The following is a 56,953-nucleotide window of genomic DNA, read 5'->3' on the forward strand; positions in this document are numbered from 1 at the left end:
TGGTGGACCCGGCTCGCACTGACCATGGGCGTGGAGCTGTGGCTGCTGTCCTGGGCCCCGGGTCAGGGCACCGAACCGCACGATCACGGTGGCGCCTCCGGATCGTTCACCGTCTCGATCGGCGAGCTCGACGAGGACTTCCGGCACGGCACCGGCCCCGTCCGCTCGACCAGCTGGCGCACCGGCGACACGGTCGCCTTCGGGCCGGAGCGCGCCCATCAGCTGCGCAATCGCAGTCCGCGGCCGGCGGCGACCGTGCACGCCTACTCCCCGCCGCTGCGACCGGTGCGGGAGTACCGCACCCTGGCCGATTTCAGCGGTGTGTGACCATGGGTGACCACGCCGGGAACACCCGATCGCACGACCGCTCAGGAGTGACAGGGATGAGTGCCGAGGATCTGCTCGCACAGGCGCGCGCCGGACTGGACCGGGTCGAGCCCGCCACCGCGGCACGCCGAGCGGCCGACGGCGCCCTGGTCGTCGATATCCGTCCACACGCCAACCGGCTCGCCGAGGGCGAAATCCCCGGTTCGGTCGTCGTCGAACGCATCGTGCTGGAGTGGCGCCTCGATCCCACCGGATCGCACCGGCTACCCGGTCTGACCGCCGACACCGAGGTGATCATCGTCTGCAACGAGGGATACGCCTCCAGCCTCGCCGCCGCCGACGTCCGGCGCCTCGGCCTGACCCGCGCGACCGACCTGGTGGGCGGGTTCCGCGCCTGGAAAGCCGCCGGCCTACCGGTGACACCCGGCGGGACGCCGGCCGTTCCCTGAGTCGGGAACCGTTGGCGCGCAAGGTAACCGGAATTGCCGCCGGCGATACCCGCGGCCACGACGCTGCGGTGTGGTGCGGCACCGCGACGGCAGCCGGCGTCGCCGCAGGAGCCGGAAGCGGCTCATGGTGCGTCCGTTCCCTGCGGCGACCGTATCCGAAACAGCGTTCGACGGGTCGTGACTCCGCCGCGCGCCACCCGATATTCGGAACACCGGAGCAGCGGGATGGGTCCCGCCGCAAGTTCCTGCCCGGCAAGGCCTTTCGGGCAGGTCGCCGTCCGGGCGCGGAGGTAGGCGGTGGCGGACCGACTCCGGCGGCCGTCGGGGGTCAGGCCTGGATGACCTCGACCCGCACCAACGCGCCCGGCGAGTCACAGCCGGCCCAGGACTGGTTCTGCCCGTACTGCGCCGGGCCGTACTTCCAGTAGGTGAACGGGATGGGCCACGCCACGCACGTCAGCTTCACCTGATGCCAGGTCGGCAGCTCGCGATTGGACATCCCGCCGGTGTTGAAGATGTTGTAGACGTGACAGTTGGCCTGCCACACCGGAACATCGGCCTGGGCCGCACCTGCGCCGGCCAGCGCGGCGGCAGCAGTGGCGGTGGCGATGACGGCCCCGGCAGCCAGTCGCTTCACAGATTTCATGTCGAACCTCCCTGAACGGTGTTGCCAGAGAGATCGCTGGACATTTGCGAGCGTTACTCGGTTCCCGAAACCTCGGTCGCAGAGCGGATCCCGGACGGGCCCACACACGCTGCGCACGATCGCGGCCACAGGCAGGTCGACGCCGGGCTGCCACCGATATGGCCATCACCTCTCACGGCGCGAGCTGTCGTCGTGCCGAGTCTCCGCCGACAGACCGGCCCCCACCTCGGCAGTTACGCTCGGCCGCCCCCTTCTGCTATCGTCTCTCCAGCATCCCTGGGTGCAGGCCGGTGTAGTTTAGTGGTAGAACATCAGCTTCCCAAGCTGAGAGTGCGGGTTCGATTCCCGTCACCGGCTCTCGAAAAAGCCCCTCTCCGAGGGGCTTTCGCCGTTTTCGGGCTGTCCGGACCCGGCCGGCAGTCGACGGGCGCGCCGACTGCCGGATCGCTGCCGGTTCCCCGAGTTCGTCGCCGGATCCGGACCTCAGGGCCGTCGCCGCACCCCGATAGCCGCACTCCGACCGTGGGGACTCGGTCGCCCGGCGCTGCGCACCGAGCATGTGAAACGAATTTCGGCCGGAAGGTTAGGCGGAGCGGTTCGTGGCTACCCCCCTCGAAGTGTCCTGGGTGCCGACGGGACCCGATCGGGTCGAAAACCCTCGGCACCAATAGTTCGCACCACCCCCCGACCGACTGTGACGACGGTGGAAGGAAACCGAACAGATGCTCATGCTCACGCCCACTGCCATCGAGGCCGTTCGCAGCATTACCTCCGCGGACGGCATGCCGAGCGATGCCGGGCTGCGGATCTCCAGCACCGACGGCGCGGAGACCCTGCAGCTGGCCGTGGCCGCAGGCCCGGCCGAACAGGATCAGGTCCTGAATCCGGAGGGCCCGCGGGTCTTCCTCGACGCGCAGGTCGTCGACTTCCTGGACGACAAGGTCCTCGACACCGGGCTCGACCCGAACGGACAGGGGACGTTCATCCTCGCCCAGCAGGAACCACAGGCCTGACTGTGCTGCGCGCCCCGGCCGGATTTCGTCAGTCCGGCCAGACCGGGCTGCGCTTGTTCAAAAAGGCATCCATCCCCTCGCGTGCGCCCGGGAGCTGGGAAGCGGCCGCCATCACCTCGACAGCGAGCGTGTAGGCGTCCGCCTCCGGCCGGTCCAGTTGGGCGTAGAGGGTGCGTTTGCCGAGGGCTTTACTGGCCCGGCTGCCACGGGTGGCCCGGGCCAGTAGCTCGTCGACGGCCGCGTCGAGGTCGGCGTCGGGAACGGCCCGATTGATCAGGCCCCATTCGACGGCGGTGCGCGCGTCGATGGGGTCACCGGTCAGCGCCAACTCCATCAACCGCTTGCGGCCGATCGCCCGAGCCACGGGGACCGCGGGGGTGTGGCAGAACCAGCCGCCTTTCCCGCCGGGCAGGGCGAAACCGGCCGATTCTGCCGCCACCGCCAGATCGCAGGAGGCGACCAATTGGCAGCCGGCGGCGGTGGCGAGCCCGTGCACCCGAGCGATCACCACCTGCGGCACGGACTCGATCGTGGTCATCACCTCGGTACACAGCTCCAGCAGCTCGCGGACACCGAGCAGATCACGGGCCGCCACATCGGCGAAATCGTGCCCGGCGGAGAAGACCGGCCCGTTGGCCGCGAGCACGATGCCAGTGGCGTCGCTCTCGCCGGCGGCGCGCAGGGCCGCCGCCAGCTCGGCGAGATGTTCGCCCGAGAGCGCGTTGCGCCGATCCGGGCGGTTCATCGTGATTCGCGCGGTCGCACCGACGCGCGTGCAGAGCAGGTGCTGATACTCCGTGGTGGTCATACCCCACGGTAGATCGGACTACTGCGGCGGTTGCGGCGCCGCCACACATTCGGTGGCGATCTTCTGGGTGGCCGAGCGCGCCTTGTCGGCGTCGTCCTTGCTCAGCCCGCCCATGGAGCCGTCGGTGGCCTGCGCATTGCCACCGGGCTTGGTCATCTTGCGCAGCCCGTCCTGGGAAATGCCTTCGTCCACATAGAGTTTCGCGGCGCAATCGGCGAGTTTCGCATCCTTGAGGCCGCTGGCCTGCAGGGACTTCGACAGGTCGGCCTGGGTGACGGGCGGCTGCGAGTCCTTGTCGGAGCTGCAGGCGCCCAGGAGCGGCAGCGCGATGCAGGCGGCGGCGATCAGCGAAATCCTCAACTGTTCCTCAATTCTCAGGCGTATCAGCTATGCCGACCCGGGCCGGGGCGCGGGCCGCCGAGGTGATCCTGCCGCATCGAACGGCTCCGCAACAGTCCGAGGCCGCGAAACCGGATGCTTCACAACCCGAATTCGAGCGAACCGGCACTCACAGATCCATCGCCGCGCGCAAGGCGGTATCGAGCCGCTCGACCGTCTCGTCGTCGACCGCGCCCAGTCGCTCCACCAGCCAGCCGCGGTAGATCCGCCCGAGATTTCCGGCATGCACCCAGCCGTGCCCGGGAATGCTCACCGCGAGAATGTCCAGCGGGTCCTCGGCGAGCAGTTCGGCCGCGATCAGCCACGGCCGCGCCGATTCGTTGATCCCGTCACTCGAGATCAGAACGATGTTGCGGCGCCGCGCCGAACCGTGTGGGGTGTAACTCCAGAGTTCACCCCTGCGCACGCATCTCCTCCTCGGCGGCCCGCAGCTCCGCTTCGTCCGCCTCGGCGAGGGCGAGCGGATCGGGCGCCGGACCACAGCCGGTGCGGACCGCTTCACGCCGCGCGGCCCGGGAAATCCACGCCGACGGGGACATGCCCGCCCGCGCCGCGGCCTGCTCGGCATACGACCAGGCCGCCTCGTCCAGCGATAAGGTCACCTTACGAGTTGCCATACCTTTCATCCTACCGCCGATCGGGTCGGCATCGGATCTGTTGGCGAGCCGCCAATGATTGCTAGGGTGTCCCCGTTCCTCGTCGGCGTCCGAGTCTCGGTGCGGGAGTTGCGAAATGATGTTGAACCACCACCGGGTCGGCACCGGTGAGCCGTTGGTCCTGATCCACGGCGTCGGTAGCCGCTGGCAGGTATGGGAACCGATCATCGATACGCTCGCCACCGGCTTCGACGTGATCGCGGTGGACCTGCCGGGCTTCGGGGGTTCCGATCCCTTACCGCGGACGACCGTCGACACGCTCACCGACGCGCTACACGCCTTCCTGGTGGAACAGGGCATCGAGCGCCCCCACCTGTCGGGCAATTCGATGGGCGGGCTGATCGCCCTGAATCTCGGTGCCCGCGGCATCGCCGCCTCCGTGAGCGCGTTCTCCCCGATCGGGTTCTGGTCGGACAGCGGACGGATCTGGTGTCAGCAGGCGCTCGGACGCGCGGCCACGATCGGCCGGGTCCTGCGGCCGCAACTACCCGCACTGCTCGGCACTCCCGCGGGCCGCACCGCGCTGCTCGGCATCGTCTTCGGGCGACCGTGGACGCTGGACGCCCGCACCGCCGTCGACACCGTCGACGGCGTACTCGGCGCGCCCGGCTTCCGCCCGGCGCTGGCGTCGTTCGATCAGGCCCGACTGCGCGACGGCGGTCGACTCTCCCGCATTCCCGTCACCATCGCCTGGGGTAACCGCGACGTCCTGCTCACCTATCGCCCCCAGAGCAGGCGCGCCCGGCAGTGGTTGCCGGCCGCCCGCCACGTCACACTGCCCGGCAGCGGCCACACCCCCTTCTACGACGACCCGGCCGGTTGCGCGAAGATAGTGCTCGAGCAGGTGCCTACCGATCGGTAACCGTGGTGGGCTCGACCCGAGCAGCACGGAGACAGCGATGAGCAACATATCCCTGACCTTCGACGGAGACCGCGCCTACGTCGAACTCGACCGACCCGACAAACACAACGGCCTCACCCTCGAGATGCTGAACGATCTGGTGCGGGTGGCGCGAGTGATCGGACGCCGCAACGAAATTCGCGCGGTGATCCTCTCCGGTAACGGCCCCAGCTTTTCCAGCGGCCTCGATATCGCGAAGGCGACCGGCGATCCGCTGAGCATTCTGCGCAATTTCGTGCCGCTACCGTGGCTGGGCACCAACACATTTCAGGAAGCCTGCTGGGCCTGGCGGCGACTACCGCAACCGGTGATCGCGGCGGTCCACGGCCATTGTTTCGGCGGCGGCCTGCAATTGGCCCTGGCCGCCGATTTCCGTTTCGCCGCACCGGATTCCGATTTCTCGGTGATGGAAGTCGCGCACGGGTTGATTCCGGATATGTCCGGCGCGGTCACCCTGTCCCGGTTGATCGGCGTCGACAAAGCATTACTGCTGACCCTGACCGCCGACCCGGTCGATGCCGCGTACGCGGCCCGCATCGGCCTGATCACCGAGGTCAGCGACGATCCCCGGGCGGACGCCGAGAAATTGGCCGACCGCATCGCGGCCCGCCCGGCGCCGGCCGTGGCGGCCGCCAAACAATTGTTCGAGCGCAGCTGGCAGGCCGGAACTCGCCGCACCCTGGGCATCGAGCGCGCGACACAGATACCACTGCTGGTACGTCAGGCGCTCGGCCGTAGGTAGATCCGACAAAGAACACACGGCCAGAGCGGTAATTCCCCGAAAACACGTCCGGGAAACCCGATATTCATCGATTCGCTGTTAGCATTTTCACACTTTGCCAGCGAAGCCGATGACGGATGCGGGCATCGGCGAGAACGGGAAGGGCCACCGATTTGTCCAAGACCGTCTCCGTCCTGCTGTCGGCGATGGCCGGCGCCTCCGCGTTGCTACTCACCGTGACCGCGCCGGCCGCTGCCAATCCCAATGCCATCAATCCCATTCCGGTCCTCAACGGCACCAACGGGTTACCGAATCTCGTGGGACGCAGCCGGGCCGTATTCCAAGTGACCGGCATGGCCAGCCCCAACGCCACCGAGAACTACAACGTGCTCGGCACCGATCTGGGCATCATGTGGGACAACGGCAACGGGGAAATGCTCACCGCATTCGGCGATACCGCCGGCGTCGGCCTGCCGAATCTGCTCGCGGGCAGCGTCTGGGCCTGGCGCAGCAATATCCTGGTCCGCAGCCACACCCAGGATCCGTCCGGCGGCATCTATTTCGACAGCGCCGTGCGCGACATATTCGGACAGGCCCGTGACCTGATCCCCAGCCCGAAAATCCCGTTCATCGAGATCAGCCGGATCCCGACCGCGGGTATCTCGGTCGACGGCGTGCAGTACATGAGCCTGATGTCGGTCAAGAGCTGGGACGACGTCGGCCAGTGGACCACGAACTTCTCGGGCCTGGCCGCCTCCGCCGACAACGGGGAAACCTGGGCCGACCTCGATTTCACCCGGCGGCCCAACGAAGGCGGCAACGCCAACTTCCAGATGAACGCGTTCGTGAAGAGCGGCGGCTGGGTGTACGAATACGGCACCCCGTCGGGCCGCAACCACAACGCCTACGTCGCGCGGGTGCGCGAGCACGACATTCAGAATCTCGCCGAATACGAATACTGGGACGGCGGCGCGTGGCGTAAGAACGACGTCAATGCCGCGCGGCCGATCACCGGCGGCGTCGGCGAGATGTCGGTGATGTGGAACGACTACCTCGGGCAGTTCATCATGTTGACCACCGATCCGTGGAATTCGGTGGTGATGCGCCGCGCCTCGTCGCCGGAGGGCCCGTGGAGCCCACCCGAGGTGCTGATCGATACGCGGGAATTGCCGACCGCGTACGCGCCGTCGATCTTCCCGTATCAAACCGGCCGGGAACTGTATTTCCTCACGACGGTGCACAGCCAGTACAACGTCATACTCATGCGGACAACCCTGTAATCGCGGTTCGCGCTGTCGGCCCCGGTGGGGCGGGCGGCGCCGAGAAGCCGACCGAAATGCGCGACGCCGAGCCCATAGACTCGGCTCATGGACGCCGCCGAATGGGACGAGCGCTACGCGCAGAGCGAATTGGTCTGGGGCGCACCGCCGAATGCGACCGTGGTGGAACATATCTTCGGTCTCGAGCGCACGATTCACCTGGTGCCCGACGCCCCCGGCGAAGCGCCGCCCGAACTGCCGCGCGCGTTGGATCTCGCGTGCGGTGAGGGGCGGCACGCACTGTGGCTGGCCACCCACGGCTGGCAGGTGCGAGCGGTCGACTTCTCCCAGGTCGGCATCGACAAAGGGCGGACGGTCGCATCGCGGCTGTCCCGGTCGGTCCGCAGCCGGATCACCTGGGAGTGTGCGGACGTCACCGATCTGCCCGGCGCCGGAATCGACGGGCCGTTCGAGTTGGTCCTCGCCGTCTACCTTCACCTGCCCGCCGGCCAGCGGCGTGCCCTGCTGCTCGCGGCGGCCGAGCGGCTCAGCCCGGGCGGCACGCTGCTGGTTCTCGGCCATGACAGCACGAATATCGCCGACGGTTTCGGCGGGCCGCAGGATCCTTCGATCCTCTTCACTCCGGACGACGTGGTAGCCGATCTCGCCGGCGCGGAGAACATTCGGATCGACACCGCCCAACGGGTACTACGCGAAACCGAGGGGCGCGATGCCATCGACGCCCTCGTCGTGGCGACCGCGACGGTGCCCGATCTGGCCGAACAGGCGACAGCCACCCCGGACGACTGAGCCGCCGGGGTGGCGACGCGTCACAGTCCGGCGCTGCCGGTGGGTAGCGGCGCCGGACTGTGAGACGGTGCGGGCGGGTTCCCGCCCGGGTGATCGAACAGATCGTGGCCGAAGCGGTCCCGTCCGAAGCGGTCGCGGCCGAACCGGTCGTATCCGAAGCGGTCGTAACCGGACCGATCCCGGCCGAAGCGGTCGTAACCGGCCCGATCCCGGCCGAACCGGTCGTAGCCGAGATGGTCGTAGCCCGCGCGATCCCGGCCGAACCGGTCGACGCCTTGGGCGTTGTAACCATCGACGCCGAACCCGTCGGCACTGCACGGCGGTGCCGCCCCGCAGGGAACACTCGCTTCCGCCGCACCCGCCGCCGCCACGGATCCGACCGCGATACCGACGGCCGCCACCGCGGCGCAGGCGAAACCGAGAACCGGGCGGCGCGCCACGCGGATACGATTCGACGCTGCGATCATGGGATCTGTCTCCTCTCGAAATCCCGACCGCCACCGACGGTATCCGCGGCACATCGACAGCGCATCGGGGTTTACCCGGAGATGTGGTCCGAGATGGGCTGGCGTCGAGCCGATTTCGAACCGGCACCCACTCGCCGCCGGCTGGTGGTTCAGTCGATCGTCGCCCACCGCCGCAGCCACGGCTCGACGGTCGCGGCGATCAGATCGAATCCGCTGCGGAAGGAATGGGGCTGGCCCGGAATCACTTTCACCTCCGCGGCGTCGGAGGGGTCGGGGATACCGAACGGGTCGCGTTCACCGTTGATCACCACCACGTCGACGTGTTCGGCTGCCGCCAGCAGTTCCGCGCGCCGCGTCTTCTCCGGCTTCCCCGGCGGATGCAACGGAAACGACAGCGCCAGAACGCCTTTCGCACCGGATTCGACCGCGGTGCGGCAGGCTACCCGCGCTCCGTTGCTGCGACCGCCCTGGATCAGCGGCACTCCGGGCGTCCGAGCGCGCAGCGCGCCGACGATATCCAGCCACGCGGCATCCTGCAGCTTCGCCGACCCGGGCGCCCGCTTCCCCGCGGCCCGATACGGCTGGACCACCCGAGCGACGACCCCGCCCAGCGCGAGGGCGCGATCGCGGACGGCGAGCAAGTCCTCAGCTTCCACTCCGCCACCGGACCCGTGCGTGAGCAGCAGCAGAAAACGATCGCCGGCGCCCCGGTCGATCTCCACCTCGGCCTCCCCCGCAGTCGTTTCGATGCGCACGTGGTCCACGGTAGTTCGCGCCCCGGATGCCCGGCGGGTACGCCATGCCGGCCCACCGGGCGCCGGCAGCAACCGTCGCGCATACTCGACTGCTCAACCTCACTCCGCCGGGGTGATCACGGTGAGCCGTCGCGCCCGTGTTCATCTCGTCACATCGCCCGGTCAGCGCTTTCCATCCCCATTACCCATCGGTAATATACGGTGTAAGTTACCCGCGAGTAGAAGGCGGATCATCCGGTCGACTACCCGGTGTGGAAACACATGGGCGGGAACGGCACATACACCGACCGCACCGACTCAACGGAGAGTGAGTAACAGAGATGGGCCATTACAAGAGCAACGTCCGCGACCTGGAGTTCAACCTCTTCGAGGTGCTGGGCATCGGTTCGGTGCTGGATTCCGGCGCCTACGGTGACCTCGACAGCGACACCGTGAAGAACATCATCGACGAGGTCCGCCGCCTCGCCGAGGGCCCGGTCGCCGAGTCCTTCGCCGACGCCGACCGCAACCCGCCGGTGTTCGACCCCAACACCCACAGCGTCTCCATTCCGGAGTCGTTCAAGAAGTCCTTCAAGGCCTACCAGGAAGCGGGCTGGAACAAGGTCGGCCTGAACGAGGAGCTCGGCGGTCTGCCCGCCCCGCGTGCGGTGGTCTGGGCGCTCAACGAGATGATCCTGGGCTCCAACCCGGCCGTCGCGATGTACGCCGCCGGCGGCCCGTTCGGCCAGATCTTCTGGAACAACGCCACCGACGAGCAGAAGAAGTGGGCCGAGATCGCCGTCGAGCGCAACTGGGGCGCCACCATGGTGCTGACCGAGCCGGACGCCGGTTCCGATGTCGGCGCCGGCCGCACCAAGGCCATCCAGCAGGAGGACGGCTCCTGGCACATCGAGGGTGTGAAGCGCTTCATCACCTCCGGTGACTCGGACGACATGTTCGAAAACATCTTCCACCTGGTGCTGGCCCGCCCCGAGGGCGCCGGCCCGGGCACCAAGGGCCTGTCGCTGTTCTTCGTGCCGAAGTTCCACTTCGACTTCGAGACCCAGACCCTCGGCGAGCGCAACGGCGTCTTCGTCACCAATGTCGAGCACAAGATGGGCCTGAAGGTCTCGGCCACCTGTGAGGTCACCTTCGGCGGCCACGGCATCCCGGCCAAGGGCTGGCTGGTCGGCGAGGTCCACAACGGCATCGCGCAGATGTTCGACGTGATCGAGAACGCCCGAATGATGGTGGGCACCAAGGCCATCGCGACCCTGTCGACCGGTTACCTGAACGCGCTGGACTACGCCAAGCAGCGGGTGCAGGGTGCGGATCTGACCCAGATGACCGACAAGACCGCCCCGCGCGTCACCATCACCCACCACCCGGACGTGCGCCGCTCGCTGATGATGCAGAAGGCCTACGCCGAGGGCCTGCGCGCGATCTACCTCTACACCGCCGCGCACCAGAACGAGGACATCGCGCAGCTGGTCTCCGGCGCCGACAAGGACCTCGCGTTCCGCGTCAACGACCTGCTGCTGCCGATCGTCAAGGGTGTCGGCTCGGAGCGGGCCTACCAGTACCTGACCGATTCGCTGCAGACCTTCGGTGGCTCCGGCTTCCTGCAGGACTACCCGATCGAGCAGTACATCCGCGACGCGAAGATCGACTCGCTGTACGAGGGCACCACCGCGATCCAGGCGCAGGACTTCTTCTTCCGCAAGATCGCCCGCGACCGCGGCGTGGCGCTGGCCCACGTGGCCGGCCAGGTGCAGAAGTTCATCGAGTCGGAGGCCGGCAACGGTCGTCTGAAGGCCGAGCGCAAGCTGCTGGCCACCGCGCTCGAGGATGTGCAGGCCATGGCCGCCACCCTGACCGGGCACCTGATGGGCGCGCAGGAGAACCCGAAGGAGCTGTACAAGGTCGGCCTGGGTTCGGTGCGCTTCCTGATGGCCGTCGGTGACCTGCTGATCGGCTGGCAGCTGCTGCGCCAGGCCGAGGTCGCCATCAAGGCGCTCGACAACGGCGCCACCGGCTCGGACGTCGCGTTCTACAACGGCAAGGTCGGTGTGGCGCAGTTCTTCGCCCGCAACGTGCTGCCCGAGCTGACCGCGACCCGCACCGTGCTGTCCAACCTGGACAACGACATCATGGAGCTCGACGAAGCGGCCTTCTGATCGGCTTCGCGACCAGCGCATGAGTCCAGTGGCCCCGCCTTCCGAATCCGGGAGGCGGGGCCACTGTCGTATCCGGCTCCCGCTGCCTTTATCCGGTTCCGCAGGCGATTCGGTGCGACGCGCACCGCACGCCCGCACCGCCGGTCCTGCACCTGGATTCGGTCCGGGTAATAATGACCGCACTGGAGTACCCCGGGGGTCTGGTGCGCCATACATAAACCGAGACAACCGAGACAGCGCCGTACGCAACCGGTCCGACGCCACTTTCGTCGGCATATCGCCCGCAGCCGACCGCGGACGGGCACAATACCGACGGCGCGACTCATGGAAGGAATTCGGAATATGAGACGACTGTCCGCACTGGCTGGAGCTTGCGCGGCGGTCGCGCTGCTGGGCCTGACCGCATCACCGGCCGGAGCCGACCCGAACAACATCAACCCCATTCCGGGCCTCAACGGCATCAACGGATTGCCCCATCTGCCGGGCCCGACGCAGGCGGTCTATCAGGCCACCGGTATGGCCTCGCCGAACCGGACCCAGAACCAGAACGTGCTGGGCACCGACCTCGGCATCATGTGGGACGACGGTCGCGGGCAGATGATCACCGCCTACGGGGACACCGCCGGGCTCGGGGTGCCGAACATCCTGGCCGGCAGCATCTGGGCGTGGCGGTCGAACGTGCTGTTCCGCAGCCCGGCCGGCGCCGACCCGGCCAATGGCCTGAACTACACCAGCTTCGTCGACAACCCGCTGCCCAGCCCGAAGATCCCGGGCATCGAGATCAGCTTCATTCCGACCGCGGGCATCTCGGTCAACGGGGTGCAGTACATGTCGATGATGTCGGTGCGGGAATGGGGTCCGGACGGCCACTGGGACACCAACTTCTCGACGCTGGCGGTCTCCGGCGACGACGGCCAGACCTGGGCCCAGCTGCCCACCACCCGGCGCGGCAACGAGGGCGGCTTCCAGAACTTCCAGCAGAACGCCTTCCTGAAGGCCGACGGTTACGTCTACAAGTACGGCACCCCGGCGGGCCGCAACAATCCGGGATTCATCTCCCGGGTCAAGGAAGCCGATATCGCCAACATCGACGCCTACGAGTACTGGGACGGCGGCGCCTGGAAGCCGAAGGACGCCAACGCCGCCAAGCCCATCGTGGGTGGCGTCGGCGAGCTCTCGGTGCAGTGGAACGCGCATCTGGGCCAGTACGTCATGCTGACCACCGATCCGTTCGACTCCGTGGTGATGCGGACCTCGCCGAGTCCGGAGGGCCCGTGGAGCGCACCGCGGGTGCTGATCGACGTGCGCGATCTGCCGACCATGTACGCGCCGATGATCTATCCGTACCAGACCGGCAGTGACCTGTACTTCCTGCTCACCATGCACAACCAGTACAACGTGGTGCTGATGCGGACGCCGCTGTAGGCGCAGCCGCCGCGGACGAGAAAGGCTCCGTGCGGTTGCCGGGTCGGGGGTCTGGCAACTGCACGGAGCCGATCTGAATATCGGGGCCGCGCCCCGGGCGTTACACGGATCCTCGGCGATACCGAAGAAATTCTCGATCGGGCACCGAGGACACCCGATTTGCCACCGAGGACAATCGGGAATGGTCGCGACGCACGTGGCGAACCGCCGAGGCTCGCCCACGACTCGAGGAGATGAGAATCGCATGCAGCTGGGAATGATCGGGCTCGGTCGGATGGGCGGCAACATCGTGCGGCGCATCGTCAAGGACGGGCATACCGCGGTCGGCTACGCCCGGCACGAGGACCAGCTCGTGGAGTTCACCGGCGAACTCGGCGAGAGTTTCCAGGGGGCGACCGACTATCCGACATTCGTCGGCCTGCTGGAGAAGCCACGGGTGGTCTGGGTGATGATTCCGGCCGGGGCGACCGGCGCGGTCATCGACGAGGTCGCCGAACTGCTGGAACCGGGCGACATCATCATCGACGGCGGCAACAGCCGCTACCACGAGGACATCGCGCGAGCGGAACGCCTGAAGCCGAAGGGCGTTCACTACCTCGATATCGGCACCTCGGGCGGCGTGTGGGGCCGCGATCGCGGCTACTGCCTGATGATCGGCGGCGAGGCCGAGCCGGTGGCTCACATCGAGCCGCTGCTGAAGTCGATCGCGCCGGGTGTCGACGCCGCCGAGCGCACCCCGGGACGCACCGGTGAGCCGTCGCCGGCGGAGCAGGGTTATCTGCACTGCGGTCCGGCGGGCGCCGGTCACTTCGTGAAGATGGTGCACAACGGCATCGAGTACGGGGCGATGGCCGCCTACGCGGAGGGCCTGAACATCCTGCACAAGGCGAATATCGGAAACCGAAGCGACGACGAGCATTCCGCGGAGGTCACTCCGCTCGAGAATCCCGAGTACTACCGCTACGACATCGACGTACCCGAGGTGACGGAGGTGTGGCGCCGCGGCTCGGTGGTCGCGTCCTGGCTCCTGGATCTGACCGCCGCGGCCCTGCACGCCGACCCCGAATTGAGCAGCTTCGGTGGGCGGGTCTCGGATTCCGGTGAGGGCCGCTGGACCATCCACGCCGCGATCGACGAGGGGGTGCCGGTGCCGGTGCTGTCCACCGCCCTGTACGAGCGGTTCTCCTCGCGCGGCGAGGCACTGTACGCGGACAAGGTGCTCTCCGCGATGCGCAAGGCGTTCGGCGGACACAACGAGCTGCCGGGGCAGTGACACGCGGAGATGAATGCCGAAGGCCCCTACCGCGTTCGCGGTAGGGGCCTTCGACTGCGGTTCAGCTCAGGCTCTGAACGGCTCGGCCGACCATGTCCAGAACGGCCAGTGGCCCGAAGGTGAGCAGATAGCCCAGGCCCCACAGGAATGCCATCGGATACTCCTTTCGTCTCGCCCGACCGTGCTGCGGCTCAGTCGAATTGGCGGTCCAGCCATTCGATCGTCTGCATGCCGAACAGGTCGGTACCCCAGCCGTAGAGATCGGTCAGCATCTTGACCATCGAGCAGTCCGTCGGCTGGTAGGTGACATCGGTTCCCTGCGCCCGGTACGTCTCGGCGAGATTGCGGGAATCGGCCGCCGGGACCAGCGACATCGGCGAATCGTCCTTCGCGCAGGAGGTGATCAACACCTTCGAGGTCGGCGCGCCGGATTCACCCAGTTCGTTGTCGTCGAACACATGCTGGAAGGCGGGCTCGTCGGCCGGACTCAGACCGGAGTTGAACATCGCCCGCAGCGGGATGAACGGCATGCTGAAGTAGGCGTCCTGGCATTGCCCGCGGAATACCTTCGCCACCGCCAGCCCGGCCGGATTCAACTTCGAATCCAGTTGCATCTCCGGATATTTCGGTTCCAGCCCGAGCAGGGTCGCGAAGGCGAAACCGGAGCCGACCGAACCGTCGGCTATCCGCATGAAGTTGCGCTGATCGACCACCATGCCTTCCAGCACAGCGGATTTCACGTTCAGCTCGGGCGCGTAGGTCGGCTGCAGTTCCGCCGAGAAGCCGGCGCCCACACCGCCGCCCGCGATGCCGAACAGCGCCACCTGAGCCTGCGGATCGAGCCCGGCCTCGCGGAAGTTCAACGCCGCCCGGGTGCCGTCGAGCTGGGTGTGCGCGGCGTACTTGCCGGCGAAGACGCCGTGTGGCGCGCGATCGGCGTCGTTGCCGACATCGGAGATCATCACCGCGTAGCCCTTGCCGAACATCAGCGCCAGCGGGCCGAGCGCCGACCAGGATGCGCCGTCGAGCGGATCGCCGCCCGTCCACTGCGTGCTGGGATGGCAACTCCAGCCGACACTGTCGTTGGCCTCCTGATAGGAGACGACGTGTTTCTCGTTGGCGGGCTTGCCGTCTCGCGGAATCATCAGAATCCCGGTGCTGATCGCCGGGGTGACACCGTCACGTTCCGTGGTGACGTACATCAGTTTCCAGGCGTCGAGGTTCGCCGGCTTCACACCGGTGAACATGACGTCGACCTTCTTCGCCTTCAGGACCGTGCCGGGCCGCTCCGAACCGGTGAGCGGCGGCTCCTGATAGAACGGATCGTCGGCGCGCAACGCCTGAAACGCCTCCTGCGGGCTCGCCGGGGTGGCGCCCTGTAGCGAGCCCACCACGAACCCGTTGAAGACCTGCCCCAGACTCGGTGTCTGCGGCGGAACCGGTTCGGCGACCGCCGTCGCGGCCGGCCCCGACCCGACTCCGGCACAGACCAGTGCGAGCGCCGCGGTCACCGCCGCCACCCTGCTCCTACGCATGTGCAGCCTCCTGATTCTCGCGGGCGATCATCGGATCGACCCGACTACTGTTCGAGCCGGACACCCGGTCGGGCCGACGAGTGAGCTTCGCAGGATCACTCATCGGCCCTCCGGTGCCTATGCGGGACACCCGCACCCGGTCGGGCCGACCAGTGAGCTTCGCAGGACGACTCATCGGCCCTCCGGTGCCGGTGCGGGCGTGATGGTCAGCTCCTGGGCCGCCGAACCGAGCAGCTGGGGGATGTTCAGCAGCGGGCGGTGCGATTCCAGTTGCACCTCGTAGGGGGTTCGGAGGGTGGCTTCCAATGCGGGCCAATTGTTTTCGACCTGCCACTTGTATTTCGGCAGCAGCTCGGTGGTGATGTAGTCCCAGCGGTCGTCCAGCACCGACCAGTTCCAACCAGGAAGCGGCAGGGTGAGGATCATGGCGCGACCGTCGGCGGCGGTGAAAGGCACCCGCACGGGCCGGAATTCGCGCGGCGGCACCACCCCGGCGACCGACGGCGATCCCGCCGCCCCGCTGAGATAGGTGATCGCCTCGCCGACCGAACCCTTGTAGTTGCGCACCTCGTCCCACTGCGCTCCGATGGCCCACTGCTGTTCGCGGCGCAGCAGCACCGCATTACCGGCGGCGATCCGATCGCGGTCACCGGAGGCAACATCACGCCAGGCGCCCATGATGTCCTCGCCGAACAATCCGGCTCGCTCGAATTCCGCCAGCGCGGGCAGGCCGCCGGTGACGTAGGCATCGTGCATCGGCATCAGGTCGGAGAAGATGTTCTTCTGCATCACGAGGATCATTCCGAGGATCCACTGCAGATCCTCCGGTGTGATGCGCGGCGCGGCATCGGCGAGGGCGCGCAATCCCTCCGGGAGCATGGCCACGGCCTGCGGACCGGCCGCCTGCTGTACCGCGCCGAGGACGGCGTGGGCGGCATCGGCGATGCCGGGCAGGTCGTAGATGCCGCCCATCAGTTCGGCATCGAGCAGACCACCGCCGAAGTCGGCGCCGACCTGACCACCCATTCCGGCCCACTGCAATTCGCGGTGGTCGAGCTGCAGGTTCTCGTAGTAGCGGTAGGACTTGATCAGGTTCTCGCGGTTGGCCTGGACCCCGGTCCGCGGGTCCCAACCACGCAGATCGATGCCGGCCTTCTCGGTCGCGTCGACCAGCCAGTACTGGTACAGCAGCGCGGCATAGCGGTTCGGTGCGACACCCGCTGTCCGCGCCTCGTCCAGCAGCCGGCCCAGTTCGGCGTGATCGTAGGGCAGTTCCGGATTCACTCCGCCGGGCGCTTGCGCGGCATTGCGGTTGACCAGCGGCAGGTCCAGATATCGGTCGAGTTCGGGGGTGGCGACAGCGGGAGCGGCGGTCAGCACGCCCACTCCGACCACCGTCGCGAGAAGCAATCCCGCGCCGCGCGCGATTGCGCTGATACGCATCGTGTTTCAGCCTTTCGCTATCGGTTCGATGATGGATCGGCGGATTTCTTCCGCGATCGGTAGCGAATCAATAGCCGTAGGCGATGACCACCGGCTCATACCGCGAGTAGTGGGCATGTTCGGCCATACTTCATTGCTGACCAACTACCGACCGTCAGGTTACCGAGACATTACCAATGCCTGTTACAGCCGATATTCGACGCCGGAGCGCGCGTTGATCGGTACGACTTTTCCGCTACCGGATGGAATTAGCTGGTAGTTGACCATTTATCCAGTGAAAGCCGGTTTCCGGTGCCGGTTTCGGGACCGGAGCTACGGATGACAGTTATCACAATTCGATAACAAGGGCATAACCGCGAATCTGCGTGAACCCCGGTGACGCCCGCGAAACCGGGGTCGGGACGCGCGCCACGCGCCGCCGTGCGGGGTGCGGGACGCGGCAACCCGGGGTGCGGATGTCGACCGCGGGTAGGTTCCGGCGCCGCGAGCGGCTACGGTCGGTCCATGCGCAACGTCGCCGGGATCGTTCTCGCAGTAGCCGCAGTCGCCCTCGCCGGGTGCTCCGGTGGGGGCAGTTCCTCCTCCACCACCACCCCCGGTGCCGGCTCCGGCACCGCCACCGGCACCCGCACCACCGCCGCGACGACCACCACGAGCAGCCAACAGGACTGCGCCGCAGGCTATCTCGCCCAGTTCACCACGCGGCAGAAGTTGGCACAGCTGCTCACCGTGGGTGTCGAGAACACCGCCGACGCCGAACAGGTCGTCCGGGGGGAACAGGTCGGCGGCATCTTCGTGGGCAGCTGGACCGATCAGTCGATGCTCTCCGACCAGGGTCTCGAGCAGGTGAAAGCCGCCGCCCGCACCCCGCTGATGGTGACCATCGACGAGGAGGGCGGCCGGGTGTCTCGGCTGAAGAACCTGATCGGGCCGGCCCCGTCGGCGCGGGTCGCCGCCCAGACCATGTCGGCCGACGAGTACTACCAGCAGAGCCTGGCCCGCGGGCAGGCGATGAAGAAGCTCGGCATCACCGTCGACTTCGCGCCCGACGTGGACGTCAGCGACGAGCCCGACGACGCCGTGATCGGCGACCGGTCGTATTCGCAGGACCCGCAGATTGTCACCGAGTACGCGGGCGCCTACATCCGCGCGATGCACGATGCCGGGATCGGCGCGGTGATGAAGCACTTCCCGGGCCACGGGCACGGATCGGGCGATTCCCACACCGGCGCGGTCCGCACACCCCCGCTGGATCAGATGCAACAGGTCGATCTGGTGCCGTTCCGGAATCTGATCGACTCCGGGGCTGCCGTGATGGTCGGCCATCTGGACGTGCCGGGACTGACGGCGCCCAATGTTCCGGCCAGCATCAGCCCACAGGCGATGGCCCTGCTGCGCCAGGGCACCGGCTACGGCGCCAAGCCCTACGACGGACCGATCTTCACCGACGATCTCAGCGGCATGGCTGCCATCACGGCCCGGATGGGCATCGAGGAGGCGGTCGCCGCGGCCCTCGAGGCCGGGGCGGACGATGCGCTGTGGATCAGCACCGATGCGGTCACCTCGGTGTTGGACCACTTGGAACAGGAAGTGCGCGACGGGAAGCTCACCATGAAGCAGATCGACGATTCCGTGCTGCGGGTGGCCAAGTTCAAGGGCATCCAGCTCCCCTGCTGACCTCGCCGAGCAGCGAATCGGGGGCAATTCGTTGCTCCCGGAAACTTACCTTGGAGTAAGATAGGGGTTTCGATATGGGCTAGGAGTGTGCATGGCAGGCGGAACGAAGCGGCTTCCCAGGGCGGTTCGTGAGCAGCAGATGCTGGACGCCGCCGTCGAAGTCTTCTCCCGAAAGGGATATCACGACACCTCGATGGACGCCATCGCGGCCGAAGCCAAGATCTCCAAGCCGATGCTGTATTTGTACTACGGCTCCAAGGACGAGCTCTTCCGAGCCTGCATTCAGCGGGAGAGCGTGCGATTCATCGAAGCCGTCGCGGTGGCCGGGAACCCGAAGCTGACCCCGCACGAACAGTTGCGGGCGGGTCTCGAGGCCTTCCTGTCCTACGTCGACACCAACCGGCTGTCGTGGTCGGTGCTGTACCGGCAGGCGCTCGGGCAGCAACCGTTCGCCTCGGAAATCGCCAACAGCCGCGAGCGGATCATCGAGCTGACCGCGAAGCTGCTGGAGTCGAGCGCCAAATACGCCGAGCCCGGAACGGATTTCGATATCGTCGCGGTCGCCGTGATCGGCGCGGGCGAGGCCATCGCCGACCGCATCGCCAGCGGTGAGGTCGATGTCGCCAGCGCGGTCGACCTACTGGACAATCTGGCCTGGCGCGGTCTGGCCGGTAAGAAGAAGGCCGAATAATCCCGAGCAACGTCCGACGGTGAGCGACCGGCTCCCGCCGGCGCGCCACGGCACAGCCGGGGGCCGATCGGCGACAGCCGCACACCTTTTCGGCTTCGCCGCATATCGAATCCCCCATGCGATCCGATATGCGGCCGCCGAAAAGATGTGCGGCTGTCGGGCCGGACGCTGCTCAGCGCAGCGTCGCGGTCAGATGAGGGTAGCCCTTCTTCGGGTGCTTCAGGGACAGTTCCCAACCCTCGGCGGTCTGGTCGGCGTAGACATTGACCGTCGACGGCAGCAGGATCGGCTTGCCGAATTTCACCGCGTAGGTCGCCTCCGCGGGCACCCGGCCCTCGATCACACCGAGGATCGCGGCGGCCGACCACATCCCGTGCGCGATCGAGCGCGGGAAGCCGAAGGCCTTCGCGCCCAACGCCGACATGTGGATCGGGTTGCGGTCACCGGAGGCGGCCGCGTAGCGATGGATCATCGCCTGGTCCACCTTCAGTGTGCGCAACGGCGGCGGGGGCACCTCGTCCGGCTTGGGAGCCGGCTTGGGACCACCCGACAGCGAGGTGCGCTGCTGGTGCAGGAAGGTGGTGACCTGCCGCCACACCAGCTCACGCCCCACGCGGATCTCGCTGATCGCGTCGACCAGCAGACCCTTCGGATGCTCCCGCAGATTCTCCACGTGCGCGTGGATGTCCAGCGGCTCGCTGACCGAGATCTCGCGGGTCCGCTCGATCAGGTTCTCCGCGTGCACGGCGCCGACGGCGACGAACGGGAAGTCCCGCGCCACCACCAGCTGCATCACCACCGGGAAGGTCAGCACGAACGGATAGGTCAGCGGCAGCGCGTCGCCGAAGCGCAGGCCGGTCGCATGGCAGTAGGCGGCCAGATGGTCGGGGTCGACCCGAACGCCCGTCAATTCGATTTCGCGGTCCGGGATTTCGGACTTGCGCGCCGAAATCAACGGCAGCGGAACGGCACCCAGCGCGGCCTTGAGGTACAGGCTGCCGGTCTTCGGGGGCGCGTCCAGCGAAATGGTCCGGTTCGCCACGTCAGGCTCCGATCATGGCCTGGCCGCAAACGCGAACGACGTTGCCGTTCACCGCGTTCGAGGCCGGGCTGGCGAAGTAGGCGATGGTCTCGGCGACGTCGACGGTCTGGCCGCCCTGCAGCAGCGAGCTGAGCAGCCGGCCGGCCTCGCGGGTGCCGACCGGGATGGCGGCGGTCATCGCGGTTTCGATGAAGCCGGGGGCGACGGCGTTGATGGTGATGCCCTTCTCGGCCAGCTTCGGCGCCTCGGCGTTCACCATGCCGATCACACCGGCCTTGGAGGCGCCGTAGTTGGTCTGGCCGCGGTTACCGGCGATACCGGCGATCGAGGACACGTCGATCACCCGGCCGCCCTCCTTCAGCGCGCCCTTGGCCACCAGGCCCTCGGTAATGCGGTGCGGCGCGGCGAGATTGACGTTGAGCACCGCGTCCCAGCGGGCGGCGTCCATGTTCGCGAGCAGCTTGTCGCGGGTGATACCGGCGTTGTGCACGATGATGTCGATACCGCCGAAGCGCTGGGTGGCGAATTCGGCGATCTTGTCCGCGGCGTCGGGTGCGGTCACGTCGACGGCGAGGGCGGTGCCACCCACCTTGTTCGCGGTCTCCGACAGCGCCTCACCGGCGGCCGGGATGTCTGCGACGATCACGGTCGCGCCGTCGCGGGCGAAGACCTCGGCGATGGTGGCGCCGATACCGCGCGCGGCACCGGTGACCACGGCGACCTTGCCGGCCAGCGGCTTGGCCCAGTCGATACCGGCGGCGGCGTTGTCGTCCTTGCCGACCCGGAAGACCTGGCCGTCGACGAACGCCGACTTGGCCGAGAGGATGAAGCGCAGGGTCGACTCCAGCCCGGTGGCGGCCGCGGCGGCCTCCGGGTGCAGGTAGACCAGGTTGGCGGTGGCGCCACGCAGCAGTTCCTTACCGACACTGCGGGAGAAGCCCTCCAGCGCGCGCTGCGCGATCTGCGCGTCGACGCTGCCCGCGAGCTCCGGGGTGGTGCCGATGACGAGGACGCGACCCGACGGCGCGATCGAGCGCATGGCCGGCTGGAAGAATTCGAACAGCTGCCGCAATTCCTCAACGGTGCCGATGCCGGTGGCGTCGAACACCAGGGCGCCGAATTTCACGCCCTGGGTGGGGGCGTCGACGAAGGTGTAGTCCGACAGCAGGGTGCGGGCGGCGTCGGCGACGCGGCCCTTACCGCCGAGCAGTACCGGGCCGGGCAGCGGCGGCTCGCCCGGGGTGTAGCGGCGCAGCTTCTCCGGCTGCGGCAGACCCAATTTTCCGGCCAGGAACGCGCCGGGTGCGGAATTGACGAAAGACCCGTAGAGGTTGGGAGCGCCCTTGCTCTTGCTGGCTGCCACTGTTCCTACCTTCTCCTCGTGTCGAATGTGGACCGCTGCCGATTGTGGATTCGGTGCACCCCGCGCGGTGTAGCCCACATCTACGGGGTACGGTGTCGACAATTAACTTACTCCAGAGTAAGTTTAATGTAAACCGACGCAACCGCCAGCAGTCCAGTCGGCCGGGGCGCCGACGCCGACAGTCCCCAGCACCCGACATTCCCGGCCGAAGACCAGATAATCCGACGAGACAGTGGAGACTCGAGTGACTACCAAAGCCCGATCGGCGAAGACCACAACATCGAGCAGCCGGGCGAAGAACGCCAAGCAGGCCCGGCCCGTCGCCGTCCTCGGCGGTAACCGCATCCCGTTCGCTCGCTCCGACGGCCGCTACGCCCACGCCTCCAACCAGGACATGTTCACCGCCGCGTTGAACGGCCTGGTGAGCCGGTTCGGGCTGCAGGGTGAGCGGCTCGGCATGGTCGTCGGCGGCGCGGTGCTCAAACGGGTCGGCGAGCACGGCATGATCCGGGAGAGCGTGCTCGGCAGCGAACTGTCGCCCTACACCCCGGCCCACGACCTGCAGCTGGCCTGCGGCACCGGCCTGCAGTCGATCGTCACCGTGGGTGACGGCATCGCGCTCGGCCGGATCGAGGCCGGTATCGGCGGCGGCACCGACACCACCTCCGACGCGCCCATCGGCGTCAGCGAATCCATGCGTGAATGGATGCTCGACGCCAACCGCGCGCGCAACAACAAGGACTACGTCAAGCTGGTCGGCCGGTTGCGCCCGAGCATGGTCGGCATCGAGATCCCGCGCAACGCCGAACCGCGCACCGGGCTGTCGATGGGTGAGCACGCGGCCATCACCGCCAAGGAATTCGGCATCGCCCGCGAGGCGCAGGACGAGCTGGCCTACCTGTCGCACAAGAACATGGCCGCCGCCTACGACCGCGGCTTCTTCGACGATCTGGTCACCCCGTTCCTCGGTCTGACCCGCGACGACAACCTGCGCCCGAACTCATCGCTGGAAAAGCTGGCCACCCTGAAGCCGGTCTTCGGCAACAAGCTCGGCGACGCCACCATGACCGCCGGCAACTCCACCCCGCTCACCGACGGCGCCTCCGCGGTGCTGCTGGGCAGCGAGGAATGGGCCGCCGAGCGCAACCTCGAGCCGCTGGCCTACCTGGTCGACAGCGAGGTCGCCGCGGTGGACTACGTGTGGGGTCCGGACGGCCTGCTGATGGCCCCGACCTACGCCGTCCCGCGCCTGCTCGCCCGCAACGGCCTGACCCTGCAGGATTTCGACTACTACGAGATCCACGAGGCATTCGCCTCCGTCGTGCTGGCCACCCTGCAGGCATGGGAGTCCGACCAGTACTGCAAGGAGCGCCTGGGCCTCGACGGCGCCCTCGGCTCGATCGACCGCAGCAAGCTCAACGTCAACGGCTCCTCGCTGGCCGCCGGCCACCCGTTCGCCGCCACCGGCGGCCGCATCATCGCCCAGACGGCAAAGCAGTTGGCGGAGAAGGGTTCCGGCCGCGCACTCATCTCCATCTGCGCCGCCGGCGGCCAGGGCGTGGTCGCCATCCTGGAGCGCTGATTCACGAAACCGCTTCGGCGGCATAGGTTTCGGTGAATATCGCGGCAGCGCCGGTTCGTTCGACAACGAGCCGGCGCTGTTCGATATCGACGCGACACGCAGCCGGTTCCGGTCAGCCCGGATGGCGATATCTCGGCCTGGACACCGCCCGGCTCGGCGAGGCTACCCAACCACTCAGGTCAGAGCCGTCACCGGACCGTCGAATGGCACAATACGTCCGGGGCACGACTGCGGTCACAACATCGACACCGAACCAGAGGGGGAGCCGAGCATGCTGCAAGCGGACATAGATGAGTTGAACAAGCTGGTGACGACACTGAAAGATGTTGCGACGCAAGTCGATGGGATCGTCGTCCGCACGACCGGCGACCAGATCACCGCTGCCTTGCCCGGCTGCACAATCGGCCCTGCTTGTGCCCAGCTCGGAGAGTTCACCGAAGGCGCATGGTTTCGCGTCGCCGAACGCGTTCGCGCACTGTCGGACCTCGTCTACAAGTCGGCGAACCTGTTCGCGGCGAACGATGAGCAGTTCAGGCTGATGCTCGACCAGATGGACTTTCACACGCGGGGTGACCGGTAATGCCGACACGCCCTGAAGTCGAGAAGTGGAACACCGGAAAGCTGTCGGAGTGGGCCACCGAAATCGATAAGGCCACGGGAACTTACGAAACCCAACTCAGCCGCATGGTCAGCCGGTTCACCGAGACCACGTGGAGCGGGGCGGCTCGCGATGCCGCTTACGACCGCTTCAGCGAGGAAAACACCGAGGGCCGCAAGCTATCTCAGGAGATCGCGGATGCCACGGAAGCTCTTCGCGCCGCGGATGGCCGCCTCGCCGACGAGCGGCGGATCCTGCTGGGCAGAGTCGCCGATGCCGAAGCTGACGCCGAGTCGCCGCTGGCACTCATGGTCGACGACCGGTGGGTGGTCCAGACAAAACAGGCTGTCCTGAGCGGCGCCCAAATCCAGGACGACCTGCGCAAAGCCAAGGAACGGATCGATCACCACCAAGGATTGATCAATACCGCGTACCACAGCCTCGCAGGTGCCATCAGCGAAGTAGCAACCGCAATCACCAGTGCGTCGGAGAAGATTCGCGCGCGTGGCAACCTGTTCGGCAGCGGCATCGACGCTCCGGTGACCGCAGCGGACACGGGGAAATTCGGTCAGGAAGACGGCAAAGCGGTGCACGATGCCGTGCGTCCGGACGGCACCATCGATAAAGCCAAGCTCGAAGAGATCTCGGGGCATCTGCCAGAGGGCATCCTTACCGAAAAGGATCTGCAGGACCTCGCCGACGGCAAAGATGTCGCGACTCTGCCCGCAGCCACGCAGGAGTACTACCGCGAGTTCTATCAAAATGCCGGCAAGGATGGGATTCTCGCGCTCAACGACTACTTGAAAGCCCAAGAGGACGGCGGCAACCCGACCGCCGCCGCCCGCCGCGACGCGCTCGCCAACGGGCTCATGGTCGTCTCGAACGAGCACATCGGCACCGGGAGGAACCCGAACGGATCGCTACAGTCGCCGGGCAGTTACAAGCAACTACCGGAAGATCTCCGGAAATTGGTGTCGACTCGGGTCGGAGGCCCCGATGCCAACGCCAAGACCTACCCCACTTGTCCCCCCGATACCGAACTCGGCGGCCAGCACAGATTCCTAGAGGACACCAAGCGATTCGGCGACCTGATCAAGCAGGCGAACCCCGGCTTCGAACCCGGCACAGAGTTTTCGCGTGAACTGACACGCCAGGCTGCTGCGCTCGGAGCACCGGGCATGACCGACGACACGGTGAACATGCCTGGCAAGCCGATCGATCGCTCGTCCATGGAAGGGCTCATGCGGGACTACCTGGAAGTCTCCAGCCGCAACCACGAGGCGATGACCCAACTCCTCACCGGACGGACCGAACCTGACTCGGTACCCCTCGAACCCGGATACGACCCGAAGAAGGTCATTCAGCCGTTACTGCATTACGACTGGAACGACTCGAACGGAGCACAACCACCGCAGCTGTTCAATTGGATCGGCGAGCAAGCCAACCCGCATCCGGCAACCGACGGACACCCGGAAGTCACGCCCGAACAGTCCAGTTTGGCCGGACGTGCGGCTTCAGGGCTGGCTGCGCTTCTGACCGCAGATGCCGACGGCAAGGATGGCAAGATCGGCCCCTTCGAGGCGCTGATGAACATGCCAGGACACGACCGGCAATCCCTCGGACAGATCAATCCGGGACTGACGCGGCAGCTGACCGGCGCGATGATTCCGTATCTCGACGACATCGCCGGTGCACCGGGGCATCCACATCCAGATTTCAACCTTCGTGATGGCAGCGTCGAGAACCGAGATCTTCAGGCAATCCGCTTGTCGGCGTTGTTCAACACCGATCAGGTCTCGTCAGGAGCCTGGAACGCCGCGATTACGCAACAAACAAATGAATATGCTGCCAAATATGCCAGCTTGTCGGGACTGTCGTCCAACGAGCGCGGTGAGTACACCGAAGCCGCGGGGCGATTGCTGGCTTATCAAGAGCAAGGATTGAGGGCGGAAGCATTCGATCGTGGTTTGAACGACAAGGAGGCGGCCGAAGAGAGCGCCGGGAGAAAGAAGCTCGGAGTCGACATCGCGGCAACAATCATCTCCGACGGAGTCGGCGAGAAAATCCCGGTCGCCGGCACAGCGATCGATGTCGCCGGCAAGTTCATTTCCGACGGCATAAAGCCGGGAGATACGAGTATCCCTCAGGAGCAAACTGAGGTTGTTCGGAATGAGCAGCGGAGTCAAATGTACTACGCTATGCTTCACGCGAAAGCCATGCAAGATCCGAACCTTTTCCAAAATATACCCAATGGCGCAGGCGCATTTCCGCCGGAATGGCTGGAGAATGGGAAGCTCAAGAGCTACGAAGACATCGTCGGAACTTCGGGAACCGAACAGCGCTTCCGCGTAGATAATCGCTTTCAATCGACGGCGGATGCGTGGCTCCAGGGCCTGCAAGTCGACACCGCAAGATTCCGGAGCGCAACTCTCGAGCAGCGTTTCGACAATTACGGTTACACAAGCTCCCCCGACGAGTACAAGAGCAAGGTTTTGAAGGGACATTGATGAATCGACCGCAGCGGTCCGTTCGGTGTCTCGGCCTCCTGGCGGTGTTGTCGACGTTCGTGACCTCGTGCGGGATACAGGGCGAGGATGAAGATTCACGCCCGGTACCGCAATGGTCGATTTCGTTCCGGTGGACCGCACCCGATGGAGTCGATCTAGATTCGCCGTCCGCGCAGATGGTGCGCGCAACCATCGAGAGCAATACGATTGCCGAATTCCTGAATCGTGACTACGGCTATCCTGGATGGCGCGCCGCCGATGACGCCTCGAACCCTGATGCTGTAATTCCGCATCAGATGCGCGAAGGCATCGGGACTGCTTACCTGCATCTCATTCCGTACAAGGAGGTGGCGCGGCCACTCTGGGTTGTCTGCAAGGATATGTCCGAGACGACCAGCGTCGTCGACGGCAAGTATCCCCTACCCGATCCGAACCACAGGAAAGAAAACCTCGAGGCCATCTCTGTGCAGATTGCCGACGCCCCGAGCGGAGTGCCGAAAAAAGATGAGCCATCGCTGATTCCTGCCGGCCCGCCCATCCTCGGTCCACCGGGACGTGCAGCCCGCCCCACTGAAGACGTGTTCTCGAACCTTGTCTTCGTGCACTATCAGGACAATTTGGACAATTATCGCGCGTTATGTCTCGCATGGGCAGAGTCGCGTTGGGGAGGGCCATCACCCAAACCGAGTCGAACCGAAAATGAACCACCGGAGATTCATCCCTTCTCCCCGGGATGGTCGAAGTAGAGGACTGCTGTGCAGGCCGACGCCCTGTGCAGCTGTGATCCCTGTGCCGAAAGTACCCCGCAGACGCGGACAACGGCCGGCGACGAGGCCCGGGGCTGTCGACGTTCGCAGGCCACACCGATATCATCGATATCAGGAGGTTGTTATGACAGATATTCTGATCCGGGACATTCCGGATTCGCAGATCGAGCAGATCGATCGCCGGGCCCGGGAGGCGGGACTGTCTCGCAGCGAGTTCCTGCGACGATGGCTCGAGAGGGACTTCCGCCCCACGACGACTGTCACGACCCGCGACCTAGAGCGGCTTGGAGCACTCGCGCAGGACTTGGACAATCCGGATGTCATGCGTCAGGCGTGGTCGTGAGCGCTCGCCCGTGGTTGATCGACAAGTCTGCCTTGGTGCGACTCGGCCGGTCTCCCGACGCCAACGAATGGGCGCAACGCATCGAGCGTGGTCTCGTTCGCATTTCCACGGTCACCGTCCTGGAGACCGGTTACTCCGCTAAAACCACACGCGACCTCGCCGATCTACTCGACCTCCCACCATTGGCACATATGCCGATCGAATACATGACACCCGCAGGCGAACGTCGAGCAGTCGAGGTGCTACGCACTCTCGCCGACCGCGGTCACCACCGCGCACCATCAATCCCCGACCTGCTGATCGCTGCAACCGCGGAAGGCGCAAGACTCACGGTTCTGCACGCGGACAAGGATTTCGACCTCATCGCCGAGATCACCGGGCAGCCCGTCGAACGGCTCCGCTTCTGACCGATGCGGCCCCGATCCAGCGCTTCTGACGCGCTTGCATCCGCCGTCCCCCCGTACCCACGGCACCCACTCGGAGACTTGAAAGCCTGTCGCGGCCCAGAAATTTCGTGACCGAGCCGGTGCCGGACTACGACGGCAATACAGTCACTGTCAGCGCGCCCAGCCGCTCGGGGTCGGCGACGACCTCGTAGGCGGTGACCTTGTCGTCGTGCACGGTTACCCGCAGTACTGCGGCGAGGTGTCCGGCCGGGGCGACGACGATTCCGACCGTGCCGTCGATCAGCGCGAGGCCCGCGGCCTGAGAACGGTTGCGTAGGAAGACCGTTTCCTCGGCCACTGCGGCGGCGCCGCGCACCACGGGTGCGATGCCGGGCGGCAGGATCGCGCGGTCCGCGGTCCGCACGACATCGGGGGCGAGGACTGCCAGCAGGGCGTCGAGGTCACCGGCCCGCGCCGCCGACAGGAATGCGTCGACCACGTCTCGGTGCCGGGCGAGTTCGGTCGTGGGTATCGCGGTGTCGCCGCGCACGCGGTGCCGGGCCCGGCTGGCCAGTTTCTTCGTCGTCGCGGCGGTGCGGCCCACGATCGGGGCGATGTTGTCGAACGGGACGGCGAACATGTCGTGCAGCACGAAGGCGACGCGCTCCTCGGGGCCGAGCGCGCGCATCACCACCAGCAGGGCGCGGCCGACCGAATCCGCCAGCACCGCTTCGGTTTCCGGCTCGGCGTAGCGCACGCCGCCGGCTGCCGGCGCCGCGCCCGGATTCGCCGGATCCACGAGTTCTTCGTTCCGCGCCGCGCGGGAACGCAACTGGTCCAGGCAGATTCGCGAAACCACCGTCGTCAGCCAAGCGGCGAGATTGCCGATTTCGCCCGCCCGGCGACCCGCTGCCGTGGCCCGATCGAGGCGTAACCAGGCTTCCTGCACCGCGTCCTCGGCCTCCCCCAGCGATCCCACGATCCGGTAGGCGATATCGCGCAGCAGGTCGCGGTGCTGTTCGAAGCGTCGCGCCAAGTCGTCCCGATCGCGCACCGGTCACCTTTCTCGGGTTTCACACGTCGAAGGGATGCGCCGACGATTCCGCCCTGTTCGTCCGCGCCGTGAGGTCGGCCCTCGACCCACGATGGCAGATCGGGGCACCGAAGGACAGGAGGGTGCCATGCACACCACATACGTGATCGTCACCGTCGTCGCCGCCGCGACGGTGTTCGGCACAACCGTCGTCGACATCGTCGCCCCGGAGTGGGTCCGCGGCAATATGCGCAGCTACGGGGTCCCGGAATGGGCGCTGCTGCCGTTGGCCGTGATCAAGGCGGTCGGCGCACTCGGCCTGCTGGTGGGGCTGGCCGTCCCGCCGATCGGTCTCGCTGCGGGCATCGGGCTGGTGCTGTACTTCCTCGGAGCCGTATTCACCGTGGTCCGTGCCCGTTGGTACACGCATATCCCGTATCCGATGCCGTGTCTGCTGCTCGCGGTGGCGACGGTGAGCCTGTTTCCGGCGGCGTGAGCGCCGGCCGGTAGTGAGTTCGTCGGAGCCCGCGAGATCCGGCACCAGCGTGAAATTCTCCTGGGGTGTTCGGCGGCAAGGACGGCGCCCGGACCCGCACCCAGCCCTCGTCGTTGAGAAGCCGTCCGGGCAAGTCGACCCCCGAGTGAACTATCGTCGTTGGGCACTCTGAACAAGGCGTTTTTGTTCGCGCGTTGCGTCCGAGGATGCCGGCCGGATCGGATAGGAATGTGATGACGACGGATCAGCCCGACCGTCAGAAGCGTTGGTTGGTCTTGACCGCGCCGGGCTGGGGGACCGATGAGGCGACACAACAGGAACTACCACCGGAAGCGATCATCGGAGGCTGGCAGATCGACGAGGACGGCCGTTCGGGGCCGTTCGAACCGAACCTCGCCTACCTGCCCGCCGACGAGTCGTGGCCTTCCGATCCGCTCGATGCGATCTTGCGTCAGGCGGCGGCCGATCCTTCGCAATCGATCGACAAGCGAAACCTGATCCGCGACTTCATCGCTACTTTGTGGAATTCGGTTGTCGATATCGGATGCGATGCCGACGGCCGCCCGCTGCTCTGCACCTCGGAGGATGTGCCATGCGTGCTGATCACCACCGCCGCAGTGCATCGGCAGGGCGTCGAAGTGGATCGATGGCGTCCACTGGTGGGCGACAGGATTGCCGACGCGGTTCCCGCCGGCGTGGAAGTCCTCATCAACCCGAACAGTCCTGCGTCGTGTCGTCTGACCGTCGCCGCGCTGCGACCACCCGCACCCCGAGTGTGAGGTGATGCCGTGTTCACCGAACGGCTGAGATCGCTACTCATCGATCCGCTGATCAAACTCACCGGCAAGGAGTCGCGCGGCTTGGCGGAGAAGTACGTCGGAACCGCGGGAAAGCTCGACACGGCCGGCAGGACAGCCACCGCAACCGACGAGTTCGGTGCGAACGGGTTTCACCGCCTCGAGGCCATTCCGGTCGAGAACTTCGTACCCGACCGGGAAGTCACGTTTCGCCCCTCCCAGGTGGTCAGTGAGACGCGGCGGGCGGAGCAAAGGTTCAAGAAACCCGCACTGGTCGTCGATTACCCCGTCGAGGACGCCGCTCACATGGAGCAGTGGTCGAAGGGGAAGTACGCATACGACGGGGAGGATCACGGGTACAACATCGTCAGACCCGACGATGTCCAATTCAAGAGAGCCACCGATGACGGTTGGAACCTGGATACCGCGCCGTGGGTTCGGCGATGGCCGCCGGAGGACAACACCTTCGTCCGCAGTCGGTCGTTGACGGAGCCTGTGAGCGGCGAGACCACCCACTCGCCGAACGGTGCCCCCGGCCGGCGCCGACTGCTGACGGTCAAAACCGGATGGCGGAAGACCGAGACCGTCGCCGTAGATGACGAAACGCTGTTGAAAATACAGGCAGCGAACAAACAGCTGGCACGAGCCGCCCAGAAGAACGCCGGCCCGGTAGTGCTGCTGCCGGACAAGAGCTTTCCCAGCTCCGCGGACGCGCACATCGAGAATCTGCGAACCAGCATCGGCAGTCCCGAGATGTACGTACCCACCGGCGATGTGTCCACCACGATCGGTGACCCGAGAACCGTGGAGGGTGCGCTGAGGGATCACGTCATCCCAGGCCGGACCGGGATCGAAGTGCACAAAACCGATGACAGTCCCGCATGGCAACGCCTGGGAGCGAAGCCGGGAACCCGCGAATCATGGGCAGAGCCCTGACGAGGTATCAGCGTGCGCAAGCCCTCGTCTTCAGTGGCGCGCTGCTCGGCCGCGGCGTCCTGGCCTGACTCCACTGCCGCCGCCGTGTGGCGTGCGGTCAGTGTCGGCCGGCTACCCGTTCGACCGCCACGAGGATCTCCGACAGCAGCGGCAGCGATTCGTCCCGCTGCGGGGCCCTGGCCCACCAGCGTCCTTCGTGGGTGTGGCGACCGAAGCCGGTCGGGAGAATGACGTTGCTGCGGTGGGAGCCGATATCGACGCCGTGACGCTGCAGCCGCCCGTTGCGGTCCGGATCGGGATATCCGTCGAATACCGCGAGAAAGGTTCGCCGCGGCGGATTTTCCCGCACCAGCACCGGGCCCGGAATCCCCCGCACGGTCAATTCCCCGAGGAGCAGCGCGCCCAGCGGTTCCGGCGTGTTCACCGCCGCGACCGGACCCACCAGCGGTAATACGACATATCCGGGGGAGGTGACGCGGACGTAGGGTAAGCCGAACAACTCGCGATACGTATCGGCCCAATCCTGCGGCGTGGCAATCTCTTTCAATCGCACGGTGCACCTCACTCCCGGTCGATGTCCCGGTCCCGTTGCCGGCCCGGGTCGTCGGTTGTTCCAGTGAATACCGAAAATGTCAGCAGTTACACGTCTTTCGGTGAATCGCGTGCGAATTGTCAGCCACGAGTGAGCTTCACCACTCGGCGAGCCGCCGCGGCGGTCCCTCGTCGATCCGCGCAACGACGGGTGGCGATCTCGGATCGAATCGGCAAAGGTCGATCGACTTCCCGTGTTCGCGCAGATGGCGCGGGTAGTCTCGGGGCATAATCGGCTTACGGCAGGCGAGTCCGGGAGGTCGTTGTGGCTTGCGACTTGATGCTCATCGCGTACGACGGATCCGAGAATGCGAAGCGGGCCGTGGAATATGCGGGGCGCTTTTTGTCCGCCCCGAGGGCGATCGTGCTCACCGCCTGGGAGCCGATGGTGCGGCAGGCGGCGCGGTTGTCCGGACTTTCCGGGGTGATGCAGCCGGAATGGCTGCCGGACGAGGAGATCGAGGATATCGCCTACGTCGATGCCAAGCAGATCAATGCCGAGGGCGTACGGCTGGCCAAATTGGCGGGGCTGAATGCCGAACCGCGCACAGCCGAATGCACCTCGACCATCTGGAATGCGATCGTCGACGTCGCGGACGAACTGAATGTCGACATCATCGTCGCGGGTACGCGGGGGGCGACCGGAATTCGCGCGCTCCTGCATTCCAGCGTCGCCGAGGCCGTGCTGAAACACTGCCACCGGCCGATTCTGCTGGTACCTCCCGGAAAAGAACCTGTTCCGGTCAGCGATCTCGCCGGATAGATTCGGGCGCTCCGGCCCCGAGCGTGCCGCTGCCCACATGAGACGTGTATCGCTACCCGGACGCCGCCGATGCGGCGCACGACTAGGGTCGGGAAACTATGGACGGATTTCTGCTCGCACAACCGGGGGGCGTGGTCCGCACGGCCGGCACCCGGCGCGCATTCGATGATGCGCGGCGGGCAGCGGCGGCCCTGCGCGACGGCGCGGTGGAGCTGATCGTCGGCGCGGTGCCGTTCGATCCGGCCGATCCGGCCGCCCTGTGCGAACCCGCGCACGCGTCGCATACCGCGGGCCCGTGGCGACCGGCCGCCCTCCCATCGTTGCCCGAAGTCCGGGTGGTAGCCGAAATCCCCAGTCCCGCCGAACATATGGCGCGAGTGACGAAACTGGTCGAGCAACTGTCCGACCCCGGGCAGCCGCTGCGCAAGGTGGTGGCGGCACGCTCGCTGGTCGCCGCCGCCGAACAACCGCTGGAACCGGACGTGGTCGCCGCGCATCTGCAGGTCCGTCATCCGCAGGCCAATATCTTCGCCGTCGACCTCACCCCCGCCGGCCGGGCCGGCGCCACCCTGGTCGGCGCCACACCGGAGATTCTGGTGACACGCCACGGCGACACCGTCACCCTGCGGCCGCTCGCGGGCACCCTGCCCCGGCACACCGACCCCGGCCGCGACGCCGACCGTTCGCGGGAGTTGTTGTCCAGCAGCAAGAATCGCGAGGAACACGCCTTCGTTATCGAATGGATCCGGCAACAGCTCACCCCCGTTTGCGCGGAACTCACCATCCCGGGAGAGCCGGAACTGGTCAGCACGGCCGAGGTGTGGCATCTCGCCACGCCCATCACCGGGCGGCTGCGCGACCCGGCCACCACGGCCCTCGATCTGGCGCTGTTGCTGCATCCGACGCCCGCGGTCTGCGGCACACCGACCGAGCTGGCGCTGCGCACCATCGGTGACATCGAGGAGCCGCGGGGCTTCTACGGCGGCGCGGTCGGCTGGTGCGACGGACGCGGTGACGGCGCCTGGGTGGTGGCGATCCGCTGCGCGGAGCTGTCCGCCGACGGCCGCACCGTGCAGGCCTACGGCGGCGGCGGGATCGTCGCGGCCTCCGATCCGCGCACCGAACTGGACGAAACCACGGCGAAACTGCGGACCCTGCTGAACGGTCTCGCCTGCGCGGTCCCGGATCAGTCGAGCTGAACCGGCGAGCGCCGAACGGCGTCTCGGGCGTGCTGCGTGTCCACCGGGGCCGGTCCATGTTGTAGGTTGGCTCGCAAGACGCCTGTGTCGATGTTGGGAGTACGCGATGAAGTTTGCCGTCCCGGGGGTTGCGAGCGCCGTCGCCGGAGCACTGCTCGGCGTGATCGCGGTGTTCATTGTCGTGACGGCGACAGCACAGAATTCGCGGCCCGAGGTGGATCGCAGTGGCGACGCCTCGTCGTCGCTGCTGAACAACGTTGAGTACGGCGCTCGCTGAGTCTGCGACCACCGCTGCCCGACCCGCCGACACCCCGTCCTCGGCCACCGCACCACTGGGCCGGCGCTGGTTCGCCGGTACCGTTCTCGTCGCCTTCCTGCTGACCTTTCTGCAGGCGCCCGGGCGTACCGTCGCCGACACCAAGTACGACCTGGCCCAGAATCCGCTCGGGTTCCTGGAACGCGCCGCTCATCTGTGGAGTAGTCAGGCTCCGATGGGGCAGGTGCAGAACCAGGCCTACGGCTATTTCTTCCCGCACGGCGCCTTCTTCTCGCTCGGCCACCTGCTGGGTATCCCGGCCTGGACGACCCAGCGGATCTGGTGGGCGCTGCTCGTCCTCGCCGGATTCTGGGGCGTCGTCCGGCTGTGCGAGGTGCTCGGCATCGGCACCCGGGGTTCTCGGGTCGTCGCGGCGATCGCCTTCGCGTTGTCGCCGCGGGTGCTGACCACGCTCGGCTCGATCTCGTCGGAAACTTTGCCGATGATGCTGGCGCCGTGGGTGCTGCTCGCGCCGGCGGCGTTGGGGGTCGTCGGCCTGCCGCGGGCGCATCCGGCCCGCTCGGGATGGCGGCGGCTGCTGCCGCCCCGGGCGACCGCCGAATCGCTATCGATGCGCGGTGCCACCTCACCGGCCGCGAGCGCCCTCGCCCTGGCGCTGATGGGTTCGGTCAATGCCGTCGCGACCGTCGCGGCCTTCCTGCCGGCCGTCCTGTGGTGGGCCTCCTACCGCCCGAATCGCACCTGGTGGCGCTTCACTCGGGTGTGGATTCCGCTGCTCGCCCTCGGCACCTTCTGGTGGGTGGTGCCGCTGCTGCTGCTCGGCAAGGTCAGTCCGCCGTTCCTGGACTACATCGAATCCTCCGGGGTCACCACCCAGTGGGCCTCACTCGGCGAGGTGCTGCGCGGCACCGACAGTTGGACCCCGTACGTCTCCCCGGAGCGGATCGCGGGCGCGGTGCTGGTCACCCAGCCCGCGGCGGTGCTCGCCACGGGCGTGCTCGCCGCGGCGGGGATGGCGGGCCTGGCGCTGCGATCGATGCCGGCAAGGGGGCGATTCACCCTCGTCCTGATCGTGGGTCTGGTCGGGATCTGCGCCGGTTACGCCGGGCAGCTCGGCGGACCCTTCGCCGAATCGGTCCGGATCTTCCTCGATTCCGGCGGCGCCCCGCTGCGCAACGTGCACAAGCTGGAGCCGCTGATCCGGATTCCGCTGGTGATCGGGCTCGCGCATCTGCTGCGGCGGGTGCCGCTGCCCGCCTCGGTGCCGATGCCGGTGTGGCGGCGGGCCTTCGCGCATCCGGAACGGAATCGGATGGTCGCGGTGGCGGCGCTGTTGCTGGCGGCGCTGGCGCTGTCCACATCGTTGGCGTGGACCAGCAAGCTGGCCCCGCGCGGCGCCTACGACAAGGTGCCGGCGTATTGGCAGCAGACCGCGCAGTGGTTGGCGCACAACGCCTCCGATGCGCGCGCCCTGGTGGTGCCGGGAGCGCCGTTCGGCAGTCAGATCTGGGGGCTGACCCGCGACGAACCGCTGCAGGCGCTCGCCACGACCCCGTGGGCGGTGCGCGATGCGGTGCCGCTCACCCCGCCCGGTGCCATCCGAGCCATGGATTCGGTGCAGCGCCTGATCGCCGACGGTCGCCCGTCGGCGGGCCTGGCGCCCACGCTGCTCGACCAGGGCATCGGAATCCTGGTGTTGCGCAACGATCTCGACCCCGACACCTCCCGCTCCACCCGGCCGATGCTCGCGCACGAGGCGATCGAGGGTTCGCCCGGCATGACGAAGGTCGCCGAGTTCGGCAATCCGATCGAGGTCGGGCACGGGGACGGCCTGGTCGCCGACGGCGATCTGCGACCCACCTATCCCGCCATCGAGATCTACCGCGTAACGGGCGACGAGCCCGGCGCACCCGCCGATATTCGTAGTGGGCCCGGTGCGCCGGCGAATTTCCCGGGTGCGCGTACGGTCCCGCTGAATTCGGTTCCGGTGGTTCAGGGCGGACCGGAAGTGCTGGAACGGATGCGCCGCATCGGAGACGCACACGGCCCCACCCTGTTGGCCGCCGACGCGGCGCGGGCGGGGCTCACCCCCACCGCGACCACGGTCACCGATACGCCGATGGATCGTGAGGCCGATTTCGGCCGGGTGGACAACCACAATTCGGCGCTGCGCGCGCCGACCGATGCCCGCCGCACCCACAATTTGGTGCCCGACTACGCGGTTCCCGGCACACCGCTGGTCGAGGGGCAGTGGTCGGGCGCCACCGTCACCGCCTCCAGTTCCGCCGCCGATGCCACCCAGCTCGGCGGGGCGGCGCCCGGTAGTTCGACAGCGGCCGCATTCGACGGTGATCCCACCACCGCATGGTTGAGCACCAGCGCCGAACACGCTGTGGGGCAATGGCTTCGGCTCGCCCTGGATCATCCGATCACGGCCGGGGCGGTGCGGGTGACCACCAGCCCCGCGGCGATCGGTGATCCGGTGAAGTGGATCGAGGTGCGCACCGCCAACGGCACGGTTGCCGCACGCATCTCCGAACCCGGTGTGCCGGTATCGGTTTCGCTGCCGCCCGGGCGCACCGACTGGCTGACCATCACCGCGACCCGCACCGAGAACGGCACCGGCGGCGGACAGTTCGGCATCAGCGAGGTCAACCTGTTCGACTATTCGAATCGGGACGCGCCGACGCCGGTGGATATTCGGCATCGCACGGTGCTGCCGCCGGTGCCGCCGGGCTCCTCGGTCCGGGGATGGGATCTCGGGCAGGAATTCCCCGGGCGCAGCGGCTGTTTCGACGCGCCCGACCGGGTCCGGTGCAGTAAGGGGCTCGCGCTGCCGGCCGAGGAACCGGGAACCTTCGAGCGAACACTCAGCGTCCCCGCTCCGACGACGGTGATCCCGCAGCTGACCGTGCGCACTCGGCAGGGACCGGCGCTGGAGGGGCTGTTGACCGATCCCGAGCGTCCGGTCGCACGCGGTAAGGCCGATGTCGGTGATCTGCGCGGGTCCGCCTTCGCCGCCACCGACGGCGACCCGCGAACCAGCTGGATCGCACCCGAGGACACCGTGCGCAACCGCGCGGGCGGCAAGCCGACGCTGACCATTCAACTGCCACGACCGGAACTGGTGACCGGGGTGGAGGTCACGCCGCCGATGGGCGCGCTCCCCGCCCGGCCGACCTCGCTCGCGGTGAACCTCGGCGACGGTCCGCAGGTCCGGGAGATCCCGCCCGCACCGAAGGGGCGCGACCCGGAGGCGACCGCCGACAACGATTCGCCCGGCCGATCGCCCACCACCACGCCCGCCCCGAACGCCCCGGCGCCGGAACCGCAGTCGACCGATACCCCGGCCCCGATGTCCGCACCACCGACCCCGGTCCGGCTCGACCTGCATCCATATGTCACCGACCACATCGAGATCAGCATCGACACCTGGAAAACGGTGTTGGATCGCACCGCCCTCGGCCTGACCCAGCAGCAGCCGCCCGGGATCGCGGAGATCTCCGTTCTCGGGCCGGACTTTCCGGCGCCCGCGCCCGGCGACCGGCTGGTCACCGTCGACTGCGATCATGGCCCGACCCTCGCCGTCGCGGGACGCGTACTGCACACCAGCGTCACCGCGACGGCCGACGAATTGCGCAGCGGTAAGCCGGTTTCCGCAACCGTCTGCCCGGCCGGCCCGGCGTCGCCGGACCTCGACAGCGGGCCCGCGGACTTCTCCTGGCCCACGGTCGATCTGCCGAGTGGACCGGTGGATGTGACGGTCGCGCCGACCGACCTGTTCTCGGTCGATGAACTGCGCTTGCCCAGCACCGCTTTCCCGGCGACGGCCGGTACCGCCGCGGCGCCGGGCGAGCGCCTGCTGACTCTGCCGTTGAGTACGAATGTGGGGTGGGCGGCGCACACCGCGGACGGCCGTGCGCTGCGGCCGGTGGTGGTGGACGGCTGGAAGCAGGGCTGGATCGTCCCGGCTGGTGCGCACGGGCCGGTCACGATCGAATTCCCGATCGACCGCTGGTATCGCCTCGCGATCTTCGGCGGTCTGCTGTTGTTGCTTCCCCTGGTGCTGCTGGCCGTACCGGTTCCGGCGCGCATGCGTAGATGGCTGGACGACAAGGCAATTCGCGTCTTCCGCCGCGCCGGGACAGCTGCCGAGGCCACCTCCGCTCGCACGGCGACGGCGGAGAGCGAGTCCGCGCGAGCCCCGCGCAGCGACGCGGCGATTTCACCGCCGGGCGCAGCGGCGGCATCGCCGGATCACGCGCCGGTCGTGGCGGTGCCGGGCCCGGAGCCGAGCGCGACGAGCTACGACCCGCCGCCGCGGACCTGGGACAGCTGGTGGCTGGGTGCCGCCGGAATGACGATCGCCGCCTTCCTCGTCTCCGGTCCGGTCGGAAGTCTCTGCGCCGCAACGGCGTTGGTCGCGATTCGGGTCCTGCCGCGGGCTCCGATCGCCCTGGCCGTCCTCGCCGCGGCGGGCACCGTGGTGGGTGAAGCCGCACTCTCGACCGGTCCGTGGCGGTCGTCCGAGGTCTATATGGGCGGCTCCCTGTGGGCACAGTTCCCCGCATTGGTCGCCGTGGTGGCGGTCGGGGTCGCGGCCCTGCCCGCGCGGAATCCGCTGCGCCGGTCGCGACCGCGGGTCAACCGAAACGGCGTTTGACCCAGTGCCGCACCGGCTCCTCCACCAGCGCGTAGCTGGCCGCCGCCAGCGGCAGCGTGAAAGCCACCGTCAATGCCAGCACGTGCAGAAAGCCCCCGTTGAACGGGATGAATCCGAAGATCGGGAACATCATCGCCAACACCACCAGGTGCCAGATGAAGATGCCGTAGGACCAGCGCCCGATCGTCAGCGCCACCCGGCTCTGTAGCAACCGGTGCGGCGCGAGGCCGACCACGAGCGGGGCGAGCAGGCCGAATCCGATCAAGGCCCCTAGACCCATTTTCATCGCGTACTGCCAGGCCGTACCGCGGGCCAGCCCGGCCGGGCCGGCCAGATCGGTGGCCGAGAGCGCGAACGCGACCGCCGCCAGCGACCACATCAGCCGACGACTTCCGATCCACCGCTGCCAGCGCGGCACCGGGGCTCCCGCCCGGGACCGGGCGGCGAGGATCTCGGCCAGCTCGGCGAGCACCATGCCGCCGGCGAACCACGGCAGATATCCGGGCAACCAGTTGTCCGCGTGAATCGCATCCGGGGTGGGCACCGGCAGAAAATTCCAACTCAGGCTGACCAACCCGAGGGCGGCCACCGCGGCGACCCGGCGCCGGGCCGCCGTGCCGCGCAACCGAACCAGCGCCCACGCCAGCAGCGGCAACACCAGATAGAAGGCCATTTCGACCGACAGGCTCCACATCTGAGTGAGCCCGTCGGTGAGCGTCAGCGGGACGAAGACCTGCAGCAGCGCCAGATTCGCGAGCCACACCCGCAAACCCGCCGAATGTGCCGCGGACGGCAGCAGTATCAGCGCCGCGCACACGACGACCCAATACGCGGGCAGGATCCGGGCGCCACGATGCAGGAGATAGCGGCCGGTCGGGGGTGCCGCGCCCAGGCCGCGGGCCGCGGCGGCATGCGGTCGCCACAGCAGGAACCCGGACAGGCCGAAGAAGACCGCGACCGCCATATCGAATCGTTCCCACACCCGGCCGATCACCGGCTCCCCGGCGGCGCCGGTCTGGAAAGCGACATGGGTCAGCACCACCCCGAGAGCGGCCAGCCCGCGCATACCTTCCAGTGCCGGAACGAATCTGCGCGTCCCGGACGCCGCCTGGGTGTGCGGCGGTGCGGCGCCGGCCGGCACGTCGGTGCTGGGTGCGGCGGTTTCGGGCGTTGCGGTCATCGCGGTCCAGTCTGCCCTGCGGGCATCGGCCGCCGCCGGACGCCCGTACTTTTTCGCGGTGTTTTCCGTACTCAGCTCGCCGGGTTAAGGTGCCGGACTGTTAGTGTCGGGGCTCACGAGTGCTTGTGTTATGACCGCACCCGGTTATGAGCGCACCCGGACGAGGCTTGTTCGACGACGAGGAGAGTTTGCATGGCACTCAGTGCCGGTACCAAGAGGACGGTGGCCTGCCTGCTCGTGGGACTCGGTGCGCTGTTGATCGTCGCAGCGATACTGATCCCGACCTATGGGGTGAGCCAGTTGGCCAAAACTCCCCTCGACCTCGAGATCACCACGATCGCGACGAACAAGCCGGACGCACCGAGTGAGGTGCTGGACGCCAAATCGCTGACCTCCGGCGACGGCCCGGTCAAGATCGACAAGAACGTCGGCCTGATCTCGCAGCGCTTCCTCACCGTCGAGGACCCCTCGGGCAAGACCAATATGACCATCCAGGCCGGTCAGACCCTGCGCAACAAGGACAAGACCGGTGACACCGGGCTGCTGACCGCGACCATCGACCGGGTCACCATCAACCGCAAGACCGGTGAGCCGATCGACGACGACCCGAACGGCTCCATCGCCGTCACTGTCGACAGCAAGGGCAACAGCGTCCCGGATCCGGTGCAGCACACCGGTCTGCAGTACCGGTTCCCGATCGGCACCGAGAAGCAGACCTACCCGTACTTCGACATCAACGCGCGCAAGTCGTTCGATATCAAGTTCGTCGAGGAGACCGAGATCAACGATCTGAAGGTCTACCACTTCCAGCAGCAGATCCCGCCGCAGAACCTGGCCAAGGTGGTCTCGACGCCGACCAACCGGCTCACCTTCCCGGCCGCCAAGTGGGGCGTGCCGGGCGACGGCGACGTCACGATGGACCGGTACTACACCAACACCCGCGACGTGTGGGTCGAGCCGCAGACCGGAACCGTGATCAAGGGTTCCGAGCAGTTGCACCTGTACTACGCGCGCACCGCCGACAAGCCGGAGGTCAACGCGATCAACACCACGCTGGTGTTCGACGACGACACCGTGCGGTCGCAGATCGACGAGGCGCGCAAGTACATGGACGAGCTGTCGCTGTACGGCCGCACGCTGCCGATCGTCTTCGGTGTGCTCGGTGCGATCTCGCTGATCGCCGGCCTGGTGCTGGGCCTGCGCGGTGGCGACGACGGCTCCTCGAAGCCGGGCCGGCTGGTGCGCAAGCCGAAGCAGCCCGAACCCGGCACGGCCGGCGGGTCCGATCGGGCCTTCTCGGAAGCGCCGACACAGCAGATCGATATCAGCAAGAACCTCTAGGGTCTCGACACGCCAGTGGCTCCCCGGTCGGAAAACCGGGGAGCCACTGGTTTTTCGGGGTTTGTCGCTTTTCGGGGCTTATCGCTGCGCCGGGCGGGTCGCCGGCTGCATCCGGAAGCTGATCGCCTCCATCAGCGGCTTGCGCTGCGTCTTCTGCACCGCCGCGATCCGCCACTCGCCGTCGCTCTCGCGAACCACGGTGTAGGTGGCCATCTTCCCCAGCTTCTTCGGCTTACCCTTGGACGATTCGCCACGGGTCAGCACCACGGCGGTATCGCTGCCGTAGCGGCGGATCTCGACGATCTCGACGGTGAGCCGGGTGCCCTTCAGGAAGCTGTCGAACAGCGCCTGGTGGGCGTTGCCGATCTCGGCGCCGCCGTGATAGACGGTGCCGACATAGGTGACGTCGGTGGCGTCGGCGGTGAAGCAGGCGCCGTAGGCGGCGCCGTCGCCGCGGTTCCAGGCTTCGCTGCTGCGTTCGATGAGAGCGCGGATGGCGGCGGTGTCGGTGGCGGTGGTCATGATCTTCTCCTCAATCGGCGAGTAGGTTCAGGGCGGTTCGGCGCGGCAGCAGCCGCAGGGCGGTGGTGAGTACACGATCGGGCCGGCTGGTGAGAACCACCGGACCCTGTTTGTCGGACAAGGCTTTTCGGGCTCGACGGACCACGTCCTCGGGCGATCGCACCAGCCAGGGCGGGACGTCCTCGGCGGTCTGAGCACGGGTGGCGGTGACGCCGGGGCACAACGCCAGCACGTGCACGCCACGCGATTTCTGTTCGTGCCAGAGGGTTTCGGAGAAAGTGGTGACGAACGCCTTGGAGGCGCTGTACACACTCATTCCGGGCTTTGGCGAAAGGGCCAGTGTGGAGGATACATTCACCAGGGCGCTGCCCGGGCGGGCGGTGGCGAGAAAGGCATGCGCCAACGCCACCGTCGCCCGGCAGTTGAGATCCATCGTCTGCAGCGCGGCGTCGAGCGGAAGTTCGGCGAAGTCGCCCGGTACGGCCGTTCCGGCGTTGTTCACCAGGAGGGAATAGCCGCCCCGGCGCAACAACTCGGAGGTCTCCGCGACTCCGGTCGCGGTGGACAGATCCGCCGCCAGATAGTCGTGTCCGGCGCCGAGGTCCGACATCAGCTCGGCCAGCGGTTCGGCGCCGCGTGCGACGGCGGTGATCGAAAACCCTTCTTCGGCAAGGGCGGTGGCGAAGGCCCGGCCGATGCCGGCACTCGCCCCGGTCACCAACGCCTTCACCGCTCCAGCTCCGGCTTGGTGGCCGGATCGAACAGGAAGGACACCCGCTCGAACACCGACTGCCGCTTGGTGTTGTGGAAGCTCGCAATCCGCCACTTCCCGTCGGCTTCCCGGACGAGGGTGTAGGTCTGGGTCTTGGACAACTCCTTCGGGCGGTCGCCGTCGTAGCGATCACCGCGGCTGGTGACGATGGCGACGTCGTCACCGTAGAACCGGACGCCGAGGAAGGAATCGGCCAGCTTGCTGCCCTTCAGGAATCCGCTGAACAGGGCGCGGTGCGCCTCGGTGAGATCGCGGCGGCCGCTGTAGTAGGTGCCCACGAAGGTCGTGTAGGTCGCGTTCTCGGTGAAGGTCGCGCCGTAGGCGTCGGCATCGTTGCGATCCCAGGCCGCGGTCATCTCGCCGATGGTGGCGCATACCGCGCGCAGATCCTCGGCGCTGCCACCGTCTGCCCGCACGCTCGTGCATTCGGCCACTCCGGTGTTGTGCACATCCGAGGTCTGATCCAGCCAGACATATCCGCCGGCGGCGGCGATGCCGAGGCCCAGCACGGTTGCGCCCACCACCTTGGCGACGGTGCGGCGACGGTTTTTCGCCGGGGCGGTGGGGGCGGCCGGCTCGGTCTTGGCGGTCATGGGAGGTCCCTTTCGTGCTACTCTCTGCGTGGAAGATTTTTCTTCCTAGAAGATTTCTCTTCGTTGAGGAAGAGATTAGGAGAAAGGTGGGACCGTGTCAACTCCCGCTCGTGAAAACGACCCCAGCCAGGTCTTTCGGCGGTATCTGAGTTCCGTTGTGCTGCATGCGCAAGCGGGCGCGAAGGCGGTCGGGCTCGGTGCCACCGACCTGTACGCGCTGAACATCCTGGAGTTGAGCGGCGCGATGACCCCGGGCGAACTCGGCGCCCGAACCGGACTGACCACCGGGCCCACCACGCGGCTCATCGACCGCCTCGAAGAGGGTGGCTACGTGCGCCGGGTGGCGGATCCGAACGACCGGCGCAAGGTGATCGTCGAGCCGGTCGACCGGCCCGCGGGCCTGGACCGCGCCCTGGCTCCGGCTCGCCGCCGAATCGGCGAGATCGTGCGAAGCTATTCCCCACAACAGCGGGAGCTGCTGTTCGACTACTTCGCCCGTGCGGCCGACGCCTACCAGCGAGCCGCCGAGGAGATCACGGAACCGGGCGGACCGGCCACCGAACGAGCCGAATAGCGCCCGGACCGAATGGAGACCGACCTTGCCGAACCCCACCCCGCGCGGCGCGGTGCGCGCCGACCTGAACATCTCGCTGGACGGTTTCGCGACCACCACCGATCAGACCCCGGACGATCCGATGGGTGCGGACTGGTCCCGTCTGGTCGGCGCTTACACGGCCACCCGCACCTTCCGTTCCCGCGTGCTCGGTGACACCAGCGGCGCAGGCACGACCGGTGTCGACGACGCTTATGCCGCAGCGTATTTCGCGGAACTCGGCGCCGAGATCATGGGTGCGGGGATGTTCGGACTGCACGCGCACCCCGACGATCCCGACTGGCGCGGCTGGTGGGGTGAGGAACCGCCGTTCCACATCCCGGTCTTCGTGTTGACGCACACCCCGCGGCCGTCGATCGAGATGGCGGGCGGGACCACTTTCCACTTCCTCGATGCCGAACCGGCCGCGGCGCTCGAACGCGCGCACGCGGTCGCCGGCGGCAAGGATGTACGGATCGGTGGCGGCGCGACGGTGGTTCGCGACTTCCTGGCGGCGGGACTGATCGATCAGTTGCACGTCGCGATCGCGCCGATCCTGCTGGGCCGGGGAATTCGCTTGTGGGACGGGCTGCGCGGGCTGGAATCGGACTACGAGGTGACCGCCGAGACAGCGGAGAGCGGCACCACCCACATCACCTTCCGGCGCGATCACACGGGTTGATCACCGGCGGCCGGACGGGCGCGAGACCCGCACCGATCACGCCGATTCGGTATCGGGCGCGGCCGATTCGTGGTGCCGGGCCACCATCGCCACGAGGATGCTCGTCGCCGCGCCCGCGGTGATCGTCGCGGCGGTGATCAGTCCGGGCAGCGTGCGCACGAGTGTGAGTGTGACGGCGAGCTCGACCGCCAGTCCGAGCCAGATCACGGCCGCCGGCGCGGTCCGGTCCACCGCGATGGCCGACAGCAGCGCACCCTGCAGCACCGCGAGCAGTGCGCCGTCGAGGGCGAACAACCACAACCAGCCCTGGATCGGCCCGTAGTCGGCCCCCGCGAACAGCGGAGCCAGCGGCGCGAAGAGGGCCGCACCCGCGACCGCGACCAGACCCACCACGGCGAGAACGCCCAGTGCGGAACGAACGGCTCGCACCGAATGTTGCGGCTGGGCCATTCGGGGATACAGCACCACCCCCACCGCCTGCGGCAGCCAGAAGGCGATCTTGGTGGCGATGGCGCCCAGCGCGTACCGACCGGCGTTCGCCTCGTCCAGGACGATCCGCGCCACGATGAGATCGGCGGACGACAGCGCCATCAATCCGGCCTGCACCTGCGCGGCGCGCAGTACGGCGGCCACCCCGGCGGTGGTCGCCACGGCTGCCCGGCGCGGGGCGGCGAGCACACCCGACTCCGATGTGCCGAGGCCGGCCGAATCGCTCGGTCCGACCGCGAAATCCGGCCCGTCGGGGGTGGGCGGAGTGGGGGTCGTCGCCTCCGGCGGAACCGACGATCCCACCGCCCCGTGCGTGACCCGACGCGCCGCCACCGCCGCGACCACCAAACCGACTACGGCCGAACCCAATGCGGCAGCCGCGCCGCCGCCCACCGCCAGAACGACGAGTGCCGGAGCCACGCGAGCGACCCCGGTACCACCGAGAATCATCGCCAGCGCGCGAAAACGCTGATACCCCTGCAGAATTCCCTGCTCGCCGGACAGCAGGACCAGAATCGGCGCGGCCGCGAGCGCACCCGCCGCCGCGGCGATATCGGCCTTCAGCACGATCGCGACGATCGGGGTCAGCACCGTCGCGGCCACCGCGACGATCACGGCGCAGCGTCGGGCCAGCCCGCGCACCGCGGCCGGAGCCGCACCGCGGACCAACTCCCGGGCCACCACGTTCTGCAATGCCAGGGCCGGCACCGCCGCGAGCAGCTGCACCGCGAGCAGACTCGCGAACTCGCCGTACCCGGCGGCGCCCAGCCAGCGCCCGGCCAGCAGTTGCAGCAGGTAGCCCGCGATATTCGCGGTCATCGCACCGGCCGTCACCAGGGTCATATCCGCGACCACGGGCAGACGACGCAGGGCAGGCATTCCGCCATGCTCCCATCTGGCCGCCGCCCGGCCCAGCCGAGGTCGGCGGGCGCGTAGCCCCGGGCGCCGGCGACGGCGTGATTCAGCGGGCGTCCGCCGATTGGCGGCGCACATCGAGCAGGTGGTGGCGGATCTCGTGCACGGTGTGGACCGCCACCCAGCGCAGGTCACGCTCGACGCGTTCGGGGTAGTTGTACTCGACTCGCCGATCCCAGTCATCGGCCGTCAGCCGGTCGAGCACGTTGGCCAGCAGCCGGGCGGCGACCGCCAACTCCTCCGCCACCCGCGCCGGCTCCTGCTCGGCGTAACCGTCGTGCGCGACGCGCTCGTCCCGGCCCATCGTCGTCAGCACCGGACGGTCGACCCGGCGTGCGAGCAGGACCCGCTCCCGCTGCACCAGCAGCACGTCCCGGACGTGGCACGCATATTCGAGCGGCGACCACTGTTGCGGGCTGCGGCGACGCGCGGGATCGACACCGGCGGTCAGCGCGGCGGCGAGGTCGGCCGCACCCCGCCGAATCGCCGCGGCAGCTTCCGGCGCCCGCTCCGGCCGGTAGTCGAATCCGCATTCCGAACACTGGTCCATTTCGGCTCCACCCGTTGACATCATCTCAGTGAGATCATATCGTTGGTATCATTGCGACGGTATCAACGAGAGGATCGAGAATGTCCGAGGAGACGAACAAGGCGGCGATCCGCCACTTCCTGCGCGTCGGCGACGCGGATACCCGAGATCTGGCGGCCATCTGGGCCGCCTTCACACCCGACTGCACCTTCCCGACCCTCGCGGCCCGCTCCGGGCGCAGCACCTTCACCGTCGACGACTACCGGGAGTTCCTGCTCGACTACTTCCGCGCCCTACCGGATGCCACCTTCACCCCGGAGGAACTGATCGCCGAGGACGAGCGAGTGTGGGCCCGGATCACCATCCGGGGAACCCATTCCGCCGACCTGCGTGGCGTACCCGCGACCCACCGGCGCGTCGAGTACACCCAGTTGGGGATGTACACCCTTCGCGACGGCAAGATCTGCGCGGCGCGCGCGGTATTCGACGACCTCACGCTGCTGCGGCAGATCGGCGGCCGGATCTGAACCGGTCGACCGGCGCGAGTACCGCGGGTTTCGGGCCGACGTAGGGTGGCTCAGCGTGACCGGGGCTGGAGAACGTAACCATGGCACCTGTGGGGCGTCGCCGTCCGCGGCAACCCGTCCACGTCGGTGGGCCGGCGTCGTTCCCGCGCTCTACAGCCTGCTCCTCGCCCTGATCGTGCTGGGACCGCTCCTCGGATCCGGATATCTGCTGCTGCGCGACGCGGTCAGCACGCCACGCTCGTATCCGACCGATGCGGCGCTGGGCTTGGGCGATGCGGCGCCGCGGGCGGTACCGCAGGACGGGCTGCTGGCCGCGCTCTCGGTCGTCGTCGACGGTGGATTCGCCGTGAAACTCATCCTGTTGGCGGCGCTCACCGCGGCGGGCTGGGGCGCGGCCCGCCTGGTCCGCAACCTGCTGCGGGTGTCACTGGCCCCGCAATTGGTGGCCGCCACAATCGCGATCTGGAATCCGTATGTGGCCGAACGGCTGCTACAGGGGCACTGGAGCTTGCTGACCGGATATGCCGCACTGCCCTGGGTGATCATCCTCGGCCAGCGAATACGTCTGGGGCACAGTCCTTCCCGAGAGCGAACACTGCGGGCCGAGGTCGACACAGACAGGCCCGACGCCACCCGCGATGTCGCCACCGACCGATCGGAGGTCTCCGTTGATCGCGCCACCGCTACCGAAACCGGCACGCACGAGTACTCCGACGCACCTGCCACCGAGGACTTTGCCGAGTCGCCGCCCATCTCAGGTACCCGCAGGACGGCGCCGGAATCGCCGCGTGCGCTTTTCGAGCCGATACGATGGCCGACGGCGGTCCGCTCCTGGCTGCTCCTCGGCGGTGTTCTCGCCGCGGCAGGACTGACTCCGACCGGGTCATTGCTGGCGGGACTGGTCACCGTGCTGGCCGTCGGCCGGCGGCACCTGGCCGGCGCGGTCCTGGTGTGGCTGTTCAGCGCCGCGCCCTGGCTGGTGGCCACGGCCCTGTCCGGTAGCGGGGCGGAGCCGTCCGATCCGGCCGGGGTCGCGGCGTTCGCCGCGCGAGCCGAGCCGGGACTCGCGACGGTGGGGAGTCTGGCCGGGCTCGGCGGAATCTGGAACGGCGCGGCGGTACCGGGCTCGCGGACCACGTTGTTCGCGCTGCTGTCGACGCTCGTCCTGGTGGTGATCGTCGGATGCGGTGTGCGCGCGGTAACGGCGGCCGGTGAACGGTCCACCCGCTATCCACGACGGATGTCGGTGGCGCTCGCCGCAGTCTGCATCGTGCTGCCGGCGCTGGCGGCGACGGGCTGGGGGCTCTCGATCGGCGAATCCCTCATCGAGAGCGTTCCCGGCGCCGGATTGCTGCGCGACACCCAGAAGTACGTCGCGCTCGCCATGCCCGCCTACGCACTGTGCGCGGCGGCCGGCTGTCGCGCTCTCGGCTCGGTGAGCATCCGGTTCGCACGCAACCGAAGGGCCGCACCGCCGGCCACCGCGGTCGGCGACGCCGAACCGATCGGCCGGGTCGCGCCGAATCCCGCGGGCGCGCAACCACTTGTGGCGACCGCCTTCATCGCGGCGCTGATCCTCACCCTCCCGGATCTCGCCTGGGGAGTCGGGGGCGCCCTGCGCCCGGTGCACTATCCATCGGGATGGCAGCAGGTGGCCGATCGCGTCGGCGGGCCCGGCGATGTCGCCGTCCTTCCCGCCGGCATGTTCCGGGTATTCCCTTACAGCGGAGCGGTTCCCGTCCTCGACCCCGCCCCGCGCATGCTCCGCGCGGACGTGCTGCAGACGGGCGTCCTGCCCGTCCGCGGCCGAATCGTCGCCGGCGAAGGCGTCCGCGCCCAACGGGTGGAGAGTTCCTTGCTTCGCGGGGCGGACCCGGCCGAACTCGCCCGGCAAGGCGTCGGGTGGCTCCTGGTCGAGCACCGCACCCCCGGCATCATGGGTAACTCGAAAGACACTGTCGCCCAACTACAACCGGTGTACTCCGACGCGAACCTCACCCTCTACCGCATCCCGGGCGCGGGCGACGTCGCGAGGGCATCGGCAACCGATCGCGGAATTTCACTCGCCGCGCACGCGCTGTGGGCGCTGATGCTCGCCGCCGGGTTCGCGGCGATCTGCTGCCGGTCGGTTCGCCCACCCACACCGGCAGGCAGGTTCCTTCGTCGCCGCGGCGTACCACCCGCCGTGGCCTAGCTGTTGCCCGGCGCATGCTCGACCGGCGCGGCGAAGGTCTCGCGGTACCGGTGGGATTGACGCCGGTGACCGAACGGAATTGCTTGCGGAAGTTGGCCGGATCGCTGAGGCCCACCGCGGCGGCGACGGCCGCGACCGGGAGATCGGTCGTCTGCAACAGCTCGGCGGCGCGCATCATCCGTTGCTCCTGTACCCAGGCCGCGGGCGTGGTCCGAGTTGCTTCTCGAATCGACGGTGCACCGTGCGCGGCGAGACCCCGAAACGTTCGGCCAGCGCCCGCAGGCTCGAATCCTCGGCGAGGTGGTCGGTGCACCGATCCAAGAGCCCACTCATCGAGCCGCCTGCGCGACGCTGACTTCAACCCGCTCGGGGCATAGCTCGCGGTAACCGCCGGCCGAGGTTGTCGCCGGCGGTGGTGGCCGTCGGCTAGTCGGGCGCTCGCCCGGTGATCAGCCCCGAGACGAATTCGCCTCGGGCGGCGGCGGCCAAGACCGCGCCCACGCCGTAACCTGTTTGCTCCCAGGAGAATTCCCGGGCACGGGCGCGGGCCTTCTCGCCCATGACGATGCGCGCCTCGTAGTCGGTGAGGAGTTCCCCGGCGGTCGCGGTCAGCTGCGCCGGATCGTCGACCAGGATTCCGGTCACGCCGTCGACGATGGAATCGGTCAGGCCCCTCGAGCTGCGGTAACCGATGGTGGGGACGCCGTGCTGAGCGGCCTCGATCACCGCCAGACCCCAGCCCTCCTTGCGGGACGGAAGTACCTGAACCCAAGCGCGGGACAGCAATTCGTGCTTTCGCGGCTCGTCCACGTAACCGTGGAAATCGACCGCGTCGGCGATACCCAGTTGGTGGGCATGGTTTTTCAGATTGTCGGCCCACCACCCGTCACCGATCACATCCAGACGCAGGCCGGGTAGTCGGTCGCGCAGACCGGCGACGACCGCCAGTGCATCCTCGATCTGTTTGTGCGGCACCAACCGCGACAAGACGACGATGCTCGGATGGGGGGTTCGCATCGGCTCCGCGCCGGTCGGTGCCTGCTCCGGGACCGGTTCGGCGCCGTTGCGCACCACGGCGATGCGGGTGGCGTCGACACCGAGCGAGGCCAGCTCCTCGGCGGACGGCAGCGAAACGGTCAGATACTGATTGCGCCGATGCATTCGCGGCGACAACCACGATTCGATCCACCAGCCGATCCGGCCGACCACGCGCCCGGCCACCGGCCACTGCTCGCGATGCCCGTGGTGGACCAGCACCACCGAGGGCGCGCCCGCGACGGTTCGAGCGAAGAACGGGATGCCGTTCTGAGTGTCGATCACCGCGTCCGGCCGCAGCCCGCGCAGCGGTCCGAGCCCCAGCCGGCCGGCGGCGATCGCGGCCAGCGCGCGTGGGTAGACCGTGAAGCGGCCGCCGGCGCGGCTGATCTCGATGCCGTCGATCCGCTCCCGTCGCGGTGCGCCGGGATAGTGTGCGGTCCGCAGCGTCACCTTGACCCCACGTGCGGCCAGCTGCGCCCCGACCCGCTCCAGATACCGCTCGCTGCCGCCGCCCTGCGGATGGCCGGTATCGCGCCAGCACAGCAGCAGCACCTCGCGAACCGGCGCGGCGTGGGAGACGGCAGCCCGCGTGACCTCGGAGGGCTCGCGGGGGCCGGTTTCGGGCACAACGTTCTCCAGATCGCTCACATCGGACGACAGTGGGCTCCACCATAGCGGCCGGGCGCGCCTCGGGGTCGCTACGGTGCTGCGTACACTGGCTCGGCCATGCTTCGATCCGACGGAACCGGACCGCGTCCCCGCTTCGCGCGCCGGGCCACCCTGCGCCGTTCCCTGCGCCTGCTCGGCAGTTTCCGCTTCGAGCAGACCGACCCCGCGCGGTTCTACGGCGGGATCGCCGCCGACACCGCCGATCTGATCGCGGATTTCTATCGCGACCTGACCGGACGCGACCTGACCGGCACGATCGTCGTCGATGTCGGGGGCGGCCCAGGGTACTTCGCCGACGAATTCGCGGCCGCGGGCGCCCGATATGTGCCGATCGAACCGGACCCCGCCGAAATGCACGCGGCCGGTCTCACCGTGGCCGGCGCGGTCCGCGGGTCCGGCATGGCCCTGCCCATCCGCGACGACGCCGTCGACATCTGCCTGTCGTCCAATGTCGCCGAACATGTGCCGGACCCATGGCTGATGGCCGACGAGATGCTCCGAATAACCAAACCGGGCGGTCTGATGGTGCTGTCCTACACGGTCTGGCTGGGCCCGTTCGGCGGTCACGAGACCGGCCCGTGGCATTACCTCGGTGGCGAGTTCGCGGCGCGGCGCTACACCCGCCGCACCGGGCGCGCCCCGAAGAACCGCTTCGGCACCTCCCTGTTCGCGGTCGGCGCCGCCGACGGCCTGCGCTGGGCCCGCGCGGCCGAGGAGCGAGCGCATATCCTGGCCACCTTCCCGCGCTACCACCCGCGATGGGCCTGGTGGTTGACGCGCGTTCCGGGCGTGCGGGAACTGCTGGTGAGCAACCTGGTCGTGGTCGCGGCAAAACGCCCGCTCACGCAAAAGCTCTGAGCTGCAAGCCTTTCCGTTTCCGCGCCGACCGGGCACCAGGGGTCCCGGATTCCGCCCGCTCCACAGGTGGACAACCGGGGCCGCGGCGCGGTCGTTCCGATCGCCAGCTACGCTGTCGTGGTCGGAGGAAACGGGGGGCACTGTGTCGAATTCGCAACTGCCGAACGGTCATTGCGCGGTCCGCGCGATCGGCGCGCGGACAGCGCGCCTGCCGATTCACAGCTGAGCTCCGCCGGGAGTCGGCCTCCCATCCGGTTCGTCCACCCTGCCGGCGAATCCATTCGTTTCACAATGTCGTTGTCGCACAGGAGTACCCGCAGCATGACCATGCCGCCACAGTTCCCACCACCCAGTAACCACCCGTCCGGGGGCTATCCCCCAGCGCCACAGGGGTATCCGACGGGCTACGCACCGGGCGGGCCCCCGCAGCCGAGCGACCGGCCCGCTCCGCCCCACGCCGATCTCGGTGCACCGGCCGCCCCGGCGAAACCACCGAAGACCACGCCCCGGCAATGGCTGAATCTCGCGGTACTGGTGGCGGTGCTCGGCGGCGTCGCCTGGGGATGCCACCACTTCACCCGATCCGATGCCGAAAAGGTCGAAGCGGGTCAGTGTGTCGCGGTCGGCGGCGGTCGCACCGACCCGAAGGTCGACATCACCGACTGCGCCGCCACGGCCGCCAACTACGTCGTCGCGGCCCGCCTCGACGACAGCGTCGCGAAATGCCCACAGGGCGATTACGCGAGCGTGTGGCAGACCGGCAGCGGTGGTTACACCCTCTGCTTGCAGCTCAACGTTCACCGTGGCGACTGCATTGCCAAGAGCTTCGACAACACCACGAAGGTTGCCTGCGGCGCACAAGCCACCCATCGCGTGACCGATATCCTCACCGGAACCACGAGCGACGCCGGTTGCGGTGACGAGGCGACGAGTTATCTGACCTATTCCAAGCCCGAGCCCCTGGTCGTCTGCTTGGTCAAGGCGGGCCGCTGAGCTGCGGTTATTCCAGCCACCCGCGCCGGCGGCTGCGGCGCGCGGGCTCGCTCCACGGCGGTTCCTGCATGGCAAGACCGACGGTTTCCAACGGAGTGAGGCCGACGCGGTCGGCGAGCGAACGCACCGCCGCCACCGCCTCGGCCGCCTGCAGCGCCGCCGTCGCCTGCTCGAGTGTCAAGGTCCGGCCGGGCAGAAAGGACACCACCCAGCCCCCGGTTCCGACGGACCTTGCCTGATGTGGGGTCTGATCACTGGTCATCAGCGATCGGCCGACCACTTGCACCGCCATGATTCGGACTCCCCTGCGATTGCATTTGTAAAATCGTCCGACAAACGTTTGCTCTAAGCATGCTCTGTGTTCAGGGGAAACGCAATAGTGCGTTTTGCGAAAACCGAACCGCGAGGTAGGATTTCGCGCCCTTTCCGGCGCATCACACAGCCCGGAATGTCCGCTGTGCCGAAACCGATTCGCAGGGGACGGAATCGGATCAGTTGCCGGACAGGTGAACCCGCAGCGCAGGCTGTGGATCACCCGGCGACCGCGGCGCTTCGATATCGACCTGCCAGCCGGGCGGCAAGACCGCTTGCAACCGCGCGGCGGCGCGTTGCAGCGGCGTGCTCTCCGACGGCACACCCGCCGATACCGGCGCGAAGGCGGCCGGATCGATCAACCCCGCATCAGCTAATCGCGAGATATCTGCAGCATCGAACTCGAGTTCGGTCATGCCCACACCCACCTCCCACATAACCCGACCAATTGGCCAGACAGACGGACTCCACGAGCACCAGCACGCATCCAGTTCAGCCGAGTGGTTAATTCCCCGCAACTGCGGGGAGTAACCGTGAGATGCAGAACACATCAAGAATAGGACAAGCGCGCCATAATTCCGGCGGAATCGACATGAGAAACCGCCCGCACCATCGGCAAAGATGGTGCGGGCGGCCGGTTTTCGTGCGGTCACACAGACCGGAGGTCCGTTACCGGGGAGATTGCTCAGCCCAGTCGCTGCTTGAGCGCCTCGAATTCGTCGCGCACGCCGGACGGCAGCTTGTCGCCGACGAACTCGAACCACTCCTCGATCAGCGGGATCTCCCGGCGCCACTCCTCGACGTCGACCTTCAGCGAGGCATCCACATCGGCGGGATCGACGTTCAGGCCGTCCAGGTCCAGATCCGCCGCCGTCGGCACATTGCCGATCGGGGTGGACTCGGCGTCGGCCTTACCCTCGATGCGGTTGACGATCCACTCCAGCACGCGCGAGTTCTCGCCGAAGCCGGGCCACAGGAAGCGGCCGTCCTCGCCGCGCCGGAACCAGTTGACGTAGAAGATCTTCGGCAGCTTGGTGGCGTCGGCGTTCTTGCCCAGGTTGATCCAGTGGTTCATGTAGTCACCGACGTGGTAGCCCATGAACGGCAGCATCGCCATCGGGTCGCGGCGGACATTGCCGACCTTGCCCTCGGCAGCGGCGGTCTGCTCGGACGACATCGTGGCACCCATGAAGACGCCGTGCTGCCAGTCGAACGACTCGGTCACCAGCGGGACCGTGGTCTTGCGGCGGCCACCGAACAGGATCGCCGAAATCGGCACGCCCTGCGGGTCGTCCCATTCGGGAGCCAGCGTGGGGCACTGCGACATCGGCGTGCAATAGCGCGAGTTCGGATGCGCGGCAAGGGTTTCGGTCTCCCGGAGGTACCAGTCGTTGCCCTTCCAGTCGATCAGGTGGTCGGGCTCGCCCTCCAGGCCCTCCCACCAGACATCGCCGTCGTCGGTCAGCGCGACGTTGGTGTAGACGGTGTTGCCCGCCTCCAGGGTGGCCATGGCGTTCGGGTTGGAGCTGCGGTTGGTGCCGGGGGCGACACCGAAGAAGCCGTACTCCGGGTTCACCGCGTAGAGGCGGCCGTCCTCGCCGAACCGCATCCAGGCGATGTCGTCACCCAGGGTTTCCGCGCGCCAGCCGGGCACGGTCGGCTGCAGCATCGCGAGGTTGGTCTTACCGCAGGCGCTCGGGAAGGCGGCGGCGATGTAGTAGTTCTTGTTCTCCGGCGAGATCAGCTTCAGGATCAGCATGTGCTCGGCCAGCCAGCCCTCGTCGTGGGCCATCGCCGAGGCGATGCGCAGCGAGTAGCACTTCTTGCCCAGCAGCGCGTTACCGCCGTAACCGGAGCCGTAGGACCAGATCTCGCGGTCCTCCGGGAAGTGGGTGATGTACTTGGTGTCGTTGCACGGCCACGGAACATCGGCCTGGCCCTCGGCCAGCGGCGCACCGACCGAATGCAGCGCCTTCACGAACGGGCGATCGGTGCCGAGCTTGTCCAGCGCGGCCTTGCCCATCCGGGTCATCACGCGCATCGAGACGACGACGTACTCGGAATCGGTGATCTCCACGCCCAGCTTCGGGTCCTCGGCGCCCAGCGGGCCCATGCAGAACGGCACCACGTACATGGTGCGGCCCTTCATGCTGCCGCGGTACAGCTCGGTCATGGTGGCCCGCATCTCGTCCGGATCGACCCAGTTGTTGGTCGGGCCGGCGTCGGCCTCACTGCGCGAACAGATGTAGGTGCGCGACTCCACGCGCGCGACGTCCGAGGGGTCCGACAGCGCCAGGAAGGAGTTCGGCTTCTTGTGCTCGTTGAGCTTGCGGAAGGTTCCGGCCTCGACCAGCTGCGTGGTCAGGCGATCCCACTCCTCGTCGGAGCCGTCCGCCCAGACGACCCGATCCGGCTGGGTGAGCTCTGCGACCTCCTGCACCCAGGCGAGCAGTCCGGCATGCTTGGTCGGCGCGGTGCCATCGGATCCGTGAAGACCAGGAATGGTCGCTGAGGTCATGAAAACTCTCCTGAGATGAGCGGCGGGGTAGGAAGCTGCCGAGACAGCTCTCAACACCAGGAAGGCCGCCGTTGGCTGTGGACATCCGCCCGCCTCGCCGAACAGCGCGCCCCGGCTGGGCGGCGTACGAGAACGAGACGGACACCCGGATTCCTTAAGTAAAGAGGTTAACGCGATGTGACGGTCGGTACGGAATGGGGTTGCTCACTCGGGACCCGGTCGAAACCTTCCCATCGCCACGGACCGCGCGGGTGTGCGCGGCGAGCAAACCCCGGCCACACCGATCAGTCGGTTGTCGCGGCGTCCAGGATCGCCAGATCGCGCTCGCAGGCGGCGAGCTGGGCGGGCTGTTCGGCGGCCATGCGGCGCAGTTGCCCGTCGAGCTCGGCGACCCGGCGCTCGGCCGCCACCATCCGGGCCGTGCTCGCGCGGACCACCTGCTCGGTCAGTTCGGACTCCGCCACCACCAGGGCCGTCGCCACCCGCTGCTCGAGCTGGGCCTTCACATTGACCAGGACATCGGTCACCCATTGCCGCAGATGCGCCCGATCGGCGAGATGACCGCGGGCCCGCACCACCCACCAAGCCACGCCCGCGCCGAGCGCCAGCGTGATCGGTACCGTCGCGATATCGAGGGCCGGCACCAGCGACAGCGGCGCAACGATCAGCCGGCCCAGGCCGAAACCGGCGGAGGCGCCGAGCGCGATCATCAACCGATCCTCCACACCGCGCGGCCGGCGCTCCGGATCCGGTCCCACCCGGGGCGCGGGATCGGTCGGCGGGCTCGGCTCCGGCCCGGCGGCCGGGCGCGACTCCGATTCGGCCGGGCCGCTCATCGCCTCGACCTGACGGGCCAGTTCGGCCAGCCGATGGCGGACCACGCCGTCGAGTTCGGCCGTGGCCTGATTCACCGTCGCCTGCAATCGGTCGGGATAGCCGCGCACCGAACGGCGATCCAGCCGGTCCAGATCGGCACGCGCGGTGGCGTTCACCGTCCGGACCCGCGCGCCCACCTCGTGGACGAGGTCGACCCGGGCCAATTGCAGCCGGTTGCGCAGTGACGCCAGCGCCTGGGCCCGGCCGCCATCGCGTCCGGCCAGTGCGGCGGTGCGTTCGGCGCGCACCCGGGCCACCGCCGTCCCCGACCGCAGCGCCTCGATCTGACCCAGTACCCGGGCACGGGTGTCGGCGAGCACCCGCGCGGTGACCCCGGCCGACCGCTCGGAACCGGCGCGCGCTCCCACGGCGATACTCAACTGCGCGTGCAGGGCGGCCAGGCCGGACCGGTCCAGGAGCGCGGCATCACCATTGCTCCGAGCGGCCACCGCGAGCCGCGCCGAAACCGGCAGGATCTCCGGTTCGGCGCCGAGCACATCGGCCAGCATCGCCGCATCGCGGCGCAGCACCGAACGCCAATCGGGATGGGCGTGAATTCCGTTCATGGCAAACAGGATTCGCGCGCGTCCGGAGTGCAG

56 protein-coding genes, 1 tRNA gene and 1 pseudogene (1 of these 58 cut by a window edge) are annotated in these 56,953 nt (G+C 67.8%); 33 read left to right on the forward strand and 25 right to left on the reverse strand.

Annotated elements, in window-relative coordinates:
- Together ON37_RS25090 and ON37_RS25095 are read left to right on the forward strand one after the other, a co-directional pair.
- Positions 1–327, forward strand: a 327-nt coding sequence (locus ON37_RS25090) for a cysteine dioxygenase (protein ID WP_040722789.1), incomplete at its 5' end; no start/stop codon positions are given.
- Between the two features lie 56 nt (positions 328–383).
- Entirely contained in the window at positions 384–776 is a 393-nt protein-coding gene (locus tag ON37_RS25095) for a rhodanese-like domain-containing protein (RefSeq protein ID WP_040722791.1), read from the forward strand.
- Between the two features lie 328 nt (positions 777–1,104).
- Here ON37_RS25095 and ON37_RS25100 read toward each other — a convergent pair whose 3' ends face one another.
- Positions 1,105–1,422, reverse strand: a complete 318-nt coding sequence (locus tag ON37_RS25100; protein ID WP_040722792.1) for a hypothetical protein — start codon at positions 1,420–1,422, stop codon at positions 1,105–1,107.
- A gap of 286 nt (positions 1,423–1,708) precedes the next feature.
- Here ON37_RS25100 and ON37_RS25105 point away from each other — a divergent pair.
- Positions 1,709–1,779: transfer RNA gene (locus tag ON37_RS25105), tRNA-Gly, on the forward strand.
- A gap of 365 nt (positions 1,780–2,144) precedes the next feature.
- Positions 2,145–2,435 (forward strand): hypothetical protein, encoded by a 291-nt coding sequence (locus ON37_RS25110; protein WP_040722794.1) that lies wholly within the window; start codon positions 2,145–2,147, stop codon positions 2,433–2,435.
- Positions 2,436–2,463: 28 nt separating this feature from the next.
- Here the strand turns inward: ON37_RS25110 and ON37_RS25115 are convergent, their stop codons facing one another.
- The 4 genes from ON37_RS25115 to ON37_RS25130 form a co-directional block, all read right to left on the reverse strand.
- Positions 2,464–3,243, reverse strand: a complete 780-nt coding sequence (locus ON37_RS25115; RefSeq protein ID WP_040722795.1) for an enoyl-CoA hydratase-related protein — start codon at positions 3,241–3,243, stop codon at positions 2,464–2,466.
- A gap of 18 nt (positions 3,244–3,261) precedes the next feature.
- Positions 3,262–3,603, reverse strand: coding sequence for a hypothetical protein (locus ON37_RS25120; RefSeq protein ID WP_040722796.1), 342 nt, complete (start codon positions 3,601–3,603; stop codon positions 3,262–3,264).
- Positions 3,604–3,751: 148 nt separating this feature from the next.
- Positions 3,752–4,048 carry a hypothetical protein gene (locus tag ON37_RS25125; protein WP_040722797.1) on the reverse strand — a complete coding sequence of 99 codons (297 nt, stop codon included), beginning with the start codon at positions 4,046–4,048 and terminating at the stop codon, positions 3,752–3,754.
- Complete coding sequence (locus tag ON37_RS25130) at positions 4,035–4,259, reverse strand: hypothetical protein (protein ID WP_040722798.1); 225 nt, start codon at positions 4,257–4,259, stop codon at positions 4,035–4,037. The genes ON37_RS25125 and ON37_RS25130 overlap by 14 nt, the downstream gene beginning before the upstream one ends.
- Before the next feature lie 115 nt (positions 4,260–4,374).
- Here ON37_RS25130 and ON37_RS25135 point away from each other — a divergent pair, with 115 nt between their 5' ends.
- From ON37_RS25135 to ON37_RS25150, 4 genes are all read left to right on the forward strand, one after another.
- Entirely contained in the window at positions 4,375–5,160 is a 786-nt protein-coding gene (locus ON37_RS25135; RefSeq protein ID WP_040722799.1) for an alpha/beta fold hydrolase, read from the forward strand.
- 37 nt (positions 5,161–5,197) lie between these two features.
- Positions 5,198–5,941, forward strand: coding sequence for a crotonase/enoyl-CoA hydratase family protein (locus tag ON37_RS25140; RefSeq protein WP_040722801.1), 744 nt, complete (start codon positions 5,198–5,200; stop codon positions 5,939–5,941).
- Positions 5,942–6,126: 185 nt separating this feature from the next.
- The gene (locus tag ON37_RS25145) at positions 6,127–7,200 is read left to right on the forward strand and encodes a glycoside hydrolase family 183 protein (protein WP_373282085.1); all 1,074 of its coding nucleotides are present in this window, start codon (positions 6,127–6,129) and stop codon (positions 7,198–7,200) included.
- An 87-nt stretch (positions 7,201–7,287) separates the two neighbouring features.
- Positions 7,288–7,989 carry a class I SAM-dependent methyltransferase gene (locus ON37_RS25150; protein WP_040722803.1) on the forward strand — a complete coding sequence of 234 codons (702 nt, stop codon included), beginning with the start codon at positions 7,288–7,290 and terminating at the stop codon, positions 7,987–7,989.
- A gap of 20 nt (positions 7,990–8,009) precedes the next feature.
- On the opposite strand, the gene ON37_RS25155 is transcribed toward ON37_RS25150, so the two are convergent.
- Positions 8,010–8,456, reverse strand: coding sequence for a hypothetical protein (locus tag ON37_RS25155; RefSeq protein ID WP_040722804.1), 447 nt, complete (start codon positions 8,454–8,456; stop codon positions 8,010–8,012).
- A gap of 149 nt (positions 8,457–8,605) precedes the next feature.
- On the reverse strand, positions 8,606–9,211 hold the full coding sequence (locus ON37_RS25160) for an alpha/beta hydrolase family protein (protein ID WP_040722840.1): 606 nt from the start codon (positions 9,209–9,211) through the stop codon (positions 8,606–8,608).
- Positions 9,212–9,531: 320 nt separating this feature from the next.
- Between ON37_RS25160 and ON37_RS25165 the strand changes: the two genes are divergently transcribed.
- The 3 genes from ON37_RS25165 to gnd all read left to right on the forward strand — a co-directional run bounded on the left by ON37_RS25165 (position 9,532) and on the right by gnd (position 14,065).
- Positions 9,532–11,367: an acyl-CoA dehydrogenase gene (locus tag ON37_RS25165; RefSeq protein ID WP_040722805.1), complete on the forward strand. Its 1,836-nt coding sequence runs from the start codon at positions 9,532–9,534 to the stop codon at positions 11,365–11,367.
- Between the two features lie 342 nt (positions 11,368–11,709).
- The gene (locus tag ON37_RS25170) at positions 11,710–12,792 is read left to right on the forward strand and encodes a glycoside hydrolase family 183 protein (protein ID WP_040722841.1); all 1,083 of its coding nucleotides are present in this window, start codon (positions 11,710–11,712) and stop codon (positions 12,790–12,792) included.
- A 244-nt stretch (positions 12,793–13,036) separates the two neighbouring features.
- Positions 13,037–14,065: a phosphogluconate dehydrogenase (NAD(+)-dependent, decarboxylating) gene (gnd, locus tag ON37_RS25175; RefSeq protein ID WP_040722807.1), complete on the forward strand. Its 1,029-nt coding sequence runs from the start codon at positions 13,037–13,039 to the stop codon at positions 14,063–14,065.
- Between the two features lie 191 nt (positions 14,066–14,256).
- Here the strand turns inward: gnd and ON37_RS25180 are convergent, their stop codons facing one another.
- Positions 14,257–15,600 carry a lipase family protein gene (locus ON37_RS25180; RefSeq protein ID WP_040722808.1) on the reverse strand — a complete coding sequence of 448 codons (1,344 nt, stop codon included), beginning with the start codon at positions 15,598–15,600 and terminating at the stop codon, positions 14,257–14,259.
- Between the two features lie 171 nt (positions 15,601–15,771).
- Positions 15,772–17,043, reverse strand: coding sequence for a hypothetical protein (locus ON37_RS25185; protein WP_040722809.1), 1,272 nt, complete (start codon positions 17,041–17,043; stop codon positions 15,772–15,774).
- Between the two features lie 504 nt (positions 17,044–17,547).
- Here ON37_RS25185 and ON37_RS25190 point away from each other — a divergent pair.
- Both ON37_RS25190 and ON37_RS25195 read left to right on the forward strand, forming a co-directional pair.
- The gene (locus ON37_RS25190) at positions 17,548–18,720 is read left to right on the forward strand and encodes a glycoside hydrolase family 3 N-terminal domain-containing protein (protein ID WP_040722810.1); all 1,173 of its coding nucleotides are present in this window, start codon (positions 17,548–17,550) and stop codon (positions 18,718–18,720) included.
- Positions 18,721–18,811: 91 nt separating this feature from the next.
- Positions 18,812–19,411 carry a TetR/AcrR family transcriptional regulator gene (locus tag ON37_RS25195; protein WP_040722811.1) on the forward strand — a complete coding sequence of 200 codons (600 nt, stop codon included), beginning with the start codon at positions 18,812–18,814 and terminating at the stop codon, positions 19,409–19,411.
- Positions 19,412–19,583: 172 nt separating this feature from the next.
- On the opposite strand, the gene ON37_RS25200 is transcribed toward ON37_RS25195, so the two are convergent.
- Entirely contained in the window at positions 19,584–20,432 is an 849-nt protein-coding gene (locus ON37_RS25200; protein WP_210741315.1) for a MaoC family dehydratase, read from the reverse strand.
- 22 nt (positions 20,433–20,454) lie between these two features.
- Positions 20,455–21,816, reverse strand: coding sequence for a 3-oxoacyl-ACP reductase (locus ON37_RS25205; protein WP_040722813.1), 1,362 nt, complete (start codon positions 21,814–21,816; stop codon positions 20,455–20,457).
- A gap of 244 nt (positions 21,817–22,060) precedes the next feature.
- Between ON37_RS25205 and ON37_RS25210 the strand changes: the two genes are divergently transcribed.
- From ON37_RS25210 to ON37_RS25230, 6 genes are all read left to right on the forward strand, one after another.
- Positions 22,061–23,398: an acetyl-CoA C-acetyltransferase gene (locus ON37_RS25210; RefSeq protein ID WP_040722815.1), complete on the forward strand. Its 1,338-nt coding sequence runs from the start codon at positions 22,061–22,063 to the stop codon at positions 23,396–23,398.
- 271 nt (positions 23,399–23,669) lie between these two features.
- Positions 23,670–23,978 carry a hypothetical protein gene (locus ON37_RS25215; protein WP_051032021.1) on the forward strand — a complete coding sequence of 103 codons (309 nt, stop codon included), beginning with the start codon at positions 23,670–23,672 and terminating at the stop codon, positions 23,976–23,978.
- Entirely contained in the window at positions 23,978–26,503 is a 2,526-nt protein-coding gene (locus ON37_RS25220; RefSeq protein WP_040722816.1) for a TPR repeat domain-containing protein, read from the forward strand. Before ON37_RS25215 ends, ON37_RS25220 begins: the two co-directional genes overlap by 1 nt.
- Before the next feature lie 176 nt (positions 26,504–26,679).
- Positions 26,680–27,249 carry a hypothetical protein gene (locus tag ON37_RS33125; protein ID WP_157171581.1) on the forward strand — a complete coding sequence of 190 codons (570 nt, stop codon included), beginning with the start codon at positions 26,680–26,682 and terminating at the stop codon, positions 27,247–27,249.
- A 145-nt stretch (positions 27,250–27,394) separates the two neighbouring features.
- Complete coding sequence (vapB, locus tag ON37_RS25225; RefSeq protein ID WP_040722817.1) at positions 27,395–27,613, forward strand: type II toxin-antitoxin system VapB family antitoxin; 219 nt, start codon at positions 27,395–27,397, stop codon at positions 27,611–27,613.
- Positions 27,610–28,020: a PIN domain nuclease gene (locus ON37_RS25230; RefSeq protein WP_040722844.1), complete on the forward strand. Its 411-nt coding sequence runs from the start codon at positions 27,610–27,612 to the stop codon at positions 28,018–28,020. Before vapB ends, ON37_RS25230 begins: the two co-directional genes overlap by 4 nt.
- Before the next feature lie 127 nt (positions 28,021–28,147).
- Here ON37_RS25230 and ON37_RS25235 read toward each other — a convergent pair whose 3' ends face one another.
- Positions 28,148–29,053 (reverse strand): sigma-70 family RNA polymerase sigma factor, encoded by a 906-nt coding sequence (locus ON37_RS25235; RefSeq protein ID WP_040722818.1) that lies wholly within the window; start codon positions 29,051–29,053, stop codon positions 28,148–28,150.
- 127 nt (positions 29,054–29,180) lie between these two features.
- Here ON37_RS25235 and ON37_RS25240 point away from each other — a divergent pair, with 127 nt between their 5' ends.
- The 3 genes from ON37_RS25240 to ON37_RS25250 all read left to right on the forward strand — a co-directional run bounded on the left by ON37_RS25240 (position 29,181) and on the right by ON37_RS25250 (position 31,261).
- Positions 29,181–29,528: a DoxX family protein gene (locus ON37_RS25240; protein ID WP_040722819.1), complete on the forward strand. Its 348-nt coding sequence runs from the start codon at positions 29,181–29,183 to the stop codon at positions 29,526–29,528.
- A 233-nt stretch (positions 29,529–29,761) separates the two neighbouring features.
- Positions 29,762–30,307, forward strand: coding sequence for a type VII secretion system-associated protein (locus ON37_RS25245; protein ID WP_040722820.1), 546 nt, complete (start codon positions 29,762–29,764; stop codon positions 30,305–30,307).
- Between the two features lie 81 nt (positions 30,308–30,388).
- Complete coding sequence (locus ON37_RS25250) at positions 30,389–31,261, forward strand: hypothetical protein (protein WP_157171583.1); 873 nt, start codon at positions 30,389–30,391, stop codon at positions 31,259–31,261.
- A 97-nt stretch (positions 31,262–31,358) separates the two neighbouring features.
- Here ON37_RS25250 and ON37_RS25255 read toward each other — a convergent pair whose 3' ends face one another.
- Positions 31,359–31,814, reverse strand: a complete 456-nt coding sequence (locus tag ON37_RS25255; protein ID WP_040722822.1) for a hypothetical protein — start codon at positions 31,812–31,814, stop codon at positions 31,359–31,361.
- A gap of 303 nt (positions 31,815–32,117) precedes the next feature.
- Here ON37_RS25255 and ON37_RS25260 point away from each other — a divergent pair, with 303 nt between their 5' ends.
- The 4 genes from ON37_RS25260 (at position 32,118) to ON37_RS25270 (ending at position 38,754) form a co-directional block, all read left to right on the forward strand.
- Positions 32,118–32,615, forward strand: a complete 498-nt coding sequence (locus ON37_RS25260; protein WP_085997386.1) for a universal stress protein — start codon at positions 32,118–32,120, stop codon at positions 32,613–32,615.
- Between the two features lie 98 nt (positions 32,616–32,713).
- The gene (locus ON37_RS25265) at positions 32,714–33,814 is read left to right on the forward strand and encodes an isochorismate synthase (protein WP_040722825.1); all 1,101 of its coding nucleotides are present in this window, start codon (positions 32,714–32,716) and stop codon (positions 33,812–33,814) included.
- A gap of 106 nt (positions 33,815–33,920) precedes the next feature.
- Positions 33,921–34,091, forward strand: coding sequence for a DUF2613 domain-containing protein (locus ON37_RS31995; RefSeq protein ID WP_083893268.1), 171 nt, complete (start codon positions 33,921–33,923; stop codon positions 34,089–34,091).
- The gene (locus ON37_RS25270; RefSeq protein WP_373282084.1) at positions 34,072–38,754 is read left to right on the forward strand and encodes an alpha-(1->3)-arabinofuranosyltransferase domain-containing protein; all 4,683 of its coding nucleotides are present in this window, start codon (positions 34,072–34,074) and stop codon (positions 38,752–38,754) included. The genes ON37_RS31995 and ON37_RS25270 overlap by 20 nt, the downstream gene beginning before the upstream one ends.
- On the opposite strand, the gene ON37_RS25275 is transcribed toward ON37_RS25270, so the two are convergent.
- Positions 38,735–39,934, reverse strand: a complete 1,200-nt coding sequence (locus ON37_RS25275; protein ID WP_051032022.1) for an acyltransferase family protein — start codon at positions 39,932–39,934, stop codon at positions 38,735–38,737. The two genes, ON37_RS25270 and ON37_RS25275, sit on opposite strands and share 20 nt — an antisense overlap.
- A gap of 192 nt (positions 39,935–40,126) precedes the next feature.
- Here ON37_RS25275 and pgfA point away from each other — a divergent pair, with 192 nt between their 5' ends.
- Positions 40,127–41,275, forward strand: coding sequence for a cell envelope lipid trafficking protein PgfA (gene pgfA, locus ON37_RS25280; RefSeq protein WP_040722826.1), 1,149 nt, complete (start codon positions 40,127–40,129; stop codon positions 41,273–41,275).
- Positions 41,276–41,353: 78 nt separating this feature from the next.
- Here pgfA and ON37_RS25285 read toward each other — a convergent pair whose 3' ends face one another.
- From ON37_RS25285 to ON37_RS32000, 3 genes are read right to left on the reverse strand one after another with little or no spacing between them, the layout of a single operon-like run.
- A complete protein-coding gene (locus ON37_RS25285; protein ID WP_040722828.1) occupies positions 41,354–41,797 on the reverse strand; it encodes an SgcJ/EcaC family oxidoreductase in 444 nt (147 codons plus the stop codon).
- A gap of 10 nt (positions 41,798–41,807) precedes the next feature.
- The gene (locus ON37_RS25290; protein ID WP_040722829.1) at positions 41,808–42,527 is read right to left on the reverse strand and encodes an SDR family NAD(P)-dependent oxidoreductase; all 720 of its coding nucleotides are present in this window, start codon (positions 42,525–42,527) and stop codon (positions 41,808–41,810) included.
- Entirely contained in the window at positions 42,524–43,162 is a 639-nt protein-coding gene (locus ON37_RS32000; protein WP_083893269.1) for an SgcJ/EcaC family oxidoreductase, read from the reverse strand. Before ON37_RS32000 ends, ON37_RS25290 begins: the two co-directional genes overlap by 4 nt.
- 94 nt (positions 43,163–43,256) lie before the next feature.
- On the opposite strand from ON37_RS32000, the gene ON37_RS25300 reads away from it, so the two are divergent.
- Both ON37_RS25300 and ON37_RS25305 read left to right on the forward strand, forming a co-directional pair.
- Entirely contained in the window at positions 43,257–43,736 is a 480-nt protein-coding gene (locus ON37_RS25300; protein WP_040722830.1) for a MarR family winged helix-turn-helix transcriptional regulator, read from the forward strand.
- Positions 43,737–43,761: 25 nt separating this feature from the next.
- Positions 43,762–44,436, forward strand: a complete 675-nt coding sequence (locus ON37_RS25305; protein WP_210741293.1) for a dihydrofolate reductase family protein — start codon at positions 43,762–43,764, stop codon at positions 44,434–44,436.
- 36 nt (positions 44,437–44,472) lie between these two features.
- On the opposite strand, the gene ON37_RS25310 is transcribed toward ON37_RS25305, so the two are convergent.
- Together ON37_RS25310 and ON37_RS25315 are read right to left on the reverse strand one after the other, a co-directional pair.
- Positions 44,473–45,804, reverse strand: a complete 1,332-nt coding sequence (locus ON37_RS25310; RefSeq protein WP_040722832.1) for a polysaccharide biosynthesis protein — start codon at positions 45,802–45,804, stop codon at positions 44,473–44,475.
- Between the two features lie 82 nt (positions 45,805–45,886).
- Positions 45,887–46,390, reverse strand: a complete 504-nt coding sequence (locus tag ON37_RS25315; protein ID WP_085997388.1) for a DinB family protein — start codon at positions 46,388–46,390, stop codon at positions 45,887–45,889.
- 80 nt (positions 46,391–46,470) lie between these two features.
- On the opposite strand from ON37_RS25315, the gene ON37_RS31180 reads away from it, so the two are divergent.
- Together ON37_RS31180 and ON37_RS34330 are read left to right on the forward strand one after the other, a co-directional pair.
- Positions 46,471–46,896 carry an ester cyclase gene (locus ON37_RS31180; protein WP_051032023.1) on the forward strand — a complete coding sequence of 142 codons (426 nt, stop codon included), beginning with the start codon at positions 46,471–46,473 and terminating at the stop codon, positions 46,894–46,896.
- Positions 46,897–47,053: 157 nt separating this feature from the next.
- The gene (locus tag ON37_RS34330) at positions 47,054–49,090 is read left to right on the forward strand and encodes an MmpA family trehalose lipid delivery protein (protein ID WP_245553454.1); all 2,037 of its coding nucleotides are present in this window, start codon (positions 47,054–47,056) and stop codon (positions 49,088–49,090) included.
- 55 nt (positions 49,091–49,145) lie between these two features.
- Here the strand turns inward: ON37_RS34330 and ON37_RS34770 are convergent.
- Both ON37_RS34770 and ON37_RS25330 read right to left on the reverse strand, forming a co-directional pair.
- Positions 49,146–49,403 (reverse strand): annotated as a pseudogene (locus ON37_RS34770) (helix-turn-helix domain-containing protein); the annotation flags it as partial.
- 113 nt (positions 49,404–49,516) lie between these two features.
- Positions 49,517–50,680: a glycosyltransferase family 4 protein gene (locus tag ON37_RS25330; protein ID WP_040722850.1), complete on the reverse strand. Its 1,164-nt coding sequence runs from the start codon at positions 50,678–50,680 to the stop codon at positions 49,517–49,519.
- Between the two features lie 174 nt (positions 50,681–50,854).
- Here ON37_RS25330 and ON37_RS25335 point away from each other — a divergent pair, with 174 nt between their 5' ends.
- A complete protein-coding gene (locus tag ON37_RS25335; RefSeq protein WP_051032024.1) occupies positions 50,855–51,655 on the forward strand; it encodes a class I SAM-dependent methyltransferase in 801 nt (266 codons plus the stop codon).
- 321 nt (positions 51,656–51,976) lie between these two features.
- On the forward strand, positions 51,977–52,648 hold the full coding sequence (locus ON37_RS31190; protein WP_083893271.1) for an LppU/SCO3897 family protein: 672 nt from the start codon (positions 51,977–51,979) through the stop codon (positions 52,646–52,648).
- 7 nt (positions 52,649–52,655) lie between these two features.
- Here ON37_RS31190 and ON37_RS25345 read toward each other — a convergent pair whose 3' ends face one another.
- The 4 genes from ON37_RS25345 to ON37_RS25360 form a co-directional block, all read right to left on the reverse strand.
- Positions 52,656–52,940, reverse strand: coding sequence for a hypothetical protein (locus tag ON37_RS25345; protein WP_040722834.1), 285 nt, complete (start codon positions 52,938–52,940; stop codon positions 52,656–52,658).
- A 199-nt stretch (positions 52,941–53,139) separates the two neighbouring features.
- The gene (locus ON37_RS25350) at positions 53,140–53,376 is read right to left on the reverse strand and encodes a hypothetical protein (RefSeq protein WP_157171585.1); all 237 of its coding nucleotides are present in this window, start codon (positions 53,374–53,376) and stop codon (positions 53,140–53,142) included.
- Positions 53,377–53,645: 269 nt separating this feature from the next.
- On the reverse strand, positions 53,646–55,478 hold the full coding sequence (locus tag ON37_RS25355; RefSeq protein WP_040722835.1) for a phosphoenolpyruvate carboxykinase (GTP): 1,833 nt from the start codon (positions 55,476–55,478) through the stop codon (positions 53,646–53,648).
- 284 nt (positions 55,479–55,762) lie between these two features.
- On the reverse strand, positions 55,763–56,953 hold the 3' portion of the coding sequence (locus ON37_RS25360) for a hypothetical protein (protein ID WP_085997396.1). 369 nt of this gene lie beyond the right edge of the window; 1,191 of the gene's 1,560 nt are visible here — the last part of the coding sequence; its start codon lies beyond the right edge, outside the window; it ends in the stop codon at positions 55,763–55,765.

Source organism: Nocardia veterana NBRC 100344, from assembly GCF_000308855.1.
GTDB lineage: Bacteria > Actinomycetota > Actinomycetes > Mycobacteriales > Mycobacteriaceae > Nocardia > Nocardia veterana.

Coding starts and splice junctions, on each gene's coding strand:
- ON37_RS25165 (WP_040722805.1), top strand. CDS start 9,532: ATGGGCCATTACAAGAGCAACGTCCGCGACCTGGAGTTCAACCTCTTC.
- ON37_RS25265 (WP_040722825.1), top strand. CDS start 32,714: ATGGACGGATTTCTGCTCGCACAACCGGGGGGCGTGGTCCGCACGGCC.
- ON37_RS25180 (WP_040722808.1), bottom strand. CDS start 15,600: ATGCGTAGGAGCAGGGTGGCGGCGGTGACCGCGGCGCTCGCACTGGTC.
- ON37_RS25135 (WP_040722799.1), top strand. CDS start 4,375: ATGATGTTGAACCACCACCGGGTCGGCACCGGTGAGCCGTTGGTCCTG.
- ON37_RS25095 (WP_040722791.1), top strand. CDS start 384: ATGAGTGCCGAGGATCTGCTCGCACAGGCGCGCGCCGGACTGGACCGG.
- ON37_RS31190 (WP_083893271.1), top strand. CDS start 51,977: ATGACCATGCCGCCACAGTTCCCACCACCCAGTAACCACCCGTCCGGG.
- ON37_RS25115 (WP_040722795.1), bottom strand. CDS start 3,243: ATGACCACCACGGAGTATCAGCACCTGCTCTGCACGCGCGTCGGTGCG.
- ON37_RS25145 (WP_373282085.1), top strand. CDS start 6,127: ATGGCCGGCGCCTCCGCGTTGCTACTCACCGTGACCGCGCCGGCCGCT.
- ON37_RS25335 (WP_051032024.1), top strand. CDS start 50,855: ATGCTTCGATCCGACGGAACCGGACCGCGTCCCCGCTTCGCGCGCCGG.
- ON37_RS25275 (WP_051032022.1), bottom strand. CDS start 39,934: ATGACCGCAACGCCCGAAACCGCCGCACCCAGCACCGACGTGCCGGCC.
- ON37_RS25215 (WP_051032021.1), top strand. CDS start 23,670: ATGCTGCAAGCGGACATAGATGAGTTGAACAAGCTGGTGACGACACTG.
- ON37_RS25150 (WP_040722803.1), top strand. CDS start 7,288: ATGGACGCCGCCGAATGGGACGAGCGCTACGCGCAGAGCGAATTGGTC.
- ON37_RS31180 (WP_051032023.1), top strand. CDS start 46,471: ATGTCCGAGGAGACGAACAAGGCGGCGATCCGCCACTTCCTGCGCGTC.
- ON37_RS25185 (WP_040722809.1), bottom strand. CDS start 17,043: ATGCGTATCAGCGCAATCGCGCGCGGCGCGGGATTGCTTCTCGCGACG.
- ON37_RS25315 (WP_085997388.1), bottom strand. CDS start 46,390: ATGGACCAGTGTTCGGAATGCGGATTCGACTACCGGCCGGAGCGGGCG.
- ON37_RS32000 (WP_083893269.1), bottom strand. CDS start 43,162: ATGACCGCCAAGACCGAGCCGGCCGCCCCCACCGCCCCGGCGAAAAAC.
- ON37_RS25220 (WP_040722816.1), top strand. CDS start 23,978: ATGCCGACACGCCCTGAAGTCGAGAAGTGGAACACCGGAAAGCTGTCG.
- ON37_RS25170 (WP_040722841.1), top strand. CDS start 11,710: ATGAGACGACTGTCCGCACTGGCTGGAGCTTGCGCGGCGGTCGCGCTG.
- ON37_RS25130 (WP_040722798.1), bottom strand. CDS start 4,259: ATGGCAACTCGTAAGGTGACCTTATCGCTGGACGAGGCGGCCTGGTCG.
- vapB (WP_040722817.1), top strand. CDS start 27,395: ATGACAGATATTCTGATCCGGGACATTCCGGATTCGCAGATCGAGCAG.
- gnd (WP_040722807.1), top strand. CDS start 13,037: ATGCAGCTGGGAATGATCGGGCTCGGTCGGATGGGCGGCAACATCGTG.
- ON37_RS31995 (WP_083893268.1), top strand. CDS start 33,921: ATGAAGTTTGCCGTCCCGGGGGTTGCGAGCGCCGTCGCCGGAGCACTG.
- ON37_RS33125 (WP_157171581.1), top strand. CDS start 26,680: ATGGTGCGCGCAACCATCGAGAGCAATACGATTGCCGAATTCCTGAAT.
- ON37_RS25245 (WP_040722820.1), top strand. CDS start 29,762: ATGACGACGGATCAGCCCGACCGTCAGAAGCGTTGGTTGGTCTTGACC.
- ON37_RS25350 (WP_157171585.1), bottom strand. CDS start 53,376: ATGACCGAACTCGAGTTCGATGCTGCAGATATCTCGCGATTAGCTGAT.
- ON37_RS25100 (WP_040722792.1), bottom strand. CDS start 1,422: ATGAAATCTGTGAAGCGACTGGCTGCCGGGGCCGTCATCGCCACCGCC.
- ON37_RS25110 (WP_040722794.1), top strand. CDS start 2,145: ATGCTCATGCTCACGCCCACTGCCATCGAGGCCGTTCGCAGCATTACC.
- ON37_RS25240 (WP_040722819.1), top strand. CDS start 29,181: ATGCACACCACATACGTGATCGTCACCGTCGTCGCCGCCGCGACGGTG.
- ON37_RS25285 (WP_040722828.1), bottom strand. CDS start 41,797: ATGACCACCGCCACCGACACCGCCGCCATCCGCGCTCTCATCGAACGC.
- ON37_RS25345 (WP_040722834.1), bottom strand. CDS start 52,940: ATGGCGGTGCAAGTGGTCGGCCGATCGCTGATGACCAGTGATCAGACC.
- ON37_RS25195 (WP_040722811.1), top strand. CDS start 18,812: ATGGCAGGCGGAACGAAGCGGCTTCCCAGGGCGGTTCGTGAGCAGCAG.
- ON37_RS25310 (WP_040722832.1), bottom strand. CDS start 45,804: ATGCCTGCCCTGCGTCGTCTGCCCGTGGTCGCGGATATGACCCTGGTG.
- ON37_RS25155 (WP_040722804.1), bottom strand. CDS start 8,456: ATGATCGCAGCGTCGAATCGTATCCGCGTGGCGCGCCGCCCGGTTCTC.
- ON37_RS25355 (WP_040722835.1), bottom strand. CDS start 55,478: ATGACCTCAGCGACCATTCCTGGTCTTCACGGATCCGATGGCACCGCG.
- pgfA (WP_040722826.1), top strand. CDS start 40,127: ATGGCACTCAGTGCCGGTACCAAGAGGACGGTGGCCTGCCTGCTCGTG.
- ON37_RS25140 (WP_040722801.1), top strand. CDS start 5,198: ATGAGCAACATATCCCTGACCTTCGACGGAGACCGCGCCTACGTCGAA.
- ON37_RS25190 (WP_040722810.1), top strand. CDS start 17,548: ATGCGCAACGTCGCCGGGATCGTTCTCGCAGTAGCCGCAGTCGCCCTC.